This window comes from Bacteroides sp. K03 (assembly GCF_019734355.1).
Classification (GTDB): domain Bacteria; phylum Bacteroidota; class Bacteroidia; order Bacteroidales; family Bacteroidaceae; genus Bacteroides; species Bacteroides nordii.
Genome location: NZ_JAASHC010000011.1, coordinates 1 through 57671 on the forward strand (window position 1 = coordinate 1; position 57671 = coordinate 57671).

At 40.3% G+C, this 57671-nt stretch carries 48 protein-coding genes and 1 pseudogene (1 of these 49 running past the window's edge); 37 read left to right on the forward strand and 12 right to left on the reverse strand.

What is annotated here, in order from left to right; all coding sequences use genetic code 11:
* Positions 1 to 311 precede the first annotated feature (311 nt).
* From HCG69_RS09695 to HCG69_RS09740, 10 genes are all read left to right on the forward strand, one after another.
* The gene (locus HCG69_RS09695; RefSeq protein WP_221649883.1) at positions 312 to 539 is read left to right on the forward strand and encodes a hypothetical protein; all 228 of its coding nucleotides are present in this window, start codon (positions 312 to 314) and stop codon (positions 537 to 539) included.
* A 298-nt stretch (positions 540 to 837) separates the two neighbouring features.
* Entirely contained in the window at positions 838 to 1428 is a 591-nt protein-coding gene (locus HCG69_RS09700; protein ID WP_221649884.1) for a hypothetical protein, read from the forward strand.
* A 12-nt stretch (positions 1429 to 1440) separates the two neighbouring features.
* Complete coding sequence (locus tag HCG69_RS09705) at positions 1441 to 2280, forward strand: DUF2764 domain-containing protein (protein ID WP_221649885.1); 840 nt, start codon at positions 1441 to 1443, stop codon at positions 2278 to 2280.
* A gap of 18 nt (positions 2281 to 2298) precedes the next feature.
* A complete protein-coding gene (locus HCG69_RS09710) occupies positions 2299 to 4059 on the forward strand; it encodes a V-type ATP synthase subunit A (RefSeq protein ID WP_221649886.1) in 1761 nt (586 codons plus the stop codon).
* A gap of 92 nt (positions 4060 to 4151) precedes the next feature.
* The gene (locus HCG69_RS09715) at positions 4152 to 5471 is read left to right on the forward strand and encodes a V-type ATP synthase subunit B (RefSeq protein WP_002562682.1); all 1320 of its coding nucleotides are present in this window, start codon (positions 4152 to 4154) and stop codon (positions 5469 to 5471) included.
* 114 nt (positions 5472 to 5585) lie between these two features.
* On the forward strand, positions 5586 to 6191 hold the full coding sequence (locus HCG69_RS09720; RefSeq protein WP_002562681.1) for a V-type ATP synthase subunit D: 606 nt from the start codon (positions 5586 to 5588) through the stop codon (positions 6189 to 6191).
* A complete protein-coding gene (locus tag HCG69_RS09725; RefSeq protein WP_221649887.1) occupies positions 6188 to 8005 on the forward strand; it encodes a V-type ATP synthase subunit I in 1818 nt (605 codons plus the stop codon). Before HCG69_RS09720 ends, HCG69_RS09725 begins: the two co-directional genes overlap by 4 nt.
* A 57-nt stretch (positions 8006 to 8062) precedes the next feature.
* Positions 8063 to 8524, forward strand: coding sequence for a V-type ATP synthase subunit K (locus tag HCG69_RS09730; RefSeq protein WP_002562679.1), 462 nt, complete (start codon positions 8063 to 8065; stop codon positions 8522 to 8524).
* A 391-nt stretch (positions 8525 to 8915) separates the two neighbouring features.
* Complete coding sequence (locus HCG69_RS09735) at positions 8916 to 10577, forward strand: glycosyltransferase (protein WP_221649888.1); 1662 nt, start codon at positions 8916 to 8918, stop codon at positions 10575 to 10577.
* Positions 10578 to 10609: 32 nt separating this feature from the next.
* Entirely contained in the window at positions 10610 to 13174 is a 2565-nt protein-coding gene (locus HCG69_RS09740; RefSeq protein ID WP_221649889.1) for a glycosyltransferase family 1 protein, read from the forward strand.
* Between the two features lie 237 nt (positions 13175 to 13411).
* Here HCG69_RS09740 and HCG69_RS09745 read toward each other — a convergent pair whose 3' ends face one another.
* The gene (locus HCG69_RS09745) at positions 13412 to 14512 is read right to left on the reverse strand and encodes a TlpA disulfide reductase family protein (RefSeq protein ID WP_221649890.1); all 1101 of its coding nucleotides are present in this window, start codon (positions 14510 to 14512) and stop codon (positions 13412 to 13414) included.
* A gap of 138 nt (positions 14513 to 14650) precedes the next feature.
* Between HCG69_RS09745 and HCG69_RS09750 the strand changes: the two genes are divergently transcribed.
* The 7 genes from HCG69_RS09750 (at position 14651) to HCG69_RS09780 (ending at position 21950) form a co-directional block, all read left to right on the forward strand.
* Positions 14651 to 16036, forward strand: a complete 1386-nt coding sequence (locus tag HCG69_RS09750) for an ABC transporter ATP-binding protein (RefSeq protein WP_221649891.1) — start codon at positions 14651 to 14653, stop codon at positions 16034 to 16036.
* Positions 16037 to 16053: 17 nt separating this feature from the next.
* On the forward strand, positions 16054 to 16851 hold the full coding sequence (locus tag HCG69_RS09755; protein ID WP_002562673.1) for an ABC transporter permease: 798 nt from the start codon (positions 16054 to 16056) through the stop codon (positions 16849 to 16851).
* Positions 16845 to 17651, forward strand: a complete 807-nt coding sequence (locus HCG69_RS09760) for an ABC transporter permease (RefSeq protein ID WP_221649892.1) — start codon at positions 16845 to 16847, stop codon at positions 17649 to 17651. The genes HCG69_RS09755 and HCG69_RS09760 overlap by 7 nt, the downstream gene beginning before the upstream one ends.
* A 36-nt stretch (positions 17652 to 17687) precedes the next feature.
* Entirely contained in the window at positions 17688 to 19025 is a 1338-nt protein-coding gene (locus HCG69_RS09765) for an ABC transporter substrate-binding protein (protein WP_221649893.1), read from the forward strand.
* A 127-nt stretch (positions 19026 to 19152) separates the two neighbouring features.
* On the forward strand, positions 19153 to 19761 hold the full coding sequence (locus tag HCG69_RS09770) for a DUF481 domain-containing protein (RefSeq protein WP_221649894.1): 609 nt from the start codon (positions 19153 to 19155) through the stop codon (positions 19759 to 19761).
* A 222-nt stretch (positions 19762 to 19983) separates the two neighbouring features.
* Positions 19984 to 20331, forward strand: a complete 348-nt coding sequence (locus HCG69_RS09775; protein ID WP_221649895.1) for an RNA-binding protein — start codon at positions 19984 to 19986, stop codon at positions 20329 to 20331.
* A gap of 89 nt (positions 20332 to 20420) precedes the next feature.
* The gene (locus HCG69_RS09780; protein WP_221649896.1) at positions 20421 to 21950 is read left to right on the forward strand and encodes a hypothetical protein; all 1530 of its coding nucleotides are present in this window, start codon (positions 20421 to 20423) and stop codon (positions 21948 to 21950) included.
* A 2-nt stretch (positions 21951 to 21952) separates the two neighbouring features.
* Here the strand turns inward: HCG69_RS09780 and HCG69_RS09785 are convergent, their stop codons facing one another.
* From HCG69_RS09785 to HCG69_RS09805, 5 genes are all read right to left on the reverse strand, one after another.
* Complete coding sequence (locus HCG69_RS09785; protein WP_221649897.1) at positions 21953 to 23293, reverse strand: HAMP domain-containing sensor histidine kinase; 1341 nt, start codon at positions 23291 to 23293, stop codon at positions 21953 to 21955.
* 27 nt (positions 23294 to 23320) lie between these two features.
* Entirely contained in the window at positions 23321 to 23998 is a 678-nt protein-coding gene (locus HCG69_RS09790) for a response regulator transcription factor (RefSeq protein ID WP_221649898.1), read from the reverse strand.
* Between the two features lie 320 nt (positions 23999 to 24318).
* Positions 24319 to 27444: an efflux RND transporter permease subunit gene (locus HCG69_RS09795; protein ID WP_221649899.1), complete on the reverse strand. Its 3126-nt coding sequence runs from the start codon at positions 27442 to 27444 to the stop codon at positions 24319 to 24321.
* Positions 27445 to 27459: 15 nt separating this feature from the next.
* Positions 27460 to 28515: an efflux RND transporter periplasmic adaptor subunit gene (locus HCG69_RS09800; protein WP_255585741.1), complete on the reverse strand. Its 1056-nt coding sequence runs from the start codon at positions 28513 to 28515 to the stop codon at positions 27460 to 27462.
* A gap of 43 nt (positions 28516 to 28558) precedes the next feature.
* Complete coding sequence (locus HCG69_RS09805; protein WP_221649901.1) at positions 28559 to 29821, reverse strand: TolC family protein; 1263 nt, start codon at positions 29819 to 29821, stop codon at positions 28559 to 28561.
* Between the two features lie 291 nt (positions 29822 to 30112).
* On the opposite strand from HCG69_RS09805, the gene HCG69_RS09810 reads away from it, so the two are divergent.
* From HCG69_RS09810 to HCG69_RS09830, 5 genes are all read left to right on the forward strand, one after another.
* The gene (locus tag HCG69_RS09810; RefSeq protein ID WP_221649902.1) at positions 30113 to 31060 is read left to right on the forward strand and encodes a glycosyltransferase family 2 protein; all 948 of its coding nucleotides are present in this window, start codon (positions 30113 to 30115) and stop codon (positions 31058 to 31060) included.
* Positions 31061 to 31095: 35 nt separating this feature from the next.
* Positions 31096 to 32289 (forward strand): glycosyltransferase family 87 protein, encoded by a 1194-nt coding sequence (locus HCG69_RS09815; RefSeq protein ID WP_221649903.1) that lies wholly within the window; start codon positions 31096 to 31098, stop codon positions 32287 to 32289.
* Positions 32289 to 32963 (forward strand): HAD family hydrolase, encoded by a 675-nt coding sequence (locus tag HCG69_RS09820; RefSeq protein ID WP_221649962.1) that lies wholly within the window; start codon positions 32289 to 32291, stop codon positions 32961 to 32963. Before HCG69_RS09815 ends, HCG69_RS09820 begins: the two co-directional genes overlap by 1 nt.
* 23 nt (positions 32964 to 32986) lie before the next feature.
* The gene (gene bla, locus HCG69_RS09825) at positions 32987 to 35011 is read left to right on the forward strand and encodes a class A beta-lactamase, subclass A2 (RefSeq protein ID WP_221649904.1); all 2025 of its coding nucleotides are present in this window, start codon (positions 32987 to 32989) and stop codon (positions 35009 to 35011) included.
* Between the two features lie 66 nt (positions 35012 to 35077).
* The gene (locus tag HCG69_RS09830; RefSeq protein WP_221649905.1) at positions 35078 to 35788 is read left to right on the forward strand and encodes a DUF3784 domain-containing protein; all 711 of its coding nucleotides are present in this window, start codon (positions 35078 to 35080) and stop codon (positions 35786 to 35788) included.
* Between the two features lie 445 nt (positions 35789 to 36233).
* On the opposite strand, the gene HCG69_RS09835 is transcribed toward HCG69_RS09830, so the two are convergent.
* Both HCG69_RS09835 and HCG69_RS09840 read right to left on the reverse strand, forming a co-directional pair.
* On the reverse strand, positions 36234 to 36782 hold the full coding sequence (locus HCG69_RS09835) for a 30S ribosomal protein S16 (protein WP_221649906.1): 549 nt from the start codon (positions 36780 to 36782) through the stop codon (positions 36234 to 36236).
* Positions 36783 to 36923: 141 nt separating this feature from the next.
* On the reverse strand, positions 36924 to 37814 hold the full coding sequence (locus tag HCG69_RS09840) for a helix-turn-helix domain-containing protein (RefSeq protein WP_221649907.1): 891 nt from the start codon (positions 37812 to 37814) through the stop codon (positions 36924 to 36926).
* Between the two features lie 191 nt (positions 37815 to 38005).
* On the opposite strand from HCG69_RS09840, the gene HCG69_RS09845 reads away from it, so the two are divergent.
* The 5 genes from HCG69_RS09845 (at position 38006) to HCG69_RS09865 (ending at position 44050) form a co-directional block, all read left to right on the forward strand.
* On the forward strand, positions 38006 to 39262 hold the full coding sequence (locus tag HCG69_RS09845; RefSeq protein ID WP_221649908.1) for a TolC family protein: 1257 nt from the start codon (positions 38006 to 38008) through the stop codon (positions 39260 to 39262).
* A gap of 12 nt (positions 39263 to 39274) precedes the next feature.
* Positions 39275 to 40174, forward strand: coding sequence for an HlyD family secretion protein (locus tag HCG69_RS09850; RefSeq protein ID WP_221649909.1), 900 nt, complete (start codon positions 39275 to 39277; stop codon positions 40172 to 40174).
* Positions 40175 to 40237: 63 nt separating this feature from the next.
* A complete protein-coding gene (locus HCG69_RS09855; protein ID WP_221649910.1) occupies positions 40238 to 41698 on the forward strand; it encodes an ATP-binding cassette domain-containing protein in 1461 nt (486 codons plus the stop codon).
* A 3-nt stretch (positions 41699 to 41701) separates the two neighbouring features.
* Positions 41702 to 42805: an ABC transporter permease gene (locus HCG69_RS09860; protein WP_221649911.1), complete on the forward strand. Its 1104-nt coding sequence runs from the start codon at positions 41702 to 41704 to the stop codon at positions 42803 to 42805.
* A gap of 90 nt (positions 42806 to 42895) precedes the next feature.
* Positions 42896 to 44050 (forward strand): ABC transporter permease, encoded by a 1155-nt coding sequence (locus tag HCG69_RS09865; protein ID WP_221649912.1) that lies wholly within the window; start codon positions 42896 to 42898, stop codon positions 44048 to 44050.
* Between the two features lie 102 nt (positions 44051 to 44152).
* Here the strand turns inward: HCG69_RS09865 and HCG69_RS09870 are convergent, their stop codons facing one another.
* Together HCG69_RS09870 and HCG69_RS09875 are read right to left on the reverse strand one after the other, a co-directional pair.
* Positions 44153 to 44581, reverse strand: a complete 429-nt coding sequence (locus HCG69_RS09870; RefSeq protein ID WP_025867749.1) for an Hsp20/alpha crystallin family protein — start codon at positions 44579 to 44581, stop codon at positions 44153 to 44155.
* A 228-nt stretch (positions 44582 to 44809) separates the two neighbouring features.
* A pseudogene (locus tag HCG69_RS09875) lies at positions 44810 to 45284 on the reverse strand (hypothetical protein).
* Positions 45285 to 45367: 83 nt separating this feature from the next.
* Between HCG69_RS09875 and HCG69_RS09880 the strand changes: the two are divergent.
* The 5 genes from HCG69_RS09880 (at position 45368) to HCG69_RS09900 (ending at position 50507) form a co-directional block, all read left to right on the forward strand.
* Positions 45368 to 45670 (forward strand): hypothetical protein, encoded by a 303-nt coding sequence (locus HCG69_RS09880; RefSeq protein WP_221649913.1) that lies wholly within the window; start codon positions 45368 to 45370, stop codon positions 45668 to 45670.
* 204 nt (positions 45671 to 45874) lie between these two features.
* Positions 45875 to 46783, forward strand: coding sequence for an IS1595 family transposase (locus HCG69_RS09885; RefSeq protein ID WP_221649914.1), 909 nt, complete (start codon positions 45875 to 45877; stop codon positions 46781 to 46783).
* Between the two features lie 2 nt (positions 46784 to 46785).
* Positions 46786 to 46989 (forward strand): hypothetical protein, encoded by a 204-nt coding sequence (locus tag HCG69_RS09890; protein WP_195350449.1) that lies wholly within the window; start codon positions 46786 to 46788, stop codon positions 46987 to 46989.
* A gap of 312 nt (positions 46990 to 47301) precedes the next feature.
* Entirely contained in the window at positions 47302 to 48246 is a 945-nt protein-coding gene (locus tag HCG69_RS09895; protein ID WP_221649915.1) for a hypothetical protein, read from the forward strand.
* Positions 48247 to 48947: 701 nt separating this feature from the next.
* A complete protein-coding gene (locus HCG69_RS09900) occupies positions 48948 to 50507 on the forward strand; it encodes a toll/interleukin-1 receptor domain-containing protein (protein ID WP_221649916.1) in 1560 nt (519 codons plus the stop codon).
* A 204-nt stretch (positions 50508 to 50711) separates the two neighbouring features.
* On the opposite strand, the gene uvrB is transcribed toward HCG69_RS09900, so the two are convergent.
* Positions 50712 to 52742, reverse strand: a complete 2031-nt coding sequence (gene uvrB / locus HCG69_RS09905) for an excinuclease ABC subunit UvrB (protein ID WP_122201535.1) — start codon at positions 52740 to 52742, stop codon at positions 50712 to 50714.
* A 439-nt stretch (positions 52743 to 53181) separates the two neighbouring features.
* On the opposite strand from uvrB, the gene HCG69_RS09910 reads away from it, so the two are divergent.
* From HCG69_RS09910 to HCG69_RS09930, 5 genes are all read left to right on the forward strand, one after another.
* Positions 53182 to 54480 carry a phenylacetate--CoA ligase family protein gene (locus HCG69_RS09910; protein WP_221649917.1) on the forward strand — a complete coding sequence of 433 codons (1299 nt, stop codon included), beginning with the start codon at positions 53182 to 53184 and terminating at the stop codon, positions 54478 to 54480.
* A gap of 27 nt (positions 54481 to 54507) precedes the next feature.
* A complete protein-coding gene (locus HCG69_RS09915) occupies positions 54508 to 54933 on the forward strand; it encodes an amino acid-binding protein (protein WP_221649918.1) in 426 nt (141 codons plus the stop codon).
* Between the two features lie 181 nt (positions 54934 to 55114).
* On the forward strand, positions 55115 to 55918 hold the full coding sequence (locus tag HCG69_RS09920) for an outer membrane protein assembly factor BamD (RefSeq protein WP_007485988.1): 804 nt from the start codon (positions 55115 to 55117) through the stop codon (positions 55916 to 55918).
* Positions 55919 to 55933: 15 nt separating this feature from the next.
* Entirely contained in the window at positions 55934 to 56269 is a 336-nt protein-coding gene (locus HCG69_RS09925; RefSeq protein ID WP_221649919.1) for a DNA-directed RNA polymerase subunit omega, read from the forward strand.
* Between the two features lie 149 nt (positions 56270 to 56418).
* A complete protein-coding gene (locus tag HCG69_RS09930; RefSeq protein WP_221649920.1) occupies positions 56419 to 56865 on the forward strand; it encodes a DUF4293 domain-containing protein in 447 nt (148 codons plus the stop codon).
* Positions 56866 to 56992: 127 nt separating this feature from the next.
* Here HCG69_RS09930 and HCG69_RS09935 read toward each other — a convergent pair whose 3' ends face one another.
* On the reverse strand, positions 56993 to 57671 hold the 3' portion of the coding sequence (locus HCG69_RS09935; RefSeq protein WP_221649921.1) for a porin family protein. It continues 26 nt past the right edge of the window; only the last 679 of its 705 coding nucleotides appear in the window; its start codon lies off the right edge, out of view; it ends in the stop codon at positions 56993 to 56995.

The following is a 57671-nucleotide window of genomic DNA, read 5'->3' on the forward strand; positions in this document are numbered from 1 at the left end:
AGAGAAGTTAAGCCTGATCACGCCGATGGTACTGCGTAACAGTGGGAGAGTAGGTAGTCGCCGTTTTTTGAATCCCCCCTTTCGTCAAGATGATTGATGGAAGGGGGATTTTTCGTTATTGGTATTCACCACAGAGTTTCACAGAGGAACACAGAGTTTTAACTATCCGCTATAAACAGAATAAATAATGAAAGAACTCTGTGTTCCTCTGTAAAACTCTGTGGTGAAAAAAATACTTTGTATAAGTGATTTTATTTACTTATATTTGCAACCGACAATAATCAATAACTGTTTAAAGCAAATTTTTAAGTATGAGAACTAAATTATTTTTGGCTGCTGTTGCAGTAGCATTTTCTTTCGCTGTAACTTCTTGTGGTAATAAACCTGCAAGTACTGAAGTTTCTGCTGAATCAGTAGAAGTTGAAACTGTAGAAGCTGCAGCTCCTTGCTGTAAGTCTGATTCTGCTACTTGCGATTCTACTAAAGCATGTTGCAAAGAAGAAGCAGGATGTGAGAAAAAAGCTTGTGACAAGAAATAATAAGCGAGATTATCTGATACAAATGGGAGTAAAGCATGAATTGCTTTGCTCCCATTTGCGTTTTATAACTATCCGAATGATTATTATTTCTTGTATATGTGGGTTTACTTGGTATAAGAATAGATTCTAAATGCCATTTTATTGCAATATTTCCTCCTTTTGGGCTATTCTTTTCTATTTTATGAACAGTTTTCTTCTTCTTTTCCCTTTTTTAATTAGATTGAAATTCGTACTTTTGGCAAGAATCTAATCGAAATACATAGATACTATAATATAAACTTCTAAATAGTCCGTGAACATGGAAAACAAAATTCAAGAGTTGACCGATAAGATTTATCGTGAAGGCGTAGAAAAAGGTAATGAAGAAGCCCAGCGTCTTATCGCAAATGCTCAGGAAGAAGCCAAGAAGATTATTGAAGATGCTCATAAGGAAGCAGAGTCAATTATTACCTCCTCTCGTAAGTCTGCTGATGAACTGGCAGAAAATACCAAATCAGAATTAAAGCTGTTCGCCGGTCAGGCTGTGAATGCACTAAAATCGGAGATCGCTACTATTGTGACAGATAAGATTGTGACTGCTCCTGTAAAGGAATTTGCGCAGAATCAAGATTTTCTGAATGCATTTATTGTAGCTTTGGCTTCTCAATGGAGTGTAGACGAACCTATTGTTATTTCGACAGCCGATGCAGAATCGCTGAAGAAATACTTTGCTGCCAATGCCAAAGCTCTTTTAGACAAGGGTGTCAGAATAGAGCAGGTAAATGGTATTAAAACATTATTTTCTGTTTCTCCGGCAGACGGTTCGTATAAAGTGAACTTTGGAGAAGAAGAATTCATGAATTATTTCAAAGAATTTCTGCGTCCTCAGTTAGTAGAAATGCTATTCTAATAGAGAACGATTATGAGTAAATACTATTACTTGGTAGCCGGTTTGCCTGAACTCACTCTTGAGGATAGTAAACTGAGTTATACAGTAGCCGATTTTAAAACTGAAATTTATCCCGGAATCTCTTCTTCAGACCAGAAGCTGATAGATTTGTTCTATCTGAAATTTGATAATGCAAATGTCTTGAAATTGCTTGAAGACAAGGAGGCTGTTATCGATTTAAGAGGAAATTTCTCTGCGGAAGAACTTATCGAATACATCGGTGTGATAAAAGAAGGTGGTGAGGTTCATCCGAATGACTTCCCTTCCTACATCTCTGTTTTTATTTCTGATTATTTTAATACCCCGGCAGAAAGTGCTGTGTTGCATGAAGATCATTTGGCAGCACTGTACTACGAGTATGCCATGAAATGTGGAAATAAGTTTATCGCATCTTGGTTTGAATTCAATCTGACTATAAATAATATTCTGGTAGCATTTACGGCCCGTAAATATAAATGGGACATAGCACAGAATATTGTAGGCGATACAGAGGTTTGTGAAGCATTGCGTACGTCCGGTGCTCGCGACTTCGGGTTGTCTTGTGAGGTAGATTGCCTGGAACAGTTAGTAAAAATCAGTGAAATAACCGAACTGGTAGAGCGTGAAAAGAAGCTTGATTCATTGCGTTGGGATTGGATGGAAGAAGCTACGTTTTTCAATTATTTTACGATTGAACGCATTTTCGCTTTCTTATTGCAATTGGAAATGATTGAGCGATGGATATCATTGGACAAAGATAAAGGAAATCAGCTATTCCGAAGCATTATTGATACGCTGAAGGATGAGGTACAGATTCCCGCAGAATTTAGGTAAATAAATAACTAAAATTATATGGCAACAAAAGGAACTGTTAGTGGCGTTATTGCCAACATGGTGACCCTCGTCGTTGACGGACCGGTAGCACAGAATGAGATTTGTTATATCTCAACTGGTGGCGACAAGCTGATGGCGGAGGTGATTAAGGTGGTAGGTTCACATGTATACGTCCAAGTGTTTGAGAGCACTCGCGGACTGAAAGTGGGAGCTGAAGCCGAATTTACAGGACACATGCTTGAAGTGACTCTGGGTCCGGGCATGTTATCAAAAAACTACGATGGTTTGCAAAATGACCTCGACAAGATGGAGGGTGTTTTCCTCAAAAGAGGTGAATATACATATCCGTTGGATAAAGAAAGAGTCTGGCATTTTGTGCCATTGGTAAAAGTCGGCGATAAAGTAGAAGCTTCGGCATGGCTGGGACAAGTGGATGAAAACTTTCAGCCGCTGAAAATTATGGCACCTTTTACATTGAAGGGTACTTGTACGGTTGAGTCTATTGCTGACGAAGGTGATTATAAGATAGAAGATAGGATGGCTGTATTGAAGGATGAAGAAGGTAATCTTATCGACGTAAATATGATTCAGAGATGGCCGGTGAAACGTGCTATGAAGAATTATAAAGAAAAGCCACGTCCATTCAAACTGCTGGAGACCGGCGTGCGCGTGATTGATACAGTAAATCCGATTGTTGAAGGCGGCACGGGATTTATTCCCGGTCCGTTTGGTACCGGTAAAACCGTACTTCAGCATGCCATCTCAAAACAGGCCGAAGCAGATATCGTTATTATCGCTGCTTGTGGTGAGCGTGCGAATGAGGTAGTGGAAATCTTTACCGAGTTCCCAGAATTGGTTGATCCACATACAGGACGTAAATTGATGGAGCGTACCATTATTATTGCGAACACTTCGAACATGCCGGTAGCTGCCCGTGAGGCATCTGTATATACGGCAATGACAATCGCAGAATATTATCGTGCAATGGGCTTGAAGATTTTGTTGATGGCCGACTCTACTTCCCGTTGGGCACAGGCATTGCGTGAGATGTCCAACCGTATGGAAGAGTTGCCTGGACCGGATGCTTTCCCAATGGACTTGTCTTCTATCATCTCTAACTTTTACGGTCGTGCAGGATATGTGAAGCTGAATAATGATAAAACTGGCTCTATTACCTTTATTGGTACAGTGTCTCCGGCAGGTGGTAACCTGAAGGAACCTGTGACAGAGAATACAAAGAAAGTAGCTCGTTGTTTTTATGCTCTCGAGCAGGACCGTGCCGATAAAAAACGTTATCCGGCTGTGAACCCGATTGACTCTTATTCCAAATATATTGAATATCCGGAATTTGAAGCATATATCTCTGAACATATCAATGATGAATGGATTGGCAAAGTAAATGAAATCAAAACCCGTTTGCAACGTGGAAAGGAAATTGCCGAGCAGATTAACATCTTAGGTGATGACGGTGTACCTGTAGAGTATCATGTTATCTTCTGGAAATCTGAATTGATTGACTTCGTTATTCTTCAGCAGGATGCATTTGATGAAATTGATGCTGTAACCCCAATGGAACGTCAGGAAGCTATTTTGGATATGGTTATTGATATCTGTCATACAGAGTTTGAATTTGACAACTTCAATGAAGTAATGGATTACTTTAAGAAGATGATCAATATCTGTAAACAGATGAACTACTCGAAGTTTAAATCAGAAGAGTATGAAGGTTTCCGGAAGCAACTGAAAGAGTTGATTGATGAAAAGAAACTTCAATCGTAATTGCTAAATAGTAAATTGTAAATTGCTAACGTACCTATGTGTTAAAAATGAATAATGGTCATGACCGTAGGGAATAAATTGTAAATATATAAATGGCAACAAAAGCATTTCAAAAAATATATACCAAGATTACTCAGATCACCAAAGCAACCTGTTCGCTGAAGGCGACAGGAGTAGGGTATGATGAGTTGGCTACCGTAAATGGCAAACTGGCCCAGGTAGTAAAGATTGCCGGTGATGAAGTGACGTTGCAGGTATTTGAAGGTACCGAAGGTATCCCGACGAATGCTGAAGTCGTTTTTCTGGGTAAATCTCCTACACTGAAAGTGAGCGAACAGCTTGCCGGTCGTTTTTTCAATGCCTTTGGCGATCCGATTGACGGAGGACCAGAGATTGAAGGGCAGGAAGTAGAAATCGGTGGTCCGTCTGTGAATCCGGTTCGCCGTAAACAGCCGTCGGAGCTCATTGCGACAGGTATTGCAGGTATCGACCTGAACAATACACTGGTATCCGGACAAAAGATTCCGTTCTTTGCAGACCCGGATCAACCATTCAATCAGGTAATGGCAAATGTGGCATTGCGCGCAGAAACCGATAAGATTATTCTTGGTGGTATGGGTATGACGAATGATGACTACCTGTATTTTAAGAATGTCTTCTCTAATGCAGGTGCGCTCGATCGTATTGTCAGTTTTGTAAATACAACAGAGAATCCTCCGGTAGAACGTTTGCTGGTTCCGGATATGGCATTGACAGCTGCTGAGTATTTCGCCGTGCAAAATAATGAAAAGGTGCTGGTACTACTTACTGATATGACCTCTTATGCGGATGCATTGGCAATCGTGTCAAACCGTATGGATCAGATCCCTTCGAAAGACTCTATGCCTGGTTCTATCTATTCAGATTTGGCAAAGATTTATGAAAAGGCCGTTCAATTCCCTGATGGTGGTTCTATCACTATTATTGCCGTAACTACGTTATCTGGTGGCGATATTACACATGCCGTACCTGATAATACGGGTTATATCACTGAGGGACAGTTGTTCCTGCGCCGTGATAGCGATATTGGTAAAGTTATTGTTGACCCGTTCCGTTCATTGTCTCGTTTGAAACAGTTGGTAACAGGTAAAAAAACTCGTAAAGACCATCCGCAGGTGATGAATGCTGCCGTACGTCTGTATGCCGATGCTGCTAACGCCAAGACAAAGCTGGAAAATGGTTTCGACCTTACTAACTATGACGAACGTACTTTATCTTTTGCCAAAGATTACTCCAATCAGTTACTTGCCATTGATGTTAATCTGGATACAACTGAGATGTTGGATGTAGCTTGGGGATTATTTGGTAAGTATTTCCGTCCGGAAGAGGTGAATATTAAGAAGGAACTGGTGGATCAGTATTGGCCTAAGTAATAAAATTTACGATTAGACGATTTACAATTTACGATTAGAATATGTAGATTGTAGTAGTAAAAGAAGTAATTTCAATCGTCTATTTGTAAATTGTTAAATAGTAAAATAAACGAGATGGCTATAAAATTTCAATATAATAAGACATCCCTTCAGCAGCTTGAAAAGCAACTGAAAGTGCGGGTACGTACGCTTCCTATTATTAAAAATAAGGAGAGTGCACTACGCATGGAAGTGAAACGTTGTAAAACGGAAGCGGCTGATCTGGAGGAGAGACTGGAGAAACAAATCCAGGCTTATGAAGCCATGTTCGCACTTTGGAATGAGTTTGATGCCTCATTGATAAAGGTTAATGATGTTCATCTTGGCATAAAAAAGATTGCCGGTGTACGCGTGCCGTTGCTCGAAAATGTTGATTTCGAGATACGTCCGTACAGCATGTTCAATGCCCCTAAATGGTATGCAGATGGTCTGCATCTGCTTAAGGAGCTTGCACAGACGGCTATCGAAAGAGAATTTATATTGGCCAAGCTGAACTTGTTGGAACATGCGAGGAAAAAGACCACTCAGAAAGTGAATCTTTTTGAGAAGGTACAGATACCGGGCTATCAGGATGCACTGCGAAAGATAAAACGATTTATGGAGGATGAAGAAAACTTGTCCAAGTCATCGCAGAAGATCCTGAAATCTCAGCAAGAAAAAAGGAAGGAGGTAGAGGCATGATTACGAAAATGAAGAAAATTACATTCCTTGCTTATCACAAGGAGTATGAGTCATTTCTGAATAGTCTCCGCGAACTAGGAGTGGTACATACCGTAGAAAAACAGCAAGGTGTCGCTGACAATACGGAATTGCAAGATAATATTCGGCTTTCATCTCGCCTGGCAGCTACTTTGAAATTGCTTCAGAATATAAAGCTGGAGAAAGATACGCTACCCGTTAAAGAGGGAGGGACTCCAGATCGGGGTATGCAGGTATTGGATGAAGTAGATGCATTGCAGGCTGAAAAGAATAAATTATCTCAGCAATTGCAGGTGTATGCTAAAGAACGAGATGCATTGTTGGCGTGGGGTGATTTTGAACCGGAGAGTATTCAGCGTCTGAATGATGCTGGGTATACAATCGGTTTCTACACCTGTTCTGAAGGCAATTATAAAGAAGAATGGGAAACAGAATATCACGCAATGGTGATTAACCGGATTTCTTCAAAAGTATTCTTTATAACTGTAACGAAAGCAGGAGAAGAGGTAGATCTGGACGTAGAACAGGTGAAACTTCCGGTTTATTCGTTGACACGTGTGCAACAGCTCTATGCTGATACAGAGCAGGCTATTACTGAGAATGACCGGAAATTGGCTGCTCTTGCAGAGAAGGATATTCCTGCCTTGAAGGAAGCACAGAAAGAACTGCAGAGCAATATAGAGTTCTCCAAAGTAGTGTTGAGTACGGAACAGGCTGCAGGTGAAAAACTAATGCTGTTGGAAGGATGGGCCCCTGCCCGTAATAAAATAGAGATTGAAGCTTTTCTGGATGCATCTCATGTATATTATGAGATTTCTGATCCTACTCCGGAAGATAATGTACCTATTGAACTGAATAATAAAGGATTTTTCTCCTGGTTTGAGCCGATTTGTAAATTGTATATGTTACCGAAGTATAATGAATTGGATTTAACTCCATTCTTTGCTCCGTTTTTTATGATTTTCTTCGGGCTCTGTTTGGGAGACTCCGGATATGGATTATTCCTGTTTATCGGTGCTACAGCTTACCGTCTAATGGCAAAGAAACTGACTCCGTCAACTAAATCAATTATCTCACTGATTCAGGTGTTGGCTACATCTACTTTCTTTTGTGGACTGTTGACGGGTACTTTCTTTGGTGCTAATATCTATGACCTTGACTGGCCCATTGTGCAGCGACTGAAACATGCAGTATTTATGGATAATAACGATATGTTCCAACTTTCACTGATTTTGGGTGTGGTACAGATTATGTTTGGTATGGTGCTGAAAGCTGTAAATCAAACAATACAGTTTGGCTTTAAGTATGCTGTTGCTACTATTGGCTGGATTATCTTGTTGGTGTCTATGGGTATTTCTGCACTGTTGCCGGCTGTGTTGCCAATGGGGGGAACTATACATTTGGTAATTCTTGGTATTGCCGCTGTTATGATCTTCCTTTTCAATACACCTGGAAAGAATGTTTTCCTTAATATCGGACTCGGTTTGTGGGATTCCTATAATATGGTTACCGGGCTCTTGGGAGATGTTCTTTCATATGTTCGTCTGTTTGCCCTGGGGCTTTCGGGAGGAATTTTGGCGGGAGTGTTCAATAGTCTTGCTACAGGAATGAGTCCTGATAATGCAATTATGGGACCTATTGTGATGGTTTTGATCTTTGTAATCGGGCATGCCATTAACATATTTATGAATGTACTTGGGGCAATGGTTCACCCGATGCGTCTGACGTTTGTAGAGTTTTTTAAGAATTCCGGTTATGAAGGCGGCGGAAAAGAGTACAAACCATTTAGGAAATAAGTACTAAAAACGAAGAATTATAAATAGAATAATAAACTAAAAAATAAAATTAAGATTATGGAAATGAATTTGTTTATTGCCTACATTGGCATCGCGGTAATGGTTGGTTTGTCGGGCATCGGTAGTGCATACGGAGTAACTATTGCAGGTAACGCTGCTATCGGCGCGTTGAAAAAGAATGATAGTGCATTTGGTAACTTCCTTGTATTGACAGCACTTCCCGGTACACAAGGGCTGTATGGCTTTGCCGGATATTTTATGTTCCAGACGATTTTTGGTATTCTTACTCCTCAGATTACGGCAATTCAGGCTTCTGCTGTATTGGGTGCAGGTATTGCTTTGGGATTGGTTGCTTTGTTTTCTGCTATTCGTCAGGGACAGGTTTGCGCCAATGGTATTGCTGCCATCGGACAGGGACATAATGTATTTAGTAATACGTTGATTCTTGCCGTATTTCCAGAGCTTTACGCTATCGTAGCTTTAGCTGCTACTTTCTTGATCGGTAGTGCATTGGCTTAATCTGATTATTGATAAATCAAAGCATTCAGCAGGTATTATATAAGAACTGCTAAGTGACAAGAATCTGGCTCCTATAATAGAAATATTATAGGAGTTCTTGTTTTTATAAATAGCTTTCAAATGAATTGATAGCGTAGTTAATTGGCACATTAACGCATTATTAAACCTAATTCTGAAACATTATTTATCTCAAAAGTTATACTTTAAAAACAGAAGCCGATATTGAAGTGAAATATATCACTTTTTTCTTCCTTTAAAACAACTTCTTATAAGACTTTGCAAACGTTTGTTGCCTTCCGTTAGCTTATATTTTCTGCATAAAGCATTATTTTTCAATAAATAATGCGTATTTTTGCACCCACGTAATAAAAAAAGAGTTCTAAACAATTATATGGTAAAAGATTTATTAACCCCCGATTATATCTTCGAAGCCAGCTGGGAGGTATGCAATAAAGTGGGAGGGATCTACACTGTTCTGTCTACAAGGGCGAACACATTGCAAACCGCTTTTCGTGATAAATTGTTCTTTATTGGTCCGGATGTATGGCAAGGCAAGGATAACCCCTTGTTTATTGAGTCCGATAATCTTTGTGCTGCATGGAAAGAGCATGCACGTGAAAAAGATAACCTTTCTGTTCGTGTCGGACGTTGGAATATTCCGGGTAACCCCATTGTTATTTTAGTTGATTTTCAGCCGTTTTTTGAAAAGAAGGATGAGATATATACAGAAATGTGGAATCGTTTTCAGGTAGATTCGTTGCACGCTTATGGCGATTATGATGAAGCTTCCATGTTTTCGTATGCTGCCGGAAGGGTAGTAGAAAGTTTCTATCGTTACAATCTGACGGAGAATGATAAAGTAGTTTATCAGGCACATGAATGGATGACAGGCCTTGGAGCACTTTATTTGCAGATGGCTGTTCCCGAAATTGCAACTATTTTCACAACTCATGCAACGTCTATCGGACGCTCTATAGCAGGTAACAATAAGCCGCTATATGATTATCTGTTTGCATATAACGGAGATCAAATGGCTGGAGAATTGAATATGCAATCCAAACATTCTATTGAAAAACAGACTGCTCACTATGTGGATTGTTTTACGACAGTGAGCGAAATAACCAACAATGAGTGTAAGGAGTTGCTTGACAAGTCGGCAGATGTAGTGCTGATGAATGGTTTTGAGGATGATTTTGTGCCGAAAGGAAGTACTTTCACGGGTAAACGTAAACGTGCCCGTTCGACAATGTTGAATGTTGCCAATAAATTAATGGGAACAAATTTGGGTGATGACACGTTAATTATCGGAACCAGTGGACGTTATGAATTTAAGAATAAAGGTATTGATGTCTTTTTGGAGTCATTGAACCGCCTTAATCGTGATAAGAATTTAAAAAGAGAAGTATTGGCATTTGTCAATGTACCTGGTTGGGTGGGAGACCCCCGGGAAGATTTACAGGCGCGTTTGAAAAGCAAAGAGAAGTTTGATACGCCGCTGGAAGTACCTTTTATTACGCATTGGTTGCATAATATGACACATGATCAGGTACTTGATATGCTGAAATATCTCGGAATGAATAATCATCCGGAAGATAAAGTGAAAGTGATATTTGTACCATGCTATTTGAACGGTAGAGATGGTATATTAAATAAAGACTATTATGATCTGCTGTTAGGTCAGGATCTGAGTGTTTATCCTTCTTATTATGAACCATGGGGATATACGCCATTAGAAAGTGTCGCTTTCCGTGTGCCTACTATAACAACTGATCTTGCAGGTTTTGGTCTTTGGGTGAAAAGCCTGAAAAACCAGCATGGCATTAATGATGGAGTAGAAGTATTGCATCGGTCGGATTACAACTATTCCGAAGTGGCCGATGGTATTAAAGATACTATCTCTCTATTTTCCGGAAAAACAGAAAACGAAGTAAAGGAAATCCGCAAACATGCAGCTGAAATCGCAGAACAGGCGTTGTGGAAGCACTTTATTAAATATTATTATGAGGCTTATGACATTGCTTTACGCAGTGCAATGAAACGTCAGCTGAATTAAATTTATTCATCAACAAGTAAATCATAAACATTATGAAAGTTAAAGTTAGTAATGTGAACACTCCGAACTGGAAAGAGGTAACTGTAAAATCCCGAGTTCCGGTAGAATTAGAAAAACTATCTGAAATAGCTCGGAACATTTGGTGGTCCTGGAATTATGAGGCTACTGAATTGTTCTCTGATTTGGACCCGGCTCTTTGGAAAGAGGTTGGTCAGAATCCGGTGCTTCTTCTTGAACGCATGAGTTATGAGAAACTGGAAGCTTTGTCTAAAGACAAGGTGATTTTGAGACGCATGAATGATGTGTATTCCAAGTTTAGAGATTATATGGATGTGAAACCGGACGCTACTCGTCCGTCGGTAGCTTATTTCAGTATGGAATATGGCTTGACTCACGTTCTTAAAATATATTCCGGTGGTCTGGGCGTTCTTGCCGGTGACTATCTGAAAGAAGCTTCTGATAGTAATGTAGATCTTTGCGCTGTAGGATTCCTTTATCGTTATGGTTACTTTACCCAGTCTTTGTCTATGGATGGACAGCAGATTGCTAATTACGAAGCACAGAACTTTGGACAATTGCCTATCGACCGTGTTCTTGATGCTGACGGTAAACCGGTGGTAGTAGACGTTCCTTATATGAACTACTTTGTACATGCCAACGTATGGCGCGTAAATGTGGGTCGTATTTCTTTATATCTGTTGGATACGGATAACGAACTGAACAGTGAATTTGACCGTCCTATCACTCATCAGCTATATGGTGGTGACTGGGAAAATCGTTTGAAACAGGAAATCCTGTTAGGTATCGGTGGTATCCTGACATTGAAAGCTTTGGGTATCAAGAAGGATATCTATCATTGTAACGAAGGACATGCTGCATTGATCAATGTTCAGCGTATCTGTGATTATGTGGCTACTGGCCTGACATTCGACCAGTCTATCGAGTTGGTTCGTGCTTCTTCTCTTTATACAGTTCATACTCCGGTTCCTGCCGGACATGACTACTTCGACGAAGGTCTTTTTGGTAAATATATGGGTGGATATCCTGCGATGATGGGTATCAGCTGGGACGATTTGATGGATCTCGGACGTAATAATCCGGGTGATAAGGGAGAACGTTTCTGTATGTCTGTATTTGCTTGCAACACTTCTCAGGAAGTTAATGGTGTAAGCTGGCTGCACGGAAAAGTTTCTCAGGAAATGTTTGCTTCCATCTGGAAAGGTTACTTCCCGGAAGAGAGCCATGTAGGTTATGTTACTAATGGTGTACACTTCCCAACTTGGAGTGCTACGGAGTGGAAGCAACTATATGCCAAATATTTCAATGAAAACTTCTTGTATGATCAGTCTAACCCGAAAATTTGGGAAGCTATCTACAATGTATCCGATGAAGAAATCTGGAAAACTCGTTTGACCATGAAGAACAAGCTGGTGGATTATATCCGCAAGCAGTTCCGTGAAACATGGTTGAAGAACCAGGGTGATCCTTCACGTATCGTTTCATTAATGGATAAGATCAATCCTAATGCCTTACTGATTGGTTTCGGCCGTCGTTTTGCTACTTACAAACGTGCTCATCTGTTGTTTACTGATCTGGAACGTCTGGCTAAGATTGTTAACAATCCCGATTATCCGGTACAATTCCTTTTCACAGGTAAGGCTCACCCGCATGATGGTGCCGGTCAAGGCTTGATTAAGAGGATTATTGAAATTTCCCGTCGTCCGGAATTCCTGGGTAAGATTATTTTCCTCGAGAATTATGATATGCAGTTGGCACGTCGTTTGGTATCCGGAGTTGATATTTGGTTGAATACTCCGACTCGTCCGTTGGAAGCATCGGGTACATCTGGTGAGAAAGCGTTGATGAATGGTGTGGTTAACTTCTCTGTACTTGATGGATGGTGGCTGGAAGGTTACCGTGAAGGTGCAGGCTGGGCATTAACAGAAAAACGTACTTACCAGAATCAAGATCATCAGGATCAGTTGGATGCTGCTACTATTTACAGTATCCTTGAAACAGAAATTCTGCCGTTGTATTATGCACGTAATAAGAAGGGATATTCTGAAGGTTGGGTGAAGACTGTAAAGAACTCTATTGCCCAGATTGCTCCTCACTATACAATGAAACGTCAGCTTGATGATTATTATAATAAGTTCTATATCAAAGAAGCAAAACGTTTCCAAATGTTGTCTGCTAATGATAATGCCAAAGCAAAAGAGATAGCAGCATGGAAAGAGGAAGTAGTTGAAAAGTGGGATTCAATTGAAATTGTATCTTGCGAAAAGACAGAAGAGCTTGTGAAGGGAGCTATCGAAAGCGGAAAAGAGTATACAATCACTTATGTAATCGATGAAAAAGGCTTGAATGACGCCGTAGGACTCGAGTTAGTGACTACTTATACGACTGCCGATGATAAGCAACATGTTTATTCGGTAGAACCATTCAGTGTTATCAAGAAGGAAGGCAACCTGTACACATTCCAGGCAAAACACAGCTTGTCTAATGCAGGAAGCTTTAAGGTATCTTACCGTATGTTCCCAAAGAACCCGGATCTTCCTCATCGTCAGGACTTCTGCTACGTACGCTGGTTTGTGTAACAAACAGCTATAAAGTATTATAATAAAAATAGCCCTTGCAATAGTAAAATATTGCAAGGGCTAATTGTTTGTATATGAAGTTGTGTCAAAAGTCTGAGAAAGCTATCAATATGTAACTTTAGAAACGCAGATTAACACAAATGACCGCGGATTTAATTTAATCTTTGCGTTAATTAGCGTTAATCTGCGTTTTAATGATGGTTAATTTACTTTATTGACGACTCTCACGATCTTTTTTTATTTCAGTACTTCAGCCAGTTTGCTTTGGAGTCCTTCGCCGTGGAGTCCACGTGCGATGATTGTACCTTCACCGTCAATCAGAATGGTATGAGGAATACTGTTTACAGCATACAATTGTGCACCTTCACTACCCCAATATTTCAGATCGGACATCTGTGGCCATGTGATTTTCAGATTCTTGATAGATTCTTTCCATGCATCAGCGCTCTGGTCAAGTGATACACCTACAATCTCAAAGTTTTTGCCTTTATATTTAGCATAAGCATCTACGAGATTAGGCATTTCACGACGGCAAGGACCGCACCAGCTTGCCCAGAAATCAATAAGAACAACTTTACCTTTGCCTACATAGTCAGACAATTTAACGGGTTTGCCGTCAGGAGTCAACATTTCGAAATCAATGAATTTTTGTCCTACAGCGGTCTTCTTCTGCTTCTCAGTCATTTCCTTGATCTTTACGATTGTTTCGTCATTCTGAAATTGGGCTGGAATTTGTTGCAACAAAGCATCATTTTCCGCAGTTGTCATATTGTAATAGTTGGTTTTGAACAGATGAATACCGACAGGGTTTGTGATATTCTTCTCGATGCCTTCTTTGTAGACCTGTCCCAACTCTTCTTCGAGTTTTTCAAGTTCCTTCATATTGGCTTCTTTCTGTTCATCGGTTATATCGGCACTTCTCATTGATTCATAAAGAGGAGTTGCTTTCTGATTCAACGCATTGATTTTGTTACGGATTTCCTGATATGCATTATTATTGGCTGTACCGGTTGCCGAATCATTATCTCTGGTCAGTGCTATATTGATCTTACCATTTTCAAGGAAGAAGTCTATAAGTAAAGCGTCGTTACCCTTACCGGATGTAATGTAACGGTTGACAGCAGAGTCCTGCACACCTTCAAAGGTGAAAGTTCCTTTTGTGATAATTGCAGTATCCAGTTTGCTAAGCTGTCTGCCTACTACTTCCTGTAAAAATACAGTGTCACCGTCTGCCGCTCCTTCTACTGTACCGGTGATAACGTAGCCGGGTTTGTTGCCGTTACATGCTACCATACCTAAAGCGGCGGCAGCAACGAACAAATAAGTTAACTTTTTCATACTTTTGTGAGATTAGTGAATAAATATTTATGCAAAGATAGATTATTTTTCACTCTTATCGTGGGAAAACTCTGTTATATTAGATTAACACGTAGGAGGAAATCGTAGAAATGTGTACCTTTGCATCCCAAATTGAGTATGAATATGCAAGAAAACAAATCCATTATCGAGGTTAATGCCGTATCGAAGTTCTTTGGCGAAAAGACCGCTTTGGATAATGTGACCTTAAACGTAAAGAAGGGAGAATTCGTGACGATTCTCGGGCCTTCGGGTTGTGGTAAAACCACATTATTGCGCCTTATTGCTGGTTTTCAGACGGCTACGGAGGGTGAAATAAAGATATCGGGTAAGGAAATAACACAGACACCGCCCCATAAGCGTCCGGTGAATACCGTGTTTCAAAAGTACGCTCTTTTCCCACATCTGAATGTGTATGATAATATTGCTTTCGGCTTGAAGTTGAAAAAGACACCGAAGCAGGTCATCGAAAAGAAAGTGAAAGCTGCTTTGAAGATGGTGGGCATGACGGATTATGAATATCGTGATGTCGATTCGCTTTCGGGTGGACAGCAACAACGCGTTGCTATTGCCCGTGCCATTGTCAATGAGCCGGAAGTATTGTTGCTTGACGAACCATTGGCTGCACTTGACCTCAAGATGCGCAAGGACATGCAGATGGAGTTGAAGGAGATGCACAAGAGGCTGGGCATCACATTTGTGTATGTGACACATGACCAGGAAGAGGCCTTGACACTGAGTGACACTATTGTGGTGATGAGTGAAGGAAGAATTCAGCAGATTGGTACACCGATTGATATATATAATGAACCGATCAATTCATTTGTTGCCGACTTTATAGGTGAAAGTAACATCTTGAACGGAACGATGGTGAAAGATAAGCAGGTTCGTTTTTGCGGAACCGAGTTCGAATGTGTGGACGAAGGTTTTGGTGAGAATGTGCCGGTGGATGTGGTGATTCGTCCGGAAGATTTATACATCTTTCCTGTGTCTGACATGGCACAGCTGGTGGGAGTCGTGCAGTCTTCCGTATTCAAAGGAGTACATTATGAAATGACGGTGCTTTGCAATGGATATGAATTTCTGGTGCAGGATTATCATCATTTTGAAGTCGGTGCTGAAGTAGGACTATTGGTGAAGCCGTTCGATATTCATATTATGAGAAAAGAGCGTGTCTGCAATACTTTTGAAGGAAAACTGATTGATGATACACATGTAGAATTCCTTGGATGTAACTTTGAGTGTGCTCCTGTTTCCGATATTGCTGCCGGTACAGATGTCCGTGTAGAAGTAGATTTCGACAAAATCATTTTGCAGGATAATGAAGAGGATGGTATGCTGACGGGAGATGTGAAATTTATACTTTACAAAGGAGATCACTATCATCTGACTGTGTGGTCGGATTGGGACGAGAATGTTTTTGTAGATACGAATGACGTATGGGACGATGGCGATCGTGTAGGTATTACTATCCCTCCAGACGGAATCCGGATAATTAATAATTAGAAATTAAAAGTAAAGAGGTGAATAAGTTATCAATATTTTTTTCATCACGTAAGAGTTGGACCCTCCCTTACATTATCTTTTCGGCGATATTTGTTGTTATTCCGTTGCTTCTTATTGTGGTCTATGCATTTACCGATGACAGCGGGCATCTTACACTGGAGAACTTTGAGAAGTTCTTTACTCACCATGAGGCAATCAACACTTTTGTATATTCTATCGGAATAGCTATTATAACAACACTTATTTGTATCCTTTTGGGGTATCCGGCAGCCTGGATTCTGAGTAATGCCAAGTTGAACCGTTCCAAAACTTTGGTAGTGCTGTTTATCCTTCCCATGTGGGTTAATATCCTGGTGCGTACACTTGCTACTGTTGCTTTATTCGATTTTTTCAGTATGCCACTGGGAGAGGGAGCATTGATTTTTGGTATGGTGTACAACTTTATTCCTTTCATGATTTATCCTATTTACAATACGTTGCAGAAGATGGATCATAGTTATATTGAAGCAGCACAGGATCTGGGAGCCAATCCGGTTCAGGTGTTTCTCAAAGCTGTTCTGCCCCTGTCTATGCCGGGAGTAATGAGTGGTATTATGATGGTGTTTATGCCTACTATTTCTACCTTTGCCATTGCCGAACTATTGACGATGAACAATATTAAACTTTTTGGTACTACTATTCAGGAGAATATCAACAATAGTATGTGGAACTATGGTGCAGCATTGTCGCTTATTATGTTGCTGCTGATTGCTGCCACCTCACTGTTCAGTACAGATGATAAAGACAATTCTAACGAAGGAGGTGGGCTATGGTAAAGAAGATTTTCGCTCAGACCTATTTGTGGATATTGCTTTTGCTGCTTTATTCGCCAATTGTGATTATTGTGATTTATTCGTTTACCGAAGCCAAAGTTTTAGGAAACTGGACCGGGTTTTCAACAAAACTCTACTCTTCTCTGTTTACAACCGGGACGCATCATTCGTTGATGAATGCGCTGATGAATACGATTACTATCGCTTTGATAGCAGCTACAGCTTCTACCTTGTTGGGGAGTATTACAGCTATTGGTATTTTTAATTTAAAGACCCGTGCCCGTAAAACCATCGGCTTTGTGAATAGTATTCCTATTCTGAATGGAGATATTATCACTGGTATTTCTCTGTTTCTGTTGTTTGTTTCGCTGGGTATTTCACAGGGATATACAACTGTGGTACTGGCGCATATTACATTTTGTACTCCCTATGTGGTGCTTAGTGTGTTGCCGCGTCTCAAACAGATGAATCCGAACCTCTACGAAGCGGCTCTTGATTTGGGAGCTACCCCGATGCAGGCACTACGTAAAGTGATTATTCCGGAGATTCGTCCGGGAATGATTAGTGGTTTCATGCTTGCACTGACACTCTCGATTGATGATTTTGCAGTAACGGTGTTCACTATTGGTAATGAAGGGCTCGAGACGCTCTCTACTTATATTTATGCTGATGCCCGTAAGGGAGGACTGACGCCGGAACTCCGTCCGCTTTCTACGATCATCTTTGTGGTAGTTCTCGCACTGCTGATTGTCATCAATCATAGAGCTGGCACTTCCCGTGCGGGGAGTAACGGCAAGCGATAATTGAACGATGATATGGGATAATATAATGAACTGTTTATGAAGAAAATTCTATCTATATTTATTTTATCAGGACTTCTCCTTACCGGTTGCTACAACACAGGTGAGCCGCGTGGGAAGGTATTGAAGATATACAATTGGGCTGATTATATCGGAGAGGGTGTACTGGAAGATTTTCAGGCTTATTATAAAGAGCAGACAGGTGAAGATATCCGCATTGTTTATCAGACATTTGATATCAATGAAATTATGCTTACCAAGATTGAAAAAGGGCATGAGGATTTTGATGTCGTTTGTCCTTCGGAGTATATTATTGAACGTATGTTGAAGAAAGATTTGTTGCTGCCCATTGATACTGCTTTTGCTCATTCGCCCGATTATATGAACAATGTTTCTTCATACATCCGTGAGCAGATAGCCAAACTTAGCCAGCCGGGACGTCCCGCCAATCAGTATGCAGTTTGTTACATGTGGGGTACAGCAGGGATTCTTTATAACAAGGCTTTTGTTACCGAGCAGGAAGTAGATACCTGGGGGTGTCTTTGGGATAAGAAATATGCCGGTAAAATCCTGATGAAAGATGCTTATCGTGATGCATACGGGACGGCTATTATCTATTCTCATGCCAAAGAGCTGGAAGAAGGAAAAGTAACGGTTGAACAACTGATGAACGATTATTCTCCTGAAGCGATGGCTATAGTAGAGAAATATCTCAAAGCGATGAAACCTAATATTGCCGGCTGGGAGGCTGATTTCGGAAAAGAGATGATGACAAAAAACAAAGCCTGGATCAATATGACCTGGAGTGGTGATGCCATGTGGGCCATTGAAGAGGCTGAAGCGGTGGGCGTGGACCTTGATTATGTAGTGCCTAAGGAAGGCAGCAATATCTGGTATGATGGTTGGGTGATTCCAAAGTATGCACGCAATCCGAAAGCTGCCAGTTATTTTATTAATTTTATGTGTCGTCCTGATATTGCTATTCGGAATATGGATGCCTGTGGATACGTAAGTTCTATTGCCTCTCCCGAGATTATGGAAGAGAAAATAGATACAGCGTTGCCTTATTATTCCGACTTGAGTTATTTCTTTGGTCCCGGTGCAGATAGTATTCAGATCAACCGTATTCAGTATCCGGATCGTAGTGTAGTAGAACGTTGTGCGATGATTCGTGATTTTGGTGATAAGACCAAAGATGTACTCGAGATATGGTCCCGTATCAAAGGGGACAATCTGGGAGTGGGTATTACTATTTTTATCTTTGTAGTGGTGGGGGTAATGAGTGGATGGATGATATACAAGCGTATACAACGTTATCAGCGTAATAAATTACAGAGACGGCGCAGCCGCAGAAAGAAGAATCAGAAGTCGTTGTAATCTTATATATTACTCTGTAGTGAAATACACTCATAACTACACAGTCTTAATCAATTATCAATTTTTAATTAATTTGTTTGCAGCATTTCCCTCATGCGAGCGTCTAATAGACAAAACCAGACGCCGCATGAGGGAAATTTGCATCTATACTATTCTATGTCTATTCTGTTCTGTTACTCTCGTGGCGCAGGAAGTCCCGTTCGAAGGGCTTCATCTGGATGATTTGATTTCAGTCCCCGGCGAGCGTAAACCGGGGACTTTCAAATCTCCTCTGCCTGCTGCTAAGTTGCCGGACTTTGAGATTCTTCGTTCCGATAAACCCTTTGTACCCCATTGGCCGCGTCCTTCTCTTCCTGGTATGACTCCGGTACATTTCCCACAAACAAATTATCTTAGGAGTTTGTCTCTTTGGAAACCTTCCCGGCGATTGACTCTTCGCGGAGATTATTTTTCGTCGGGTTCTTTACCGGTAGAAACTTATTCTGCATACAGTATCCGGTCAGAAGCTGAAGCCGGTTATAAACTGACTAAAAAGTTCTCGCTTTACCTTTCTACCAACTATATATCCGATAGGTATCGCACGCCGCGCAGTCTTTACACAATGGGAGCCGGAGGAGGAGTTACTTACCAGTTTAATAATAAATTTCAGTTGAAAACAGGTGTTTATTATCAGTACAATACTGTTTTCAGAAAATGGGAATGGATGTATCTGACTAGTTTTATTTTCTGTTTTTGAGGTCTGTTTGTAATGCATTCCCACCTTTTTTGCATTTATTTCTAAAGAAATTGCCTTTTTTTTTTCTAAATCCCCACTTAATGTCTATATTTACCACGTTTTAAAGATTTCTGATAAGTAAGATACGGTTCCTTCTCAATATTATTGCAGAGTTATTTATCTCCTTAACAAGACTTCTCTAACAAAATCATTTTATTATTTAAGAATTAATTATTTTTTTCGATGAACATTTTTATTGCAGGATTGAGCTATAACATTAGCGATTCCGATTTAACAGAGTTGTTTGCAGAGTATGGAGAAGTAGCCTCAGCAAGAGTTATTTCTGACAGAGAGACTGGCCGTTCTAAAGGTTATGGTTTCGTAGAGATGGCAGATGAAGAAGCCGGTGATAAGGCTATTGCAGCATTGAACGAAGCAGAAATAGATGGCAGAAAGCTTGCTGTATCTGTAGCTCGTCCTAAGACAGAATCTGCTCCGCGTCGCAGCTTTAATGGCGGTGGCAATCGTGGCGGTGGTTACGGTGGCGGTAATCGTGGCGGTGGCTACGGTGGCGGTCGTGACAGATATTAATCTGACGAAAAGCGGAAACGCTATGTACGCATAGTAAAAAGGCATCCAAAGATATTCTTTGGATGCCTTCCTTTTTATATATTTGTAGGATGAGAGAAACACTATCAGACATTGCGCTTTATCATGAGTATAGAGCCACGACGGATGCGAATGGTTTACTGTCCGAACGGACCTGGGAGGATTTGAATCTGGATGATTTTTTCCTGTTTTCCGACCATACTTCCTCTTGCGTAGGTAGGCAATATCTGTATGATATATTGCACTATAATCGCTCATCGGAAGTGGCGGGTCAGGAGAAGATGCTTGATTCTCTTTCTGCTGATACTGTTTTGCGCCGTGATATCCAAAATGAGTTGAAAAAACTGAATCATGTGGATGCCTGCTCGATTGTCTCGTTGTTCTCGGCTACTCATCCGGTCAGTTCACGTTCTTTCTACTTATTACTGAGAGTTTTGCAATTCATACCGGCACTTTCTTTGGGATTGTTGTATATTACTTCTTCTGCCGGGTTTCTCTGGTTAATGTTGGCAGGGCTGCTTGTAAACCTTGTGTTACACTATCGTAAAAAGACAGAGATGCAGGCATATTTGTTTTCTGTGCCACAGTTACTGAACTTGTTGAAGCAGTCAGAAAAATTAACGAAACGACCGCTCTGCCTCTCAATTAATAAGGAGATAACGGAAGTGTTGTCCGACTTAATGCCTTTGAGGAAACGTTTAGCTTCTTTCCGTCTGAGCATCCGCCTTGAAAGCGATTTGGCTTTTATGGTTTATTTATTCACTGAGTTGTTTAACATGTTTTTTCTGACCGAGGCGATCTCTGCATCCCGTGCTTTTTTTCTTTTACAGGGTAAACAGCAGAAGTTAGAACAGGTATTCCGCTTTTTCGGGCTGATAGATGTTTTATGTTCTGTTTCTGAGTTTCGGAGTAAATTGCCCTACTACTCATTACCTGAGTCTTGTTCTGAAGAGATTTCATTTCAGGTAGAGGATATCTACCACCCATTGATAGAAAATTGTGTATCCAATACCATTATCCTTTATGGCAAGTCTGTATTGATTACCGGTTCCAATATGTCGGGAAAGACAAGTTTTATCCGTTCAATAGGAGTGAATCTACTTTCTGCAGGAGCGTTGCATACTTGTTTTGCGCATCGTTTCTGTTCTTTTCCGGATTTGAAGTTAGCTTCTGCTATCCATATGGAAGATAGTTTAATGGAAGGAAAAAGCTTCTTCCTGCAGGAGGTACAGACCGTTAAGGAGATGATTGATCTGAGCCGGGAAGGAAACCATCTGTTTTTACTGGATGAATTGTTTAAAGGAACGAATACAATTGAGCGGATTGCCATAGCCAAAGCAGTACTTTCGGCATTGGTGGTGCAAAGAAACCTTGTGTTTATATCTACCCATGATATTGAACTTGCATCTCTGTTGAAAGCTGAATATGACTTGTATCACTTCTGCGAAAGTGTAGAAGACGGGATACTGTCTTTTGATTACAAACTGAAGTCCGGCCCGGTGACAGAACGTAATGCCATACGCATTCTTGATATTTGCGGTTACCCGCAAGAGGTAATACAAGAAGCCTATGGAGTGGTAGGTCGGATTTCCGGATTTTAATTTTATTTTAATATGTCCGGAAAGGTTATTGTTACTTTTGTGTAGCTGTTTACTTCTGAATCTATTATTATTTTACCACCATATACTGATAGTATCTTCATAGATAGGCTCAGTCCGATTCCTTGACCTGTATATTCGCGTGTATTACTTGCCCGATAAAAGGAGTGGAATATGTGGTGTATTTCTTCCTCCGGAATGCCAATTCCATAGTCTTTTACCTCTATGACCGGGCAACCTTCACGGATATTTAAACTGACGTCTACCTGTGCTTTTGAGTATTTTCGGGCATTATCTATTATGTTTTGCAGTGCGATGCGCAGCAGATAGAAGTTGGCTGTGATATGGACGTTTCCAGCTGTCTCATTCGTGTTGAATGTCACCTGTGGATATTGCAGGCACAAGTCGCGCAGGAGCACAATGAGGTCTATCTTTTCCCTGGCGTTTTGCAATATATCTTCATCCTGGCGGGAGAGGAAAAGCAGGTGTTTTATCAGTTGGGTGATGCGTTTGCTTTCTGTGGAGATGCGTTGCAGCGAGTCTATGTATTCCGTAGCAGAGCGCTCTTTGAGTAGGCTGATTTCACATTCTCCCTGAATGGCGGTGAGCGGGTTATTCAGTTCATGCGAGGCATTGCTGATGAATGACTTTTCTGCCCGGAACGCAGTATCTATCCTGTCCAGCATTTCATTCAAGGTTCTGATAAGTTCGTCCAGTTCGTCTTTGTTATCGAAGGTTTTCATCCGTACATTCAGATTGTTTCCACGAATGCGTTTCAGCTCTTTGAGGATGTGCTGCAAAGGACGCAGAATACGGTTGGCATAAATTCTTCCGAGGAGATAGATGAGGCCGCAGCTTATCAGCAGGAGGAATACGGCGAGCAGAAGGATATGCTTTTGAATCTCGTATCCATAGATATTGTTTGCCATTACCAAAACAATAAAGTCGCCTTCATTGTCGGGGTAGTGGAGTGCAGCGCCTCTCAGCTTGCCATAAACGAAGGAGACCGGGAGATCTTTGAACAGGCGTGCCTGCTGGTTGCTGTCGAGGTATTTGTTCAGAGAATCGTTTACAGCCATCGGTACACTGTCTATGTTTAGCAATATTTCCTGTGCCTGTGGCAGTAGCTCGTTGTACTTCTGCTGAATTTCGCGGTAACTGTATTCGTCTACCTCATCTTTTTCCCAATGTTTCTGAGCAGTCAGATAGGCTTTCTCTATCAGGTAAGAGTCGTAGAGATGATTGATATACCGGGAGGTGAAAAAGTAGAATACCATAACCACCGCAGTGATGGCTCCTACGGTGATGATGGTATAAAACAGTGCTATCCTGGATTCTATTTTCATCTTTTGTACCTCCCTACATCTTTTTTGTTATTGTATTCCCATGATGTACCCCATTCCCACAACCGTATGAATGAGTTTCGTCTCGAAATCTTTATCTATCTTATTTCGCAGATAGTTTACGTAGACATCTACCACATTGGTGTTGGTATCGAAGTTCTTGTCCCACACATCTTTCAACAGCGTAAGGCGCGAGAGAACGGTGCCCTGGTGTGTCATAAAGTACTCTAAAAGGCGGTATTCCTTTACGGTGAGGTCAATGGTGAACTCTCCCCGCTGGGCACGACGGGTATTACAGTCCAATACAAGATCGTTGCAGGTGAGTTGTAATGCCGGGTTCTCTTTACCCCGGCGGAGCAGTGCTTTGATACGGGCTTCCAACTCCTGAAAACTGAAAGGTTTTACCAGATAATCATCTGCTCCGGCATCGAGTCCCTTTACGATGTCTTCGGTAGTACCTAATGCCGTGAGCATGACGACGGGGGTCTGATACCCTTCTCTCTGGCGATATTGCCTGCATAGATCCAATCCGTTTGTTCCGGGCATGATAATGTCCAGTATCAGCAAGTCGAATGCTTCATTCTGCAACAGTTCCCAGCCGGAAGTGCCGTCATGGGCTACGGTGACTGTGTGCCCGAATTCCCGTAATCCGCGTTCGATGAACGAGGCAATGTTTATCTCATCTTCTACCAATAATATCTTTGCCATGAACGAGTTGTTTTAGTATTTTGCAAATATACGAGATTCACAACAGAGGACACAGGGGGTACGGCGTTTTTTCTTTTGAACCTTGTGATGTGAGGTTCCGTATGGAACGTAGGGTTTGTCACTGAGGTACCTTCCGTTTGTCGGTGGGGTGGATTATTTTACATGTACATCTAATACAGTACGACATGTGCATGTCGTACTGCTCCACATGTACATGTCATGCTGCTTTACATGTACATGTAAAACATCCCTCCTCTACGACCTCCGGTAGGTTTGTTTACGGGGTACGTTCCTTTCCATACCTTTTGTGGTGAATCTGCTCATAACTTCCTCTGATTCAGGTTTCCCTCCTTGTCATACAGCATCTTTTCGTATACCACTTCCACAATCAGCGGGAAAATGAATAGGGCGAAGAAAGTTGCTCCTATCAGTCCGCCGATGATGACAATAGCCAACGGGCGTTGTGATTCCGACCCGATACCATGGCTCATAGCTGCCGGCATCAGGCCAATGGCTGCCATAGCTGCCGTCATCACTACCGGACGGATGCGGGAACGCATACTTGTCTGGATCGCTTCGGGCAGGGGGAGTCGTGCCTGTATGTTATGTTTGATATCCGAAATCATGATGACACCATTCTGAATGCAAATGCCGAATAAGGCGATAAACCCGATACCCGCCGAAATGGAGAAGTTGAAGTGCGTGATGAGCAATGCGATAATGCCACCAACAGCGGCGAAAGGAACATTCAGCAGTACCAGTCCGGCATCCCGGGCGTTGGAGAACAACACAAACAGGATGATAAAGATGATGGCAATGCTTACCGGAACTACCTGTGAGAGGCGTTTCGTAGCCCTTTGCTGGTTCTCAAAGTCTCCTGTCCATTTCAGTGTATAGCCTTCGGGCAGATGTATGGAGGCATTCACTTTCTTCTGTGCTTCGGCTACGGCAGTTCCCATATCCCGTCCGCGTACGGAGAATTTCACGGCACAGAAGCGGGTGTGGTTATCACGGAATATCAGCAGAGGGCCGGTAATGGTCTTTATCTCTGCCAGCTCTTTGATGGGTATCATGGTACCGTTCATGGTGGGTACCAGTATCTTGCCTATCTCTTCTTCATTTTGGCGGTATTCCGGTTTGTACCGCACCATGATGTTAAATTTGCGTTCATCTTCGTAAAGCAATGAAGCCGACTTGCCGCCAATGGCCATTTCGATGATGGATTGTACATCTTCTTTGGCTACACCGTAGCGTGCCAGGCTCTGCTCATTCAATTCAATGCGCAGTTCCGGCTGCCCGATGTTACGGATGACACCCAAGTCTTCGATACCTTGCACGGTAGCGAGTATTTTGTCTATTTCTACTGCTATCTTCTCAGACTTGTACAAGTCTTTGCCGAATACTTTTACGGCGATAGACCCTTTGACACCCGAAGCGGCTTCTTCCACATTGTCCGTGATAGGTTGGGAAAAGTTGAAGTCGATACCGGGATAGAGTGAGAGGTCATCCTGCATTTTATCTATCAGTTGCAGCTTGTTTCGTTTGCTTTCCCACTCCTTTTCCGGATAGATATCTACATGAAATTCAATATTGTAGAACCCCGTTGCATCCGTACCGTCGTTGGGGCGTCCGGTCTGCGAAAGCACTTGCCTTACCTCAGGATAAGCAGCGAGCTTGCGCCTCATCTGATTGGCGAGTTTCACCGATTCGTTCAGCGAGATACTTTGTGGCAGGGTAGCACGGATGTAGATAGAACCTTCGTTCAACTGTGGCAGGAATTCAGTACCTAACAGAGTAAACATCCACAATCCGACAACAGCCACGATACTTGCCAACCCGATGGATAGTTTGCGGTGCGCATAGCATTTATTGAACAGGGCGCTCGCTTTCTCGTTGATGAAGCGGACAAAGAAGTTGTTCTTTTCACGTACATTCTTCTTTAATAACATAGACGACATCACCGGAACCAGTGTAAGCGTGAATAATAATGCACCCAACAAGGCAAAACCGAGGGTATAGGCGAGAGGTGAGAACATCTTGCCTTCTACTTTCTGGAAAGAGAAGATAGGAATAAGGGCTGTGATAATAATCAGTTTGGAGAAAAAGACAGCCTTTGCCTTGTCTTTGGCTGTATGGCGGATCAGTCCCATTTTCGACATACGGTTGAAAGCCGGCATTCCTACTTCCCGTGCTTTCTTATCGAGCGCCACAAATACCCCTTCCACCATTACCACGGCACCGTCTATAATAATACCGAAGTCGATAGCTCCCATCGATAAGAGATTGGCCGACATCCCCATGGCACGCAGGCAGATAAAGGCAAAGAGCAGTGCCAGCGGGATGACTACCGCCACTACCACTGTAGTCCGCCAGTCTGCCATGAATATCAGTACAATGAAGGTCACAAGCAGGATTCCTTCAATCAGGTTATGTGTCACCGTTCGTACGGCGAGGTTTACAAGGTTTTCGCGGTCATAGAAAGGCACAATCTGTACATCCTTGGGCAATACATTCTTGTTGATATCTTCTATTTTGGTCTTTAGAGCATCAATCACTTCTCCTGGGTTTTCTCCCTTACGCATTACGACGATACCTTGTACTACATCGTCTTCATCCATTCTTCCTACTTGTCCCAGGCGAGGCAGGGAGGATTCGTGTACATCTGCCAGATGGCGTACTAACACAGGAGTGCCGTTGATATTCTTCACTACGATGTTCCGTAACTCTTCCAGGTCGTTGATGAGGCCGATGCCGCGTACTACGTATGCCTGTGAACTTTTGGTGATCACGTCGCCACCCACATTGATATTACTGTTGGCAATGGCGTTGTAAAGCTCCAGCGCGGTGATACCGTAATTAATAAGCTGGTGAGGGTTGACGCTTACTTCAAACGTCTTTACCTCTCCGCCGAAACTAACGATATCCGCCACGCCCGATACCGAACGGAGGTTACGTTCAATCACCCAGTCCTGGATGGTTTTCAGTTCCCGTACGTTTCGCTTATCACTGCGCAAAGTATAGCGGAATATCTCTCCCGTAGGGCCGTAGAGGGGTTGTACTTCCGGTGTTATCCCATCCGGCAGGTCAGCATCATTCAATAAATTGTACACTTGCTGGCGTGCGGTGAAGTCGTCTACCTGATCTTCGAACATCACGTTGATAACCGACAGTCCAAAGAGGGTAGTGGAGCGTATATCTGTTTTCTTCTGCACCGGATTCATCGCTATCTCAATGGGGATAGTGATGAACTTTTCCACTTCTTCGGCACTGCGTCCCGGCCATTGGGTGATGATGGTCACTTTGGTATTCGTTACATCCGGAAAGGCATCAATCGGGGTATGCTTAAAAGATACAACGCCGGCAATGACGGCTATCGTGGTGCAGAAAAAGATAAAAAACTTGTTCTTCAGTGAGAAGGCTACAATGTTGTCAATAAACTTATGCATCGTTTGTTCCTCCTTTTAATCTGCATTCAATGCGTTGTAAACCAGCAATACATTTTTATTCAGGATTCGGTCTCCCTCTTGTATGCCCGATGAAAGATAGCACTCTTTGCTTAGCTGGCGGTACACTTCAACTTCCTTTATAGTGAGTTTGCCGTTGGCATCTGCTGCTACTACATAGTTCTTTCCATTTTCAAAAACAAGGGCGTGTGAGTCTATGCGCGGCAGTTTCTTATCGGAGGCTTTACTTATCACACATACATTGGTAAACATGCCCGGCTTCAGCAGATAATCTCCATTGGTGAGTTTTACCTGTACACTCATCGTTTTGCTTTCGTTGTTGAGCATGTTGTACACTTTGTCTATCTTTCCGCTGAACTCTTTGTCCGGGTAGGCGAGAGTAGTGATGCGTACCGGAGCACCTTCGTGCACCTTGCTGATGTCGCTCTCGTATACGTCTGCCATTACCCATACATTCTCCAACCCGGAGATGGTAAACATCTCATCGTTTTGGTCCGAACGTATCTGCATCTCTTTATTGATATTCTTTTCTACAATAAAACCGGATACCGGGGCTTTCACCAGATAAAGCGATTTTCCGGCAAGATGATAGATGGAGAAGATCTCCGTGATTCTCTTTTCTTCTGCTTCGGCATTGCTCAGTTCCTGACGGGCTTGTAGTACATCACGTTCTGATGCCATGCCGGAGGTAAACATATCCTGTACAGATTGCAAGTTACGGCGGGCAATGATAAGTTGTTGTTCCGCTTCTTTCTTTTGTTTCTCATAATCGGCTACTTCGCCACTCCGGATGATGGCAAGTACATCACCTTTGCTTACATGATCGCCGATTTCGGCAGAGACCTCAGTCACTGTACCTCCGAAAATAGGAAATACACGTGCCACTTGTTCCTGATTGAAGGTAACCCTGCCGTTGAGAGTCAGCTCGTCGGTCACTTCATGTGCGTGTAGAGTATCTACCGATACTACGTGTTGTAAACTGTCTGTAAGGAAGAGCTCCTGAGACATTTCTTTGGGAGTTTCTGTCTGTCCGCCACAAGCACTCAGTATCATGACGCAGAGGCAAACGGGTAGTAAGATACGGTTCATATTGATTCTAATAGTTAAATACAGTTTGTCCGACAATTGTGTTTAAGTTCTCCATAGCGAGGAATACATCTTTTTTGAGCTCATACAGTTGCAGGCAGGTTTCTTTGTAGCTTTGATAATAGTCGATGAATTCAAGCATGCTGATGTTCCGTTTCCGGAAGTTTGCATTTACTCCTTCGATAAGGCGTCCGAAGTTGTGCTCCAGTTCGTCATTGGAAGACCGGTACAACTCTACTGCTTTTTGTAGCCGGCTATAAGCAGCATATAGCTCCATGCGTGCCTTCTCTATGGCATATTCTTCTTCCTTTCCGTTTTGCATAATATCGATTTTAGCCGATTTAATGTTTCCCTGGTTGCGGTTGAAGATAGGGACGGAGACGCTCACTCCTACGGCGAAGTAGTTGTTGATGAAGTTTCCGGCGCGGTCATACATACCTTTGATTGAAAACTCCGGTGCTGCCATGGAACGCTGTAACTTCAGGTTCGCTTTGGCAGCCGTAACACTGCTATGGGCCATTTTCAGATCAGGACGGACAGAAAGCATATTATCCATATCCGCAAAAGGAACGGCAGCCGTATCCACTTGTTTCAGAATATCATCATCCAGCAGTAGATTTATCTCCTGTCCGGCAGGGAGGCTTAACAACAAGTTTAGCTCACCACGCAAGTTCACGAGGTTGTTTTCCTGTTCATTCTTCTCTTTACGGAGCGATAGCAGTAAAGATTCCATTCGTGAACTCTCCAGCAGAGAGATGTTACCTTTATTTTGCTGCTCTCTGAAGGCTTTCATCAACAGGCTGAGAGATTCGATCTCTTTGTCGTATATCCCGATAGAGCGGGTGGAGAAACATATTTCAACAAAAGTCTTGTTCAGTTCGCTTCGCAGGGTACGCAATACTTCTTCAAATTGATGTTCGGCTATTTCCTTGTTTACCTTTTCCAGCCGTACCCGTTTATTACGTTGTCCGGCAAGGTTGATAACCTGTTCTATTTCGGCAGTGGCTTCTCCTTCTTTTCCTACATCAAAGTACTTGCCGTTCAGTCGGTTGTATACATTCTGTTCAAGTGAGATTACGGGATTGTCAAATAACCGTGCCTGAGTCACCTGTGCCTGTGTCTTGTCGATATTATATCGTTCGGCAATTAATGACAGGTTACGTTCCAGAAACATCTTTTCTGCATCTTTCAGTGATAACTGCAAAGGAGATTCCTGTGCATGCGGGAGTCCGTAGATAGAAGAGAAAAATAAAATAATAATCAGCCTTTTCATTCTTACTTTTAATTTGCGGACAAAAGTAAGGCTCTCTCTTCGAAAGGCACTCTAAAGGTGATTATAAAACACTTAGCTGAGATTAGAAAGTGATTAGAAATAGGTTTGTTACTCTGTATACAGAGTTTTTATTGACATGTTAAAGAGATTATTATAAAGTGAATTATTTGTTTGGTAGTTAATTTTTTTTATGATAAAAAGGTTGTGTAGTTTAGGAGATATTGTCTATATTTCGGTGCAAAATAAACACTATGATAATAGACTTCTGAACAATAAATGTAATAACTCATCATGGATATAAATATGCTAAGTGTACTGGTACCTGTCTATAACGAAGAAGAGTGTTTCTTATTACTCTATGAGAGACTGAGTTGCGTACTTTCAAAGCTACCCTGTAAATCTGAAATACTGTTTGTGAATGATGGCAGTAAAGATAACTCTCTGCTTTTGATGAAGGAGGTTCAAAAGAAAGACAAACGGGTGTCTTTGGTTGATTTATCACGTAATTTCGGAAAGGAGATTGCAATGGCTGCCGGTATTGACTATATAAGAGGTGATGCATTGGTCATCATTGATGCCGATTTACAGGATCCTCCCGAATTGATTCTTGAAATGTTTAAGGAAATAGAGCAGGGATATGACGATGTGTATGCAAAGCGCTCTAATAGGAAAGGAGAATCCTTTTTAAAGAAAGCCACTTCCAAGCTATACTATAGATTATTAAAAACGATGTCGGATATTCCTATCCAAGAAGATACAGGTGATTATAGGATGTTTAGTAAACGGGCTATTGATGCTCTGCGGCAATTGAAAGAAAATGAGCGGAATATGAAAGGGCTGTTTTCTTACATTGGCCTTAAAAAGAAACCTATATATTATGAGCGGGATGCAAGAGCGGCAGGTTGTACCAAATGGAATTATTGGAAATTGACTAATCTGGCAATTAAAGGTTTTACTTCGTTTTCCAAAACTCCTTTGCGTATTGTATCGTTAATTGGCGTCATAGTATCTTTCACGGCATTCGTCTATTTAATAACTGTTGTTGTACGGGCTGCTATTTGGGGAGATCCTGTATCAGGTTATCCATCATTAATGAGTGTTATTCTTTTTTTAGGAGGAATTCAGTTACTCGCGTTAGGGATTATAGGCGAATATTTAGGTATTGTCTTTTCTGAAACGAAGAAAAGGCCTGTCTATTATATAAATGAATACAGTACAAACATTGAAGAAACAAACTGATCTGATTTTCAACTTTTAAACACACACAGATAATCATGTACATATTTAAGAAGCAAATAGTTGGTAGCAATCTTTTTGCAAAGACTAATCTATGGTTTACAATTGGCTTTATTCTGACGGCTGCCCTTACGTTTTCGGAAGTAGCACGTGGCAGACAGTATAACTTTATGATATTTAGTGATGCCACCAGAGACTTCTGGAATGGTATTATTCCATACGGAGCAACATGGGCGGAAGAAAAAGGACACGATGTGTTTCTTTATGGGCCTTTGTTTAACATACTCTTTAGCCCGTTTGCTTATCTGCCTTCATGGCTTGCGCCTTTTGTGTGGAACTTAGTGAATTTTACGCTCTATTTTATTTCTATATTTACATTACCGGATAAATATACCAAGGAGACAAAATGCAAGATATTCCTGTATACATTGCCTATTTTAGCAACGACGTTACTGTCATTTCAGTACAATGTCAGTGTTGCTTATTTCTTTCTCTTTTCATTTTCTTTGCTGGAGCGTGGTAAGTATCTGCCGGCTATTTTGATTATATTGTTATCCGGATTTACTAAGATCTATGGCATTTTTCAGTTGGGAATGTTGTTGTTTTATCCTAAAGTGTGGAAAAACTTCGGGTATGTTGCATTAATTGCAGCCCTATATATTTTTGTACCATTGATAAAAATACCTGTTATGGAGTTGTCTGGATATTATGAACATTGGTTTAACGGGTTGGCACATCAGAAAACGCTTCGTGTTTTTCATACCTTCTTCTATCTGAAGCCATTCTTTTCGCAACCGCCTGCATGGACTACAATAGCTCAGATCTTTGCTATAGTTCTATTGGCTTTTTTGGTTTTAGTAAACCGGTCTAAATACAAGGATTTTGCATTTAGAGTACAGGCACTTGGTATATTAATGGGATGGGTTATTCTTTTCGGTACCTCATCGGAGTATCACACTTACGTAATAGCACTCCTGGGATATATGTTGTGGTATTATAGCCGTCAGCCTTCCCGGATAGATAAAATACTGTATTACAGTAATCTGATTGTGTTAGGATTGATGCCGATAGATTTATTCTGCCCAGGTGTAGTGTGGCGTTTCTTTTTCCTGACTACGACTCTTAATATCTGGATATTCACAATCACCTGGTTTCGGATGGTTTGGATAACGTTTTGCTCTTCATTTGTTTTTGCCACTCTTTTGCCTTATCTTCGTCCGTCAAAAAGATGATGAAACAGAATAATAATTTATCCGCTAAATACCGGTATCTCTTCTTCGATCTGGATGGTACCGTTACTGATCCTATGCAGGGCATTACCCGCTCTGTAGACTATGCACTCAATCACTTCGGTATTGTTGTGAACGACCTTCGGGAATTGTGTCCTTTTATCGGCCCTCCGCTGAAAGATTCTTTTATGGAGTTCTATCAGTTTACGGAAGCACAGGCAGAGGAGGCAGTGAAAAAATACCGGGAACGGTATTCGGAGACAGGGCTTTATGAGAATGAGGTGTATCCCGGCATTGCCGAACTTCTGGAAAAGACCCGTCAACAAGGATATCAGTTGATGATGGCAACTTCCAAACCGGATGTTTTTGCCCGGCTTATTTTGGAACATTTTCATTTGGACGGTTGTTTTTCTTTTGTTGGTGGCAGTGGTCTGGATGGTTCACGACATACGAAAGCAGAGGTGATAGAATATGTGTTGCATGAGAACGGAATTACGGATCTGAACCGTGTGGTGATGATTGGTGACCGGAAGCATGATATCATAGGTGCAAAGGCAGTAGGCATTGATTCAATCGGTGTACTTTATGGATATGGTGACAGAGAGGAGCTGACGAAAGCCGGAGCAGATTATATTGTGGAGGACATTGCAGACTTGGGAGAGCTTTTATTGAAGTAACAGAAAATAAACAGGAGGGAGTAATGGATACAAAAAGAACTGTTCTTGTGCGGGGCTTGCTGATGGTGTGTCTGCTTTTAATATTGCCTTACGTAAGAGCACAACATCCTTTGACAAAAGAGCTTGACATCTTGTTGCAAGGAAAACAGGCAAAGGTAGGAGTGGCTGTTGTGTTTGAAGGGCGGGAGACATTCACTTACAACAATCAGCATCATTACCCTTTGATGAGTGTTTTTAAGTTTCATCAGGCATTGGCGGTGATGAAATCTCTCGATACACGGCAGTTGCCTTTGGAAACAGAAATATATGTTCGCAAAGCAGATCTGCTGCCCGATACTTATAGTCCTTTGAGAGATGCCCGCCCCGAGGGAGAGTTTAATATCTCTGTGGGAGAATTATTGCGGTACAGCATATCGGAGAGTGATAATAACGCCTGTGACATTTTGCTTCGTTATATAGGTGGTACGGGAGTGGTCGATGAATATGTTCGCACGTTGGGTATAGAAGATTTTAAGATTGAGGCAAATGAAGAGAAGCTGAATGAAGCTTTTGAATATCAGTATCTCAACTGGACTACACCGCTTGCAGCCGTTCAGGTGATGGAGAAGTTTCGTACAGAAACATTGTTTCGGCATTCCGGCTATAAAGAGTTTTTAGAGAAGTTAATGATAGGAACTGTTACAGGAAACGATAAGTTAAAAGCCGGATTACCCCAAGAGGTTGTATTTGGGCATAAGACGGGCTCTTCCGGCAGAAACGAATCGGGGTTGAAAGCGGGAGATAATGACATGGGATTTGTCCGCTTGCCGGATGGGAGGCAATATAGTATAGCAGTGTTTGTGACAGATTCCAGAGAAGATGACAAAACGAATGCAGCTCTTATTTCCGAGATATCCCGAAAAGTATATGAATATTACAATGCACCCAAAGAGCGAAAAATTCCTTATACCAGCGAAAAGAATTTTGCCGATACCATCCCTTTTGAGTTTTCTCAGAATCGTATTTTAATTTCCGCTTCAGTAAATGGCACTGAGCGGAAATTTCTTTTTGATACCGGTGCTTCCTCTTTACTTCTGAATAAAGAGTTGTTAAGTGGCGAAGATACTTATAGAGGAGATAGTGCACGTGATGCCAACGGCGTACGTATTGCTGTAAACATGGTAGATGTAAGGGAGTTGCGTTTAGGAAACCTGCATTTCAATCATTATCCGGCTACCCTTTGGGATATGAATGAGAATAGTCTTTTCAACTGTGAAGGAGTAGACGGGCTGATAGGAAGTGAGATTTTGCAGAATTTATCGGTTAAGATAGATACCGGAAACCAACGCCTGATCCTGACAGACAGGAAAAATCATTTTAAGGCAGAGAAAGGAAAACGGAGACGGATGAAGGTGATAGCAAACTGTCCCCTTCTGGATATAAAGCTATTCCGTAGATTGCAGGAGACCGGAGTACTTTTTGATACGGGAGCTCCGGAACTTTATGACCTTTGCGATGAGGTATTTGTTCTGTTGAAGAATCGTATGCCTAAAAAGATAGAACGGTGTGTGACGGACTGTGCTTATGGAGCTTCTTCTATTGGCATAACAGGTGCTGGCCGGGATACTTTGCGTTATCGTTTGAGGTTTGACTGGATGAAGATCGGTCCGGTCACTTTCAGGAATGTGATGACAGAAACACATACAGGGGTTACTTCGCGTGTCGGAGCCGGTTTGCTTAACTATGGGCAGATGATTCTTGATTTTCCCCGAAAGCAATATCTTTTCATACCGTATGACGGTATTTCGTCAGTAATGCTGCCTGATACCGGTGTTTCCGGTATTTCATTTATCCCCGAAGAAGGTCGGATCAAAATCGGGTTGGTGTGGGAAAACTCAAAGGCCTACCGGATAGGAGTACGAAGAGGATTCGTTGTGAAAGAGGTCAACGGATATAATGTAGAAGATGACTTTTGTGCCTTGTTGAAACTACGTAGTTCGCGTGCAAAGTCACTCAAGGTAGTCGATTTGCAAGGAAAAGAGCAAATTTACCTGTTTTCTGAAGAATAATTCTTATCTTTCGGAGACAAAATAAGGGATTTTCGTTGATGTGGAAATGAGTTAATAAACTTGATTATGGAAACTACAGTGTTGATTACAGCTTTCATCCTTATTGGGCTCGGGGTACTCGTAAAGCGCTTCCCGATTCTTATTGCAGGATATAATACAATGTCTAAAGAAGAGAAAGAAAATGTAGATGTCAAAGGGTTGTCTACTTTTATGTGTTATAGTCTGGTGGGAATGGGAACCGTACCTTTACTTACTTATTATGCCTGCCTTGGGGTAGGGCATGCAGACTGGGCCAGTTATTGCATTCTTCTGCCTATACTCTATATTCCGTATCTGATAATCAAGGCAAATAAATTTGATCATAATCCTCCCAGGAAAAGTACGAAGTATGTGGTTGCTATTAGTGTGCTTACTATTGCGGTGATTACTGCATTTATAGCATATGGTATGAATCCGGCAACTATAAAGATAAAGGAGGATAAGCTGATTTTTACGGGAATGTATGGCACGTCCAGAACATTGGAAGAGATAATCGGAATTTGTTTGATAGACTCTCTTCCTGATATCGGGCTTCGTCTTAATGGTCTTTCTATTGGTGGTATAAGTAAAGGGTGGTTCAAGCTGAAAGACGGAGGTAACTGTCTGCTATTACTCTCTTCACACAGCAAACCCTATATTATGTTTACGGAGAATACAGGTAAGGAGATATTCTTTAATTCGAAGAACAGTGAAATCACAGAAGCTTTGTATAAGGAGTTGAAGAAGTGGATCCATTAAAAGTAGATGATAAGGTTTGTAAACAGGGGCATGAATTAACAATGTTAATGCCTTTTCGGAATCCTATTTCTCATACCGATAGAAGTACGTACTTTTAAGATGTAAGAATACGTATTTTACCACAGAAAAAGTACATATTTAATTGCCCATTAAGTACGTACTTCTTGTGTTTTAAAGTACGTACTTTTGCTTCCAATAAATAGTGTTTTAAAACGCTGAAAATGAATGATGTGTTTCTTTCTCTTTAATATTTTTCCTGTTGCCCTCTTTTTTATCTTCGTTTTAGCAAACCCACTTACTTATTATTTTGGCAACTATCTTTTATAAACATCTCTCCCTGTCATCGCCTGCCGAACCTCTCCGTGCGGGAAGCACAAAAAATCCTCCCCGGCAAGCCGGAGAGGACCTTATAGTTTTAATCCCATTTTGGTGAATTTGCTTACTATTATTCAGCAGTTTCAGTAGCAGGAGCCTCTTCTGCCGGAGCAGCAGCTTCTTCTGCAGGTGCTTCAGCAGCAGCCTTTTCAGCAGCTTCAGCAGCTTTCTTTTCTGCCAATGCTTTCGCTTTTGCTTCGTTTATTTTCTTTTCAGCTTCTAAACGTGCTTTTGCTTCTGCTTTTTTAGCTTCATCTTCTTTAGCTTTCAGAGTAGCAAGTCCTGTCTGCTTGTTGTTTTTCCAAGCTTCGAATTTTGCTTCAGCTTCAGCTTCGCCAAATGCGCCTTTAGCTACACCGCCAAGGAGATGTTTTTTCATGTAAACACCTTCACGAGAAAGGATGTTACGTACAGTATCGGTAGGTTGTGCACCTTTCAATACCCATGCCAATGCAGCGTCGAAATTCAAATCTACTGTAGCAGGATTGGTGTTCGGGTTGTAAGTACCAATCTTCTCTGTAAATTTACCATCACGTGGTGCTCTGCTGTCTGCAATTACAATTGAATAAAACGCGTAACTTTTACGTCCGTGTCTTTGCAATCTGATTTTGGTTGCCATTTTAAATAAATGTTTTTAATTAATGATTTGAATTAATGCTACTAACTCGTAATAGCGGGCGCAAAGATACGGCTTTTGTTTGAACTGGCAAAGTATCTTACTGATTATTTGCAATATGCGGATTCCGATGTAGGGCTGTTTCTATTTTTTCTGATATTCCTGTGGTGTCATTCCCGTTCTTCTTTTGAAGAATTTGCAAAAAAAAGAAGGATTGGGAAAATTTAATTCATCGGCAATTTGATAAACCATTAAGTTACTATGTTTCAGTAAGACCTGGGCTTCGAGCGTGACGGCCTGGTTAATCCATTCCATTACCGTCTGTTGGCTTACTTGCCGTATAACGGTATTCAGATAGCGGGGGGTAAGGCAGAGTTTATCTGCATAGAAACCTACGGTACGCTCTTTTTTATTGTATTCATTGACCAGGGCAATAAACCGACGGAATAATTCTTCCTGGTGTGATGGTAATTGGCTAATGCTGCTTTGGTTCTTTTTCTGTATATACCTTATATTATATAGAAGAGCCGTAAGCAGATGTTGTATTACTTCCTTCCGGAAGGTGGATTCTTGTACTGTTTCCCAGATCAGTGAGAAGTACATTCCCGTTTCGTTCCATTCTTTATCTGTCAGTTTTATCACGATACCTTGTTTCATATATGAATCGGTCAGATCTTCTCTGTGTGGAACAGACAAAAAGTTGTTGCTTGCTACAATCACTTGAAAATCATAGTCGGGAGAAAAGCTTATCACCTGAATGATAGAGTCCGGTGGGGTGACAATTATCATTTCCGGAAAAGCATCGTATTCTATCAGATTGACGGATATACGGGCCCTTCCTCGTAAGGCACGGATGATCCGTCCCTCTTTGGTGCGGTAGGGTTGTCCTATTTTAAAGAGATAACTATCTAATCCGGCAAAACTAATGACGATACCAAAATCGGGATTTATATACCTATACTCATTATTACGTGCAATTTGGGTATGTTTTAGTAAGTCGAGTGCCAGTTCGAGAGGCTTATTCTTTTCTTCCATAACAGACAGGAGTTGTTGTATTTTTCACAAAGATACAATATGAAGATAAGACTACATTGTAATCTACAGGTGAATTTTATTCAAATCTGTTCATTATCGAACTAATGGGACATCATTGCAAACTATTGGAACCTGGTTGCATGTTCTATTTGCCTATCTTTGCAAAAAAGAAATTAATAGAGAAGAAGAATATGAAACGAATGATTCTTTCATTATCATTTCTGCTGGCTGTATCGTGTATGTACGGACAGATAACTTTGGAAGAGTGTCGGCAGAAAACGCAGGACAACTATCCGTTAGTGAGGCAGTATGGTCTTATAGAAAAAACTAAAGAGTACAATCTGAATAATGCTTTGAAAGGATATCTGCCGCAGTTTGCCCTTTCGGCAAAGGCCAGTTATCAGAGTGATGTGACCGAACTTCCTGTGAAAATTCCCGGAATAGATATTAAAGGTCAGCCCAAGGATCAATATCAGGTAATGTTAGAGCTGAAACAGAACATTTGGGATGGTGGAGAGATACATACTAAAAAAGAGATGGTCCTTGCGTCTTCTGATGTGGACCGGGAGAAGTTGAATGTAGATATGTATGCTCTGAATGAGAGAGTAGATCAATTGTATTTCAGCATTCTCCTGTTGGACGAACAGCTTATACAAAACCGGCTTTTGCAAGACGAACTGGAGCGTAGTTTCCGGCAGATCAGTGCTTATATGGAGAATGGAATAGCCAGTCAGTCTGATCTTGATGCTGTGAAAGTGGAACAGTTGAATACCCGTCAGAAGCGGGTGGAGCTTTCTGCTTCGAGACAGGCTTATGTACAGATGCTGGCATTACTGACAGGGGAGGATCTGACGGAAAACACCAAGTTGAAGAAGCCTTTGGAAAGTGAGATATCTCCTTGGGGAGATATACGCCGTCCGGAACTGACGTGGTTTGATGCACAAAATCAACGTTTGCAAATACAGGAAGAAGCATTGAAAACAGGTTATATGCCTCGTTTCGGTTTTTTTGTGCAGGGAGCTTATGGCAACCCCGGATTGAATATGCTGAAAGATGAGTTTTCTCCTTTTTATGTAGCAGGAGTACGGTTGTCGTGGAACTTCGGGAGTCTATATACGCTGCGAAATGATAAAAAACTGATATCGACCAATAAGCAGCAATTGCAAAACAACCGGGATGTCTTTCTTTTTAATACCCGCCTGCAAGCTACCCAACAAAACAGTGGCATTGTTTCTATGCGGAAACAGATGCAGGATGATGAAGAGATTATTCGTCTGCGCACTAATATCCGCCTGGCAGCTGAAGCAAAAGTGGCAAACGGTACACTGACTGTTACGGATCTGTTACGTGAGATTACTTCAGAGAGTATGGCACGGCAAACCAAAGCTCTGCACGAAATTCAATTGCTGATGAATATCTGGAAACTAAAATATACTATTAATTTATAAAATAGCCCTGTTATGAAACGAATGAAATTTATAGGATTTTCTTCCCTACTGTTCATAGCTGCTGCTTGTGGAAGCGGTAGCCCCGATTATGATGCTACCGGAACATTTGAAACAACCGAAGTACTTGTTTCTTCCGAAGCGGCCGGTAAATTATTGAGCCTGGAAGTAGAAGAAGGCACACCAGTGAAAGCCGGTCAGCAGGTGGGACTTGTAGATACTGTTCAGCTTTATCTGAAGAAGATACAATTGGAAGCTAATGTGAAGTCAGTAGAAGATCAGCGACCTGATATCCTGAAACAGGTGGCTGCTTTGAAAGAACAGATTGTCACTGCCGAACGTGAGAAACACCGTGTTGAAAATCTGTTGAAGGCGGGAGCTGCGAATCAAAAACAACTGGATGATGCGGATGCACATCTCTCTGTACTTCAACGGCAATTGATTGCCCAGGGTTCAACCTTGCTCAATAGCCGGCAAAGCCTTACGTGGCAAAGTTCTTCGGTGGGTATTCAGGTGGCACAGATAGAAGATCAATTAATGAAATGTCATATTACATCTCCTCTTAATGGAACGGTTCTTGCCAAATATGCCGAAGTCGGTGAACTGGCTACTATGGGGAAACCCTTGTTTAAAGTGGCGGATATGGAACAGATGTATATTCGTGCCTATATAAGCTCTGAACAGCTTTCACAGGTGAAACTCGGACAAAAGGTGGCTGTGTTTTCAGACTACGGTAATGATATCCGGAAAGAGTATCCCGGAGTTGTTACCTGGATATCTGACCGTTCGGAGTTTACCCCAAAGACTATCCTTACCAAAGATGAACGTGCTAATCTGGTATATGCAGTGAAAATAGCTGTGAAGAATGACGGGTACCTGAAGATAGGGATGTATGGAGGAGTTTGTTTTAATTGAAAATGGAAAGTTGAAAGTTGAAAATGAGAGTTGAAAGTTGAGGGAAATAGAAAAAGTTAGGAGATGGAGATGGAAGTAGTGGTAGATAATATAAGCAAACGTTATGGGAAGGTGGAGGCGCTTCGTGGAGTTTCTTTTGCTGTGAAACCCGGTGAACTTTTTGGACTTATTGGTCCGGACGGGGCAGGGAAGAGTACACTTTTTCGTATACTTACTACTTTATTGCTTGCCGATGAAGGTACGGCTACTGTAGGTGGGGCGGACGTGGTGAAAGATTATAAAGAGATTCGCCGGAAAGTAGGCTATATGCCCGGCAGGTTTTCACTTTACCAGGACCTGACGGTGGAAGAGAATCTGAACTTTTTTGCTACCGTTTTTCACACTACAATAGAAGAAAATTATGATTTGGTGAAAGATATCTATCAACAGATAGAACCTTTTAAGAAACGTCGTGCAGGAGCATTGTCGGGGGGAATGAAACAGAAGCTTGCATTGAGCTGTGCTTTGATACATAAACCGGATATTCTTTTTCTGGATGAACCTACTACCGGAGTCGATCCCGTTTCCCGTAAAGAATTCTGGGAAATGCTGCGTCGTCTCAAAGAGCAGGGGATTACTATTATAGCCTCTACGCCTATCATGGATGAAGCCCGTCAGTGTGACCGGATCGCATTTATCAACGAAGGACAAATACATGGCATTGATACTCCGGAACACATCCTCCGGCAATTTGCCCATATCCTGTGTCCACCGGGATTGGAACGGGAGGAGTTACGTCATAAAGGCGAAACTGTTATCGAAGTTGATAATCTCTGTAAGCGTTTTGGTACGTTTACTGCTGTAGATCATATCTCGTTTCAGGTAAACCGTGGTGAAATTTTTGGTTTCCTGGGTGCTAATGGTGCCGGAAAGACGACTGCTATGCGTATGCTTTGCGGACTAAGTAAACCGACTTCCGGTAGTGGTAGGGTAGCCGGATTTGATCTTTTCACTCAGTCTGAAGAAATTAAGAAAAATATAGGCTATATGAGTCAGAAGTTTTCTTTGTACGAGGATCTTAAAGTCTGGGAAAACATTCGTCTTTTTGCCGGTATATATGGTATGAAAGAGAGGGAGATAGCTAATAAAACGGATGAATTATTGGAACGTCTTGGTTTTACTGCCGAACGTGAGACGCTTGTGAAAAGCCTTCCCCTGGGATGGAAACAGAAGCTGGCCTTTTCAGTCTCTATTTTCCATGAACCGAGGATTGTTTTTCTGGATGAACCGACCGGGGGAGTAGATCCTGCTACCCGCCGTCAATTCTGGGAACTTATCTATCAGGCTGCCGATCGTGGTATAACTGTCTTTGTGACCACTCATTATATGGATGAGGCTGAGTATTGTGACCGTGTTTCTATTATGGTGGATGGACGTATTGAAGCTCTTGATACTCCCCGTGGGCTCAAAGAGAAATTCCATACTCAAACAATGGATGACGTATTTCAACAATTGGCTCGTAAGGCCGTTCGTAAAGCAGATTAAATTATGAAACAGTTTTTTGCCTTTGTAAGAAAAGAATTTTATCATATTTTCCGTGACCGGAGAACGATGCTAATCCTTTTGGGTATGCCTGTCGTTCAGATTATCCTCTTTGGTTTTGCTATCTCTACAGAGGTGAAAAATGTGCGGGTGGTGGTGCTTGATCCCAGTAATGATGTGATGACTCGTCGTATTGTAGATCGTATCGGTGCCAGCGAATACTTTAGGATGGAGCGCATGATACACTCTCCGGAAGAGTTGGAAACGATTTTTCGTGAAGGAGATGCCGATCTGGCCATTGTATTCAGTACCCGTTTTGCTGATGGCATTTATACCGGTGACTCACAAATACAGCTTGTGGCCGATGCCACTGATCCCAATATGGCAACTACCCGAACGAACTATGCTGCCGGTATCATTGCTTCCGTACAGCAGGAATTGATGCCTCCGGGCGTGTCGGTTGCCACTATTGTGCCGGATGTGAAATTGCTCTATAATCCGCAGATGAAGAGTACTTATAATTTTGTGCCTGGTGTGATGGGACTTATACTTATGCTGATTTGTGCGATGATGACTTCCATTTCGATTGTTCGCGAGAAGGAAACCGGTACGATGGAGATTTTGTTGGTCTCTCCGGTAAAACCACTTTTTGTTATCTTGTCAAAGGCGGTACCTTATTTTGTGCTGTCGTTCATCAACCTGGTCACTATTCTGTTATTGTCAGTCTATGTACTGCATGTACCGGTAGCAGGCAGCCTGTTTTGGCTGATAACGGTGTCTTTGTTATTTATATTCGTGTCGTTGGCATTAGGGCTACTTATCTCTTCTGTAACACGAACACAGGTGGCGGCTATGCTTGCTTCGGGGTTGATACTGATGATGCCGACAATGATTCTTTCCGGTATGATTTTTCCTATAGAGAGCATGCCGTTGGTATTGCAGATTATTTCTGATATATTACCTGCCCGTTGGTATATTCAGGCTGTTCGTAAACTGATGATTGAAGGAGTGGATATTACATTGGTGTTGAAAGAAGTGGGTATCCTGGCATTGATGGCAGCAGTACTGATAACGGTTAGTTTTAAAAAGTTCAAGAACAGATTGGAATGATATATCAACAAGTGAGAATTAACTAATATAATTAACCTACTAAAACGCGCCAGCCAATTGATACATTGGCATATTGGCACATTATTGAATATGATAAAGTTTCTCATTGAAAAAGAATTCAAGCAGTTGTTTCGCAACTCCTTCCTTCCGCGTCTCATACTTGTTTTTCCTTGTATGATTATGATTCTTATGCCTTGGGCTATGAATCTGGAGATACGGAATGTTTCTCTCAATATTGTAGACAATGATCATTCGGTTACTTCTCGCCGGTTGGTTGATAAGATTTCCGCTTCTACTTATTTTCGTCTGACAGCACTTCCTGACTCGTATGATGAGGCGCTGAAGAATGTAGAAGCTGGTGATGCCGATATTATTCTTGAAATTCCACGTGATTTTGAAAAGGATTGCACAGTGGGGCGTAGTCCTCACGTTCTCATTGCTGCTAATGCGGTGAATGGTACCAAAGGTGGTCTTGGTGGTTCTTATCTCTCTAATATCATTCAAAATTATGCTTCTGAGGTAGTGGTGCTTCCCGCATGGGGAGATACGTCGGGGGATGTAAGTGTCATGACGAATTCCCAACTTTCAACTTTCAACTCTCAACTTTCAACTAACTATACAACTCTCAACTTATTCAATCCTAACCTTAATTATAAATTGTTCATGATTCCGGCCCTTATGGTGATGTTGCTTACCCTTATTTGTGGCTTTTTGCCTGCTCTCAACATCGTTAGTGAGAAGGAAGTTGGTACTATTGAGCAAATAAATGTTACGCCGGTGAGTAAATTTACTTTTATTCTGGCTAAGCTCTTTCCATATTGGCTCATTGGTTTTGTGGTACTTACCATTTGTTTCATCCTTGCCTGGTTACTTTATGGCATTTTGCCTGTCGGGCATTTTCTTGTTATTTACTTCTTTGCTATTCTTTTCGTCCTTTCCATGTCCGGGTTGGGACTGGTTATTTCCAACCATTCTGCTACCATGCAACAAGCTATGTTCGTTATGTGGTTTTGTATGCTTATCCTTATTCTTATGAGTGGGTTGTTTACTCCTATTAGCAGTATGCCGGAGTGGGCGCAAGTGATTACTATTCTCAATCCGCTGAAGTATTTGATGCAGGTAATGCGTATGGTTTATCTGAAGGGGAGTGGTTTTACAGATATGTTACCACAATTGGGAGCATTATTGGTATTTGTTTTGTTCTTTAATGTGTGGGCTGTACGAAGTTATCGAAAGAGGATGTAGGTTTTACTTGTTTTCATAGAGACATTTGATTATAAAAAAACAGTTCCCCTTTTTAGTGGGAAACTGTTTTTTATTTAATCTGTTGTAACGTTTGTCTAATGATTATTTTATTTCGATGGTTCTTTCAGGCTTTTTAATCTCTTCTTCGCTAAGCTTTGGAAGTTCAATGGCAAGGACACCATTTTCAACCTGAGCTGAAATCTTTTCTTTGTCTACATTATCAGGCAAAATCATTGTTTGCTGGAACTTAGAGTATGAGAACTCACGACGCAGATAGCGACCGTCTTTCTTTTCTTCCTTGTTCTCTGTTTTTTTCTCCATAGAAATAACAAGATTATTATCTTCATCGATACGGATGTTGAAATCTTCTTTCGTCATCCCCGGAGCAGCCACTTCTACTTTGTATTCTTTTTCTGATTCGATTACATTAATAGCGGGTGCAGTAGCATTTGCTTTTACCATCCATTCATTATCAAAGAAATCGTTAAAAATACTTGGTAACCAGTTCTGAGTTCTTCTAACAGGCATCATAATTTTAGTCTCCTATCTTTTAGTTAAACATTCGGTTAATTAATGAACTTCCGTTCCGTTTCCGGAACCGTTGTTCATTAATAATTAAGCAAAACATATGCCAAGGCATTTTTGTTCTTGTATTTGACTATTTGTCAGAATTGAAGCGCCAAAGTTTCGCTATTTATGCCATAATGTTACTTATTTTTGTTTATTTTATATAAGATAGATAGATTTTTGTTTTTTCTCCTATTGTTTTATTAGCTTAAACCGTATCCTCAATACTTTTTTTTCTTCATCATAATCGTGACTGATGATTTTGAATGTATCTATTTCAGAGGTATTTTCTACATGTAGTCCGATACAGGCACAAGCATCATAATCTCCTATACGGACAATGCGTAGAGTTTCACTTGCATCTTCCGGCAGTTTACTAAGATCTACGATATCTTTAGCTTTTTCTTTGGGCATGAATTCAATCGTTACAGGGAGATGTTGATTGATAACTTCATTTACTTTATCTTCTACAGCCTGTATTTGTCCGTCAGTAGGGCAGGAAGAAAGTTCGTAGTCACATTTACTTTTTTTCTTTTCTATGTGAGCCGTTCGCGAACGTGGACAGCCAAAAGTTTTCACCATGGTTGCGTTCAGAATGTGTTCTACATGAATGCATAGGAGGATACTCCTGTTTATTGTGATCGTTGAGCTGAGGTTGTTGTTCCATAATTATTTTGGCACTTATATACGACTTGACACCTTATAACAAAAAGTAATGGCTCGCATTGAGGGCAATTTTAGTATAAATATATGAAAAAAATAAAAATTGGTAATATTGTATTAGTGAAATGGGAAGATAGTTATGGGGTAGAATCTGGATGGAGGGATATATCAGATTACACAGCTAATTCTCTTATAATAAATAGTGTAGGTAAGATAATTTATGAAGATAATAAAGTAATTTCATTAGCACACAATTTTGCTGAGGAAACTAATAATACTCCAATGCAGGCTAATGGTATTATGGTAATACCTAAAACCTGCATTGTAGAAATTACTTCTTTTTCTTTTTGTCCGGCGTTTGCGTCAGGGCAGAAGCGGCAACAGATTTAATTTTTGGAGGGGTCTTTGGATTCCTAAGAAGCTCTGATGCTATTTTAGCAACCCTTTTCGATGTTTTTTCGTTATTTCCCATAATCATAAAATTAAAGTTTAAGCAAAGATAGTTCTTTTCTTTTTTGTTAGAAAATATATCGCAATTAATTTGTATATATACCTAAATATTAGTATATTTAAGCAAACTTAAATGTGAACATTATGAAAGGCGAAAGTTTATACACAGTATTCTCAAAAGCTCTTTCAAGTGAAGAAAATGCTATTAAATACTTTGAGAAGATGAGATGGGACGGAAAGGTCGTATCGCCATATGATCCTACTTCTAAGGTCTATAAATGTAGCAATGGTAAGTATAAATGTAAGAATACCAGTCGTTACTTCGATGTAAAGACTGGTACACCTCTTGCAAATACAAAATTACCTATCACAAAATGGTTACTTGCTATGTTTATGTTTCAAGCTGATAAAGGAGGTATTTCTTCATGCCAGTTAGCACGGGTTTTAGAGATTACTCAAAAATCGGCATGGCACATGCTTATGAAGATTAGAGAATTTGCAGCTAAATCGAATGCTAAAAATTCTAAGTTGTCTGATGAAGTTGAGGTAGATGAAACATTTGTAGGAGGTAAAAATATAAATCGTCATAAGGATAAGAAAGTAGAAAAAAGTCAAGGGCGTAGTTATAAGGATAAAGTCCCTGTATTTGGTATTAGGCAAAGAGGCGGAAACATAATGGCAGTAGTAGTACCTAATACACAGGCTAAGACATTAGTTCCAATTATAAAGAAAAACGTAGAGAAAGGAAGCGTAGTTTATACTGATGGGTGGGAATACACTGGATTGCGTAAAAAGTATAAGCAGAGGTCTGTTGACCATAGCAAAAAATTCTATGGAATGACTTATGTTACAGATGATGGTGAGATAATCCAAGTAAGTACTAACAGCATTGAAAATGCGTGGACTACTTTCAAACGAACTATAAAAGGAACATACATTAGAGTAAGCAAAAAACATTTGCAAAAGTATGTTGATGAATTTGTTTTTCGATTTAATACTCGAAATTTCACGGATTCTCAAAGATTTAATTTACTTTTGCGAAATATCGCTTAATTATGGGAAAGAAAAAGATTCATAGTATAGCAAAAGCATATTCAGAGATGAAAGAAGGTAAAATCTCTAAGGAGGAATTTCAAGAAGCACTTGCAAATTTAGAGGAAATGCTTAAAAGCTTTCCTTATCCAGAATATAAAGATTTTCCAGAAAAAATGATTTCTTTGGCTACAAGAAAGCCGAAACAGAAAAAGAAGAAGAATTAAGTATTTGTAATTTATGAAGTTATTCTTATATTTGCAGCGTATCATTGAATAGATGATACGCTTTTTACATATTATAGCCTAAGCGCCATCGAACTACCACATTGACAGCAAATAAGGCTATTTTTAAACCTACTAATGGGTGGATTGCGTTTATACGCCAGTATTTGGCGTAGAGCACACTGTCTATTAGTAGGTGAGATGTGGTAGTCTCCGATGGCGTTAGGCAGTGGTTCTACGCTTTTTTTTATGTCTTTGCGTATGGTTACTGCTATTAGAAAGAGTTTTAGTATTAACCAATAAACACACAAAGTTATGAAAAGTAGAAAATTAACATTTCTTTTATTATTAGCAGTTTCTATTATATCATGTACTCTTAGTCCAGAAGAAAAAGCTAAAAAAACTATCAAAGATTATATGTTTAAAACCTTAAATGATTTTGGATCTTATGAACCAGTCGAATATGGGAATATAGATAGCCTCTTTTCAGACTATACAATGGATGAAGTTTATATTAATGGTACTAAAACATATAAGAGAAGTTTAGAGATAAAGGATTCTTTGAATAAAATATTTGATAGAAATAAGATATATGATATTTCTCCAACAAAAGATGAACTTAATCTTTCCCTTGCAATTAATTGGTTCACAAATATAACATATCCTAACGTAATAGATAGTTTAAAAAGAAATTATCAATCACACTTTATAGGAATGGGATTGATTCATAAATTCAGAGCAAAAACTAATTCAGGTGATATTCGTCTATGTTCTTGGCAATTCATATTATCCTCTAATTTTGAAGAAGTAATATCAACAATAAATTTAGAAAAGGAAAGCCCTATAATGAATTATTCAAAAGTTGAAAATGGCAATGAAAAAGAAGAAAAAGAAAAAAGAATAATGGAGCAAAAATATGCGAAAGAGAAAGAAATCCATGATGATTTCTTTGATAAATTATCTAAGGAAACAGATATAATTAAGTTAAAAAGAGGTGTCATTGGGAAAATAATAAAGAAGGGGGAAGGTGCTAAAATAGATTATACTAAAGAAGCAAAAATAAAGATACGTTTTTTGGATACAAATGGGAATGAATTAAAAGCAGAAGAACAAGAAGTAAAAATATCATATACATTATTTGCTGATATAGAAGATATTAGAAAAGGAACTAAAATAATTATTTATACACCTTATGAAGCAAATAATGATACAAATAAAAAAATATATGAAATATCAATTATGGAAGTAATTTTTTTGTAATTTGAAAAATAATTGCTATCTTAGCAGTCGATTAAAAAACATATGCGCCAGCTTACTTATCCGAAGTTGGCGCATTATTTATAACTAAAGGTTATTACGAAAGGGATAGGGTAAAGTCGTATATAACTGCCATTATTTTAATAGCTTTTTGTTCTTGATATCTTCAACTTACCAATTCTATATATTGATTTATAGTTTTATTTGAATGAAACAATCTATGTATTTTATCAATAAAATTATGTTAGAATACATTTTGTCTTATTATAACTCTTGGTAAAGCTTTGAATTTATTTATATGATAATACTTGGATGTTTGGAGGAAATGTCTGTATTGCAAATGTATTACTATTTTTAGAGAAAGCAAACGTATAGGCATAAAAAAAGGAGCAACGCCTTGCTCCAACCTTTGTTAACCTTAAATCTAATACTATGAAAAACACAATGCAAATATACGGACTTTCCGGAATATAGCAAATTTGTCAAGAGTAAAACTATGTTTTATAACATTGATTAATAGTTGCAGGATTGGATTGAAGTTTTATTAAGAAATTTCCGATTGTTTCAATGTCTTGAGAAATAATAGAGCGCTTTAATAATAGGAAGTGAAAAGTCTAATGATTAAATTCTTCTGAATGGATGAGAATACTTATATTTGTCTCCTGAAGTTGTAAAATTCTCAATAGATCCAGGTTTGTAATATTATGAAACACGATGTTTTTATTAGCTATTCAAGTAAAGATAAAAGTGTAGCAACCGCTCTTTGTCATGCTTTAGAACAGGCGGGAATACGTTGTTGGATTGCTCCGAGAGATGTTACTCCCGGTCAGCCCTATGCTGCTGAAATTGTTAATGCCATTCGGGAAGCCCGGTTGGTGGTACTTATTTTTTCTATCCATTCAAATAACTCGCCACATGTGGGTAATGAAATTGATAAGGCTTTCAACCAAGGAAAAATAATAATCCCATTTCGGATTGATAAATCAGAGTTGAATGATTCGTTAGATTACTACCTGGCCCGTAAACATTGGATTGATGCTTATCCAAACCCGAATAAGAGCTTTGGTAGTTTAATACAGACGCTCACTACCTTTTTAAAGAGCCAGAATCGGGTAGTAGTTCCACTGGATACACCTCGGAAGAAGGAAGGACAACCTCACAGAATGAAGATGGGGATAATTATAGCTTGTTGTGCTATAGTTGGATTATTAATAGTCGGAGGACTTTGGTGGGGGGTAAAAAATCAGGATCTGATACCGGATGAAATTTCTGAAGTGTTGCAAACAGATTCTTTTAAAAAGGACTCTGTAGTAGTGCCGGTACATATAGAGAATGGAAAAGAGGTCCCGGTAACTTCAAAACCGACAACGACACTGAATGTTGGTACGGTTCCTGTTGCACCTGTTGAAAGTGGTATCCCTGAATGGATCTTTTCAAATCAGAGAATGGTGCATATTGGCATTTCCGATCCCGGACTTGAAGAGACTGAGGCACGTGAACAGGCGATAGTTCGTGCCATTTATTTATGGGCAATATCACAGGGAAAAGAGATAAACTCGATTATTGATAGTAGTATCTCTGACAAAGAAGAGACATTCGATATTGTTCAGAAAATGGTTTTATCTTCTTTGAATTATGATATAATGAGGGAGTATAAATATAAAACCGGTGAAATGTTTGTAGCAATTCAGATGAAGAGTGGTACAAAGGGAAAATTGAATTTAACTATTTCGCGTCATTTGAAATCGGTGATAACAGGTAGTGCCGAAGATTTTACGAGTAGTACGACTATTGAAGCTACCGGATTCTCTAAGTTGAAGAGTACTTCGATCTCCAAAAATATAATAAAAGGAAAAGAAACGTTTAGCTCTCTTTATAATGGAATGGAAACTTCTTTGTCCCGGTATTCCTATCCAGACTGTGGTGCAGAACAGGGAAAAGGATTTGTTGCTGATAGTAAGAAATATCATTCTTTGGGGAGAGCTTGGGCGGAATGCTTAAATACTTCTATACCTTTCACAGAATTGGGTGTTAATGCACAGATATCTTCACTGACAGAAAACTCAAAAGAAAGAGAAACCGGAAAAGAAGTTTTATCGACTACCAGCAGGAGTGTTGCCAAAGGAGAACCAGTAGAACCTTATATCATTCAGTTTCTGGGTATAAATGATGGAAAATTATCTGTCTCTATCCAGTTAGATGAACTATTGCGAAAAAAACTACTTGATGAGTACTTAAAAAAAGTAGCCAATAAGGCAAAATAAAAGAATGAATATGTGGTATGGACATAAAAAAAGGAGCAACGCCTTGCTCCAACCTTTGTTAACCTTAAATCTAATACTATGAAAAACACATTGCAAATGTACGGGTTTTCCGAATATTAGCAAATTTTGTGGGAGAAAAAACATGTTTTATAACATTGATTAATATTTTGCTTATTGAATTCAATTTTTATTAAGAGTTTCTGTTTATTCTTCCCACTTTTCTTTCATAAGATCTTCCAGTTTCAGTAATTCGTCACGATATTGAGCTGCTTCGATGAATTCCAGTTTTTTGGCAGCTTCCTGCATTAACTTGCGTGTACGGTCTATGCTCTTTTGCATCTGAGCTTTAGTCATATATTGAATGATCGGATCAGCAGCTACATTCGGGCTTGATGGTTCTATATAAACATGTTTTTCTTTTAGCATTTCCTCGGTATTGTTTCCACCGAATACAGCGAGATTACGTGCTTTCTTTATTTGTTGTGGGGTGATGCCATTTGCTTCATTATAAGCAAGCTGTTTTTCCCGGCGTCGGTTGGTTTCGTCAATTGTCAGCTGCATACTTTCTGTCATCTTGTCTGCATACATGATTACTTTTCCGTTTACATTTCGGGCAGCACGTCCGGCAGTTTGTGTCAGGGAACGATGGGAGCGCAGGAATCCCTCTTTGTCTGCATCAAGAATGGCAACCAAAGATACTTCTGGTAAATCAAGTCCTTCACGTAAAAGGTTTACACCGATCAATACATCGTACACACCTTGACGAAGGTCGTCCATAATTTTTACACGCTCAAGTGTATCTACATCGCTGTGGATATAGTTGCATCGCACATTGTTATTAAGCAAATATTCTGTTAATTCCTCAGCCATGCGCTTAGTTAAAGTCGTCACGAGAGTACGTTCCTCTTTTTCGATACGTATTTGAATTTCTTCCATAAGATCATCAATCTGGTTGAGGCTGGGACGTACCTCAATCACAGGGTCAAGCAGACCGGTAGGTCGGATTACTTGTTCCACAATGATACCTTCAGACTGTACCAGTTCATAATCGGCCGGAGTCGCACTGACATAAATAACCTGTTTGGCCATTTCCTGAAACTCTTCAAATTTAAGAGGACGGTTGTCCATGGCTGCAGGTAGGCGAAAACCATATTCTACCAGATTGATTTTTCGGGCGCGGTCACCACCATACATAGCACGTATCTGTGGGACGCTAACATGGCTTTCGTCTATAACAATTAGAAAGTCATCCGGGAAAAAGTCGAGCAGGCAATAGGGGCGGGTACCGGCACTGCGACCATCAAAATAACGTGAATAGTTCTCAATACCGGAACAGTGCCCCAGCTCGCGAATCATTTCCATATCATACGTCACCCGTTCATAAAGACGCTTGGCTTCATATTCTTTTCCGATAGATTCGAAAAAGGCTACTTGCTTGGTAAGGTCATCTTCTATTTCGTGGATAGCACGTAGAGTTGCCTCTTTGGTTGTCATAAATAAATTAGCCGGGTATATTTTGTATGATTCAAAAGGAGCAATTGTTATGCCTGAGATCGGATCTACTTCTTCAATTCCATCAATTTCATCTCCCCAAAAAGTCACTCGCAGGATGGTATCGGAATAGGCCAGATAAATGTCTACTGTATCACCTTTTACACGGAAGTTACCACGATTCAGATCCAGGTCATTGCGTACATAAAGGCTGTCTACGAGACGGCGCAGAAATACATTACGATCCAGCATACGCCCCCGTTCCACTTCTATGACATTGTCATAGAAGTCGGATGGATTTCCCATACCATAGATGCATGAAACAGAAGAAACTACCACTACATCTTTACGTCCTGAGAGTAGGGAAGAAGTGGCGGCAAGCCGTAGCTTATCTATTTCATCATTGATGGCAAGATCTTTTTCGATATACGTATCAGAGCTGGGAAGATAGGCTTCCGGCTGATAATAATCGTAGTATGAAACATAGTATTCCACAGCGTTGTTGGGGAAAAATCCTTTAAATTCACTGTATAGCTGGGCAGCCAGCGTTTTGTTGTGGCTCAATATCAATGTAGGTTTGTTGATATTAGCTATGACGTTGGCTATAGTAAACGTCTTTCCTGAGCCCGTAACACCCAATAGGGTCTGGGCAGGTAATCCTTGTTTTATACCTTCGGTTAATTGGGCAATAGCCTCAGGCTGGTCGCCTGTAGGCTTATAGGCGGATGTTAATTCAAAATTCATGTTTTTGTTTTAAAAGGGGGAGCAATATTCGGGAAAATAGTTGAGATAAACAAATTGTTTTTCCAAATAAATCCTTTACTTTGCAACAGTTTATTATAAAACATCGCTGGAGTTGATGTGAAGTGGTTTAAAAGAAGGTTGGCGGAGAGGTAAATCAGCAAAGAAATGAAGCTCTGAATTATCTCATGAATCGTTTTTTTATCCTTCTAAATGGATGACTGTAAAGCACTGGTAATCAGCGCTTATAAAAGTGTACACTTTGGTGGGTCAATATTGTACACTTTTGTATGGCAAGAGTGTACATTGTTGTGAGGTAAAAGTGTACACTTTATTATTTCTTGTTTGATTTAGCCGAAATTTACTCATTATTTATTTAATTCCCTCAGCGAGTTGTATAAAGGAAAAACAGATTAATACAAATATAAATACAACGAGAAACATGATTTGGAACGAAAGTATCGAATGCATGGACCGTGAGAGTCTTCGCAAAATCCAAAGTATACGGCTCAAAAAGATTGTGGAGCACGTTTATCACAACACCCCCTTTTATCGCAAAAAGATGCAGGAGTTAGGAATTACTCCGGATGATATTAACAGCATTGATGACATTGTAAAATTACCGTTTACCACCAAGTACGATTTGAGAGATAATTATCCGTTCGGACTATGTGCGGTTCCGATGAGTCAGATTGTGCGTATTCATGCCTCTTCAGGAACAACGGGTAAGCCTACTGTTGTAGGATATACCCGCAAAGATTTATCTTCGTGGACGGAATGTTTATCACGTGCCTTTACTGCTTATGGAGCTGACAGCTCGGATATCTTCCAGGTGTCTTATGGATATGGTTTGTTTACTGGTGGTCTGGGGGCTCATGCCGGAGCCGAGAATATCGGAGCATCGGTTATTCCCATGTCAAGTGGTAATACAGAGAAACAAATAACTCTGATGCATGACTTTGGCTCTACTTTGTTGTGTTGCACGCCTTCTTATGCGCTTTATCTGGCTGATGCGATTAAAGATTCCGGGTTTCCCCGTGAAGAGTTTAAGTTGAAAGCCGGTGCTTTCGGAGCTGAGCCGTGGACGGAGAATATGCGTCGTGAAATAGAAGAAAAACTGGGAATTAAAGCTTATGATATATATGGATTGAGTGAGATTGCCGGCCCGGGGGTGGGTTATGAGTGTGAATGCCAGCATGGTACACATTTGAATGAAGATCATTATTTTCCTGAAATAATTGATCCTCATACGCTGCAACCTGTTGAACCTGGACAAACCGGTGAACTTGTTTTCACTCATCTTACTAAAGAAGGAATGCCTTTATTGCGTTATCGTACAAAAGATCTTACTGCTTTACATTATGATAAATGTACTTGTGGACGTACATTAGTGCGCATGGATCGTATTCTGGGACGTAGTGATGACATGCTTATTATTCGTGGAGTTAATGTATTCCCAACTCAGATTGAGTCTGTCATCCTTGAGATGCCGGAATTCGAACCACATTATCTGTTGATTATTGATCGTAAGAATAATACGGATACGATGGAGCTGAAGGTGGAAGTTCGTGAAGACGCTTATTCTGACGAGATCAATAAAATGCTGGCATTGAAGAAGAAACTTACTTCTCGTCTGCAAAGCGTATTGGGACTGGGGGTAGATGTGAAGCTGGTGGAACCGCGTAGCATTGAACGTAGTGTAGGCAAAGCGAAGAGAGTGATTGATAATAGAAAATTGTGAGTTGTAACTTTTTAAATTTCAAATATTATGGTAGCAAAACAACTTTCTATCTTTTTGGAAAATAAGTCTGGTCGTTTGACGGAAGTGACTGAAGTGTTGGCAAAAGAAAATATAAATCTTTCTGCCTTGTGTATAGCCGAAAATGCTGATTTTGGTATTTTGCGTGGTATAGTATCTGACCCTGACAGAGCTTATAAGGCTTTGAAAGAGAATCATTTTGCCGTGAATATAACAGAGGTAGTAGGCATTAGTTGCCCTAATGTGCCAGGTGCACTTGCCAAAGTATTGCGATTTTTATCTGATGAAGGGGTATTTATTGAATACATGTATTCGTTTGCTAATAACAATACGGCAAATGTTGTGATTCGTCCTAATGATATGGAGAATTGTATTCGTGTACTCACAGAGAAAAAAGTAGATTTGCTGGCAGCAAGTGATCTGTATAGGCTTTAGAAGCTGGAAATTGGTAGCTGGTAGTTAGAATCTTTGCGGCATATAGTTAATCTGCATAGATTCCAACTGCCAGCTACTAACTTCTATATTCTATATTTCAACTCCTATTTTATATTAAAAAACATTGATTAATTGGTTTATTCCGCATGATTCTGTAACTTTGCGCATTATTTAAAATAGGATGAAGAAGAATATTATTATAACTCTGCTTGCAGCCGCTACACTTTCCTCGTGTGGAGAGTACAATAAGTTGCTAAAAAGTACCGATTACGAATATAAGTATGAGGCGGCAAAAAACTACTTCGCTAAAGGTCAATATGGGCGTTCTGCTACATTATTGAATGAGCTGATAACCATTCTGAAAGGTACCGATAAAGCAGAAGAATCTCTTTATATGTTAGGTATGAGTTATTATAATCAGAAAGATTATTCAACTGCTGCCCAGACATTTATAACCTATACCAATACTTATCCGCGTGGCACATTTGCTGAATTGGCAAGTTATCATGCAGGCAAAGCGCTTTATCTGGATACCCCGGAGGCGCGTCTGGATCAGTCTGGTACTTATACAGCTATTCAGCAACTGCAGACATTCCTTGAATATTATCCTGCAAGTTCTAAAAAACAGGAAGCTCAGGATATGATTTTTGCTCTTCAGGATAAGCTTGTTCTGAAAGAATTTATGTCTGCCAAATTGTATTACAATTTGGGTAATTATATGGGTAATAATTATGAGTCATGTGTAATCACTGCTCAGAATGCGCTAAAAGATTATCCTTATACTGATTATCGTGAGGATCTCTCTATCCTGATTCTTCGTGCTAAATATGAAATGGCTATTAATAGTATAGAAGAGAAAAAGATAGATCGTTATCGTGAAACTGTCGATGAATATTATGCTTTTAAGAATGAGTTTCCGGAAAGTAAGTATCTGAAGGAAGCCGAAAAGATATTTAATGCATCAACCAAAGTAATTAAAGATTAAATTATAAATAGATTTATGGATTACAAAAAAACGAATGCTCCTACTAACACCGTTACGCGTGACATGATGGAATTGTGTGCTGATACAGGTAATGTTTACGAAACAGTGGCTATCATTGGTAAACGTGCCAATCAGATTAGTGTGGAAATCAAGAGTGATCTTTCCAAGAAGCTTGCAGAGTTCGCTTCTTATAATGACAACCTGGAAGAAGTATTTGAGAATCGTGAACAGATTGAAATTTCTCGCTATTATGAGAAATTGCCAAAGCCTGCATTGATTGCTACACAAGAGTATATCGAAGGTAAGATTTATTATAGAAATCCGGCCAAGGAAAAAGAAAAATTGCAGTAAAAGAACGCAAGAAGTTAAGAATAGAATAACGTAGTAAGAATTAGATAGTCAAGTAGTAAGTAGGAAGAGTGTTCTTATTATTACTTGGCTATTTTTTTACTGTCGGTTATTTTTTTATCGTTATAAACTTTTAAAACTACTAAGACAATATGATTCAACGTATTCAGAGTATTTATTTGTTGCTTGTTACGGGCTTGTTAATAGCGAGTATGTGTTTGCCTGTAGGCTCTTTGATTAATTTAAATGGAGCGGTAAGTGTTTTTAAACCACTCGGACTTACAATGGGTGATACATTTCAGTCTACATGGGGGCTTTTTTGTATATTGATGCTGGCTGCAATTGTTGCATTTGCTACTATCTTTCTTTTTAAGAACCGTATATTGCAGATTCGTATGACTATATTCAATAGTTTATTATTGGTGGGGTATTATATGGCTTTCCTTGCTTTCTTCTTTGTGCTTCGTAGTGATGAAACTTCCTTTCAGTTTCATTGGGCGTTGTGTTTTCCATTGATTGCTATTATTCTCAATTATTTAGCCATACGTGCAATCGGTCGTGATGAAGCAATGGTGCACGCTGCTGATAGGTTGAGATAGATCATACAATATTGTATACTTTAAAAAAAAGATGCCACATCGTTCTGTAGGACGGTGTGGCATCTTTTTATAAGTAGGCTAATATTATTAAAATCTCTGATAATCTTAAGGGGCTGTATCTTTTGAATTATTTCTTCAAGTCAAACAGATAAGTCAACTTTATTGATATGGTATTGTGGGCTGCACGGTCAAAATCGTCTTTTTTGCTGGTATGGTAGAAATCGGATAACGCAAAGTAATATCTTCCTTCTAACAGAAAACTACCGGCTTTTTTACTTCTTACTTCAAGTCCACCTCCTCCGGTTATTCCATAGTCAAACTTGTTTTCTATCTTCTTTCCATATTCTTTTGCACTGGCAATTTGTTCGGCCGTCCATCCGCTTGCCTTCTCTGACTCACCTATTAAAAAACCTACCTGTGGTCCCAGATTGATAAAGAACTGTACACCATAATCTTTGCCAAATGCCAGATGGGCTAAAAAAGGAATATCTATGTAATTCATATTCCTGCTATAACTTCGGCTAAGGTCTTTTGTGCCGTCAGCTAATTCAAAAGCCTCTTCCCAACCTCGTTGTGAAAAGTTTAGCTCAACCTGTGCACCGCAAATCATAGCAAAATATTTCTCAGAGATATAACGGGCAGTCAGTCCGCCTGTGATTCCCATGGGCATGCTTTGCTTGATCTTTCGTTGAAAAGTTACTTTGTTGAGATTGACACCACCATTTATTCCGATGGCAAAATTGTGACGCATTTCGCCAATCTGTGCCATTGCCGGAAAAGCAATGCCTATTAGTAACACTACTGTT

Bases quoted from the DNA above. Each gene is read 5' to 3' on its own strand.
- HCG69_RS09695 (WP_221649883.1), top strand. From the start codon at position 312: ATGAGAACTAAATTATTTTTGGCTGCTGTTGCAGTAGCATTTTCTTTC.
- HCG69_RS09700 (WP_221649884.1), top strand. From the start codon at position 838: ATGGAAAACAAAATTCAAGAGTTGACCGATAAGATTTATCGTGAAGGC.
- HCG69_RS09705 (WP_221649885.1), top strand. From the start codon at position 1,441: ATGAGTAAATACTATTACTTGGTAGCCGGTTTGCCTGAACTCACTCTT.
- HCG69_RS09710 (WP_221649886.1), top strand. From the start codon at position 2,299: ATGGCAACAAAAGGAACTGTTAGTGGCGTTATTGCCAACATGGTGACC.
- HCG69_RS09715 (WP_002562682.1), top strand. From the start codon at position 4,152: ATGGCAACAAAAGCATTTCAAAAAATATATACCAAGATTACTCAGATC.
- HCG69_RS09720 (WP_002562681.1), top strand. From the start codon at position 5,586: ATGGCTATAAAATTTCAATATAATAAGACATCCCTTCAGCAGCTTGAA.
- HCG69_RS09725 (WP_221649887.1), top strand. From the start codon at position 6,188: ATGATTACGAAAATGAAGAAAATTACATTCCTTGCTTATCACAAGGAG.
- HCG69_RS09730 (WP_002562679.1), top strand. From the start codon at position 8,063: ATGGAAATGAATTTGTTTATTGCCTACATTGGCATCGCGGTAATGGTT.
- HCG69_RS09735 (WP_221649888.1), top strand. From the start codon at position 8,916: ATGGTAAAAGATTTATTAACCCCCGATTATATCTTCGAAGCCAGCTGG.
- HCG69_RS09740 (WP_221649889.1), top strand. From the start codon at position 10,610: ATGAAAGTTAAAGTTAGTAATGTGAACACTCCGAACTGGAAAGAGGTA.
- HCG69_RS09745 (WP_221649890.1), bottom strand. From the start codon at position 14,512: ATGAAAAAGTTAACTTATTTGTTCGTTGCTGCCGCCGCTTTAGGTATG.
- HCG69_RS09750 (WP_221649891.1), top strand. From the start codon at position 14,651: ATGAATATGCAAGAAAACAAATCCATTATCGAGGTTAATGCCGTATCG.
- HCG69_RS09760 (WP_221649892.1), top strand. From the start codon at position 16,845: ATGGTAAAGAAGATTTTCGCTCAGACCTATTTGTGGATATTGCTTTTG.
- HCG69_RS09765 (WP_221649893.1), top strand. From the start codon at position 17,688: ATGAAGAAAATTCTATCTATATTTATTTTATCAGGACTTCTCCTTACC.
- HCG69_RS09770 (WP_221649894.1), top strand. From the start codon at position 19,153: ATGAGGGAAATTTGCATCTATACTATTCTATGTCTATTCTGTTCTGTT.
- HCG69_RS09775 (WP_221649895.1), top strand. From the start codon at position 19,984: ATGAACATTTTTATTGCAGGATTGAGCTATAACATTAGCGATTCCGAT.
- HCG69_RS09780 (WP_221649896.1), top strand. From the start codon at position 20,421: ATGAGAGAAACACTATCAGACATTGCGCTTTATCATGAGTATAGAGCC.
- HCG69_RS09785 (WP_221649897.1), bottom strand. From the start codon at position 23,293: ATGAAAATAGAATCCAGGATAGCACTGTTTTATACCATCATCACCGTA.
- HCG69_RS09790 (WP_221649898.1), bottom strand. From the start codon at position 23,998: ATGGCAAAGATATTATTGGTAGAAGATGAGATAAACATTGCCTCGTTC.
- HCG69_RS09795 (WP_221649899.1), bottom strand. From the start codon at position 27,444: ATGCATAAGTTTATTGACAACATTGTAGCCTTCTCACTGAAGAACAAG.
- HCG69_RS09800 (WP_255585741.1), bottom strand. From the start codon at position 28,515: ATGATACTGAGTGCTTGTGGCGGACAGACAGAAACTCCCAAAGAAATG.
- HCG69_RS09805 (WP_221649901.1), bottom strand. From the start codon at position 29,821: ATGAAAAGGCTGATTATTATTTTATTTTTCTCTTCTATCTACGGACTC.
- HCG69_RS09810 (WP_221649902.1), top strand. From the start codon at position 30,113: ATGGATATAAATATGCTAAGTGTACTGGTACCTGTCTATAACGAAGAA.
- HCG69_RS09815 (WP_221649903.1), top strand. From the start codon at position 31,096: ATGTACATATTTAAGAAGCAAATAGTTGGTAGCAATCTTTTTGCAAAG.
- HCG69_RS09820 (WP_221649962.1), top strand. From the start codon at position 32,289: ATGAAACAGAATAATAATTTATCCGCTAAATACCGGTATCTCTTCTTC.
- bla (WP_221649904.1), top strand. From the start codon at position 32,987: ATGGATACAAAAAGAACTGTTCTTGTGCGGGGCTTGCTGATGGTGTGT.
- HCG69_RS09830 (WP_221649905.1), top strand. From the start codon at position 35,078: ATGGAAACTACAGTGTTGATTACAGCTTTCATCCTTATTGGGCTCGGG.
- HCG69_RS09835 (WP_221649906.1), bottom strand. From the start codon at position 36,782: ATGGCAACCAAAATCAGATTGCAAAGACACGGACGTAAAAGTTACGCG.
- HCG69_RS09840 (WP_221649907.1), bottom strand. From the start codon at position 37,814: ATGGAAGAAAAGAATAAGCCTCTCGAACTGGCACTCGACTTACTAAAA.
- HCG69_RS09845 (WP_221649908.1), top strand. From the start codon at position 38,006: ATGAAACGAATGATTCTTTCATTATCATTTCTGCTGGCTGTATCGTGT.
- HCG69_RS09850 (WP_221649909.1), top strand. From the start codon at position 39,275: ATGAAACGAATGAAATTTATAGGATTTTCTTCCCTACTGTTCATAGCT.
- HCG69_RS09855 (WP_221649910.1), top strand. From the start codon at position 40,238: ATGGAGATGGAAGTAGTGGTAGATAATATAAGCAAACGTTATGGGAAG.
- HCG69_RS09860 (WP_221649911.1), top strand. From the start codon at position 41,702: ATGAAACAGTTTTTTGCCTTTGTAAGAAAAGAATTTTATCATATTTTC.
- HCG69_RS09865 (WP_221649912.1), top strand. From the start codon at position 42,896: ATGATAAAGTTTCTCATTGAAAAAGAATTCAAGCAGTTGTTTCGCAAC.
- HCG69_RS09870 (WP_025867749.1), bottom strand. From the start codon at position 44,581: ATGATGCCTGTTAGAAGAACTCAGAACTGGTTACCAAGTATTTTTAAC.
- HCG69_RS09880 (WP_221649913.1), top strand. From the start codon at position 45,368: ATGAAAAAAATAAAAATTGGTAATATTGTATTAGTGAAATGGGAAGAT.
- HCG69_RS09885 (WP_221649914.1), top strand. From the start codon at position 45,875: ATGAAAGGCGAAAGTTTATACACAGTATTCTCAAAAGCTCTTTCAAGT.
- HCG69_RS09890 (WP_195350449.1), top strand. From the start codon at position 46,786: ATGGGAAAGAAAAAGATTCATAGTATAGCAAAAGCATATTCAGAGATG.
- HCG69_RS09895 (WP_221649915.1), top strand. From the start codon at position 47,302: ATGAAAAGTAGAAAATTAACATTTCTTTTATTATTAGCAGTTTCTATT.
- HCG69_RS09900 (WP_221649916.1), top strand. From the start codon at position 48,948: ATGAAACACGATGTTTTTATTAGCTATTCAAGTAAAGATAAAAGTGTA.
- uvrB (WP_122201535.1), bottom strand. From the start codon at position 52,742: ATGAATTTTGAATTAACATCCGCCTATAAGCCTACAGGCGACCAGCCT.
- HCG69_RS09910 (WP_221649917.1), top strand. From the start codon at position 53,182: ATGATTTGGAACGAAAGTATCGAATGCATGGACCGTGAGAGTCTTCGC.
- HCG69_RS09915 (WP_221649918.1), top strand. From the start codon at position 54,508: ATGGTAGCAAAACAACTTTCTATCTTTTTGGAAAATAAGTCTGGTCGT.
- HCG69_RS09920 (WP_007485988.1), top strand. From the start codon at position 55,115: ATGAAGAAGAATATTATTATAACTCTGCTTGCAGCCGCTACACTTTCC.
- HCG69_RS09925 (WP_221649919.1), top strand. From the start codon at position 55,934: ATGGATTACAAAAAAACGAATGCTCCTACTAACACCGTTACGCGTGAC.
- HCG69_RS09930 (WP_221649920.1), top strand. From the start codon at position 56,419: ATGATTCAACGTATTCAGAGTATTTATTTGTTGCTTGTTACGGGCTTG.